The 57,671-nt window shown below is 47.7% G+C and carries 44 protein-coding genes (1 of these 44 only partly in view); 21 read left to right on the top strand and 23 right to left on the bottom strand.

Annotated elements, in window-relative coordinates; translation table 11 throughout:
• Positions 1-49 precede the first annotated feature (49 nt).
• Complete coding sequence (locus WBG78_RS08565; protein WP_337325989.1) at positions 50-1,273, top strand: acyl-CoA dehydrogenase family protein; 1,224 nt, start codon at positions 50-52, stop codon at positions 1,271-1,273.
• A gap of 216 nt (positions 1,274-1,489) precedes the next feature.
• Here WBG78_RS08565 and WBG78_RS08560 read toward each other — a convergent pair whose 3' ends face one another.
• Positions 1,490-2,569, bottom strand: a complete 1,080-nt coding sequence (locus WBG78_RS08560) for a DUF1573 domain-containing protein (protein WP_337325988.1) — start codon at positions 2,567-2,569, stop codon at positions 1,490-1,492.
• A gap of 73 nt (positions 2,570-2,642) precedes the next feature.
• Here WBG78_RS08560 and trpS point away from each other — a divergent pair, with 73 nt between their 5' ends.
• Positions 2,643-3,617: a tryptophan--tRNA ligase gene (trpS, locus tag WBG78_RS08555; RefSeq protein ID WP_337325987.1), complete on the top strand. Its 975-nt coding sequence runs from the start codon at positions 2,643-2,645 to the stop codon at positions 3,615-3,617.
• 142 nt (positions 3,618-3,759) lie between these two features.
• On the opposite strand, the gene WBG78_RS08550 is transcribed toward trpS, so the two are convergent.
• A complete protein-coding gene (locus WBG78_RS08550; RefSeq protein ID WP_337325986.1) occupies positions 3,760-4,116 on the bottom strand; it encodes a hypothetical protein in 357 nt (118 codons plus the stop codon).
• A gap of 592 nt (positions 4,117-4,708) precedes the next feature.
• Here WBG78_RS08550 and WBG78_RS08545 point away from each other — a divergent pair.
• Together WBG78_RS08545 and mtaB are read left to right on the top strand one after the other, a co-directional pair.
• Positions 4,709-6,439: a phospho-sugar mutase gene (locus WBG78_RS08545; protein WP_337325985.1), complete on the top strand. Its 1,731-nt coding sequence runs from the start codon at positions 4,709-4,711 to the stop codon at positions 6,437-6,439.
• A gap of 76 nt (positions 6,440-6,515) precedes the next feature.
• Positions 6,516-7,841 carry a tRNA (N(6)-L-threonylcarbamoyladenosine(37)-C(2))-methylthiotransferase MtaB gene (mtaB, locus tag WBG78_RS08540; RefSeq protein WP_337325984.1) on the top strand — a complete coding sequence of 442 codons (1,326 nt, stop codon included), beginning with the start codon at positions 6,516-6,518 and terminating at the stop codon, positions 7,839-7,841.
• Between the two features lie 454 nt (positions 7,842-8,295).
• Here mtaB and WBG78_RS08535 read toward each other — a convergent pair whose 3' ends face one another.
• Positions 8,296-8,961, bottom strand: a complete 666-nt coding sequence (locus WBG78_RS08535; RefSeq protein WP_337325983.1) for an ABC transporter ATP-binding protein — start codon at positions 8,959-8,961, stop codon at positions 8,296-8,298.
• 56 nt (positions 8,962-9,017) lie between these two features.
• Between WBG78_RS08535 and sucC the strand changes: the two genes are divergently transcribed.
• Together sucC and WBG78_RS08525 are read left to right on the top strand one after the other, a co-directional pair.
• Positions 9,018-10,229: an ADP-forming succinate--CoA ligase subunit beta gene (sucC, locus tag WBG78_RS08530; protein WP_337325982.1), complete on the top strand. Its 1,212-nt coding sequence runs from the start codon at positions 9,018-9,020 to the stop codon at positions 10,227-10,229.
• Between the two features lie 103 nt (positions 10,230-10,332).
• Positions 10,333-11,214 (top strand): hypothetical protein, encoded by an 882-nt coding sequence (locus tag WBG78_RS08525; protein WP_337325981.1) that lies wholly within the window; start codon positions 10,333-10,335, stop codon positions 11,212-11,214.
• A 232-nt stretch (positions 11,215-11,446) separates the two neighbouring features.
• Here the strand turns inward: WBG78_RS08525 and WBG78_RS08520 are convergent, their stop codons facing one another.
• Complete coding sequence (locus tag WBG78_RS08520) at positions 11,447-12,472, bottom strand: rod shape-determining protein (protein WP_337325980.1); 1,026 nt, start codon at positions 12,470-12,472, stop codon at positions 11,447-11,449.
• A gap of 484 nt (positions 12,473-12,956) precedes the next feature.
• Positions 12,957-15,623 (bottom strand): tetratricopeptide repeat protein, encoded by a 2,667-nt coding sequence (locus WBG78_RS08515; protein ID WP_337325979.1) that lies wholly within the window; start codon positions 15,621-15,623, stop codon positions 12,957-12,959.
• Positions 15,624-16,134: 511 nt separating this feature from the next.
• Between WBG78_RS08515 and WBG78_RS08510 the strand changes: the two genes are divergently transcribed.
• The 5 genes from WBG78_RS08510 (at position 16,135) to WBG78_RS08490 (ending at position 20,348) form a co-directional block, all read left to right on the top strand.
• A complete protein-coding gene (locus WBG78_RS08510) occupies positions 16,135-17,421 on the top strand; it encodes a citrate synthase (RefSeq protein ID WP_337325978.1) in 1,287 nt (428 codons plus the stop codon).
• A gap of 116 nt (positions 17,422-17,537) precedes the next feature.
• Positions 17,538-17,798, top strand: coding sequence for an acyl-CoA-binding protein (locus WBG78_RS08505; RefSeq protein WP_337325977.1), 261 nt, complete (start codon positions 17,538-17,540; stop codon positions 17,796-17,798).
• 3 nt (positions 17,799-17,801) lie between these two features.
• Entirely contained in the window at positions 17,802-18,503 is a 702-nt protein-coding gene (locus tag WBG78_RS08500; protein ID WP_337325976.1) for an RsmE family RNA methyltransferase, read from the top strand.
• A 48-nt stretch (positions 18,504-18,551) separates the two neighbouring features.
• Positions 18,552-19,781, top strand: a complete 1,230-nt coding sequence (locus tag WBG78_RS08495) for a nucleoside recognition domain-containing protein (protein WP_337325975.1) — start codon at positions 18,552-18,554, stop codon at positions 19,779-19,781.
• Positions 19,782-19,898: 117 nt separating this feature from the next.
• Positions 19,899-20,348: a DUF7832 domain-containing protein gene (locus WBG78_RS08490; protein ID WP_337325974.1), complete on the top strand. Its 450-nt coding sequence runs from the start codon at positions 19,899-19,901 to the stop codon at positions 20,346-20,348.
• Between the two features lie 100 nt (positions 20,349-20,448).
• Here the strand turns inward: WBG78_RS08490 and WBG78_RS08485 are convergent, their stop codons facing one another.
• Positions 20,449-22,242 carry a hypothetical protein gene (locus WBG78_RS08485; RefSeq protein ID WP_337325973.1) on the bottom strand — a complete coding sequence of 598 codons (1,794 nt, stop codon included), beginning with the start codon at positions 22,240-22,242 and terminating at the stop codon, positions 20,449-20,451.
• Positions 22,243-22,305: 63 nt separating this feature from the next.
• Between WBG78_RS08485 and WBG78_RS08480 the strand changes: the two genes are divergently transcribed.
• Positions 22,306-22,905 (top strand): TlpA family protein disulfide reductase, encoded by a 600-nt coding sequence (locus tag WBG78_RS08480; protein ID WP_337325972.1) that lies wholly within the window; start codon positions 22,306-22,308, stop codon positions 22,903-22,905.
• 114 nt (positions 22,906-23,019) lie between these two features.
• Entirely contained in the window at positions 23,020-23,388 is a 369-nt protein-coding gene (locus tag WBG78_RS08475; RefSeq protein ID WP_337325971.1) for a hypothetical protein, read from the top strand.
• A gap of 22 nt (positions 23,389-23,410) precedes the next feature.
• Here WBG78_RS08475 and WBG78_RS08470 read toward each other — a convergent pair whose 3' ends face one another.
• Both WBG78_RS08470 and WBG78_RS08465 read right to left on the bottom strand, forming a co-directional pair.
• Positions 23,411-23,764 (bottom strand): DUF6958 family protein, encoded by a 354-nt coding sequence (locus WBG78_RS08470; RefSeq protein WP_337325970.1) that lies wholly within the window; start codon positions 23,762-23,764, stop codon positions 23,411-23,413.
• 361 nt (positions 23,765-24,125) lie between these two features.
• Complete coding sequence (locus WBG78_RS08465) at positions 24,126-26,543, bottom strand: ABC transporter permease (protein WP_337325969.1); 2,418 nt, start codon at positions 26,541-26,543, stop codon at positions 24,126-24,128.
• 313 nt (positions 26,544-26,856) lie between these two features.
• On the opposite strand from WBG78_RS08465, the gene WBG78_RS08460 reads away from it, so the two are divergent.
• Complete coding sequence (locus WBG78_RS08460) at positions 26,857-28,596, top strand: GMC family oxidoreductase (RefSeq protein ID WP_337325968.1); 1,740 nt, start codon at positions 26,857-26,859, stop codon at positions 28,594-28,596.
• Between the two features lie 29 nt (positions 28,597-28,625).
• Complete coding sequence (locus WBG78_RS08455; protein WP_337325967.1) at positions 28,626-29,285, top strand: gluconate 2-dehydrogenase subunit 3 family protein; 660 nt, start codon at positions 28,626-28,628, stop codon at positions 29,283-29,285.
• A gap of 118 nt (positions 29,286-29,403) precedes the next feature.
• Here WBG78_RS08455 and WBG78_RS08450 read toward each other — a convergent pair whose 3' ends face one another.
• The 3 genes from WBG78_RS08450 to WBG78_RS08440 all read right to left on the bottom strand — a co-directional run bounded on the left by WBG78_RS08450 (position 29,404) and on the right by WBG78_RS08440 (position 32,562).
• Positions 29,404-30,663 carry an amidohydrolase/deacetylase family metallohydrolase gene (locus WBG78_RS08450; RefSeq protein WP_443092770.1) on the bottom strand — a complete coding sequence of 420 codons (1,260 nt, stop codon included), beginning with the start codon at positions 30,661-30,663 and terminating at the stop codon, positions 29,404-29,406.
• Between the two features lie 107 nt (positions 30,664-30,770).
• Entirely contained in the window at positions 30,771-31,232 is a 462-nt protein-coding gene (locus WBG78_RS08445; protein WP_337325966.1) for a RidA family protein, read from the bottom strand.
• Between the two features lie 103 nt (positions 31,233-31,335).
• The gene (locus WBG78_RS08440) at positions 31,336-32,562 is read right to left on the bottom strand and encodes an aminotransferase class V-fold PLP-dependent enzyme (protein WP_337325965.1); all 1,227 of its coding nucleotides are present in this window, start codon (positions 32,560-32,562) and stop codon (positions 31,336-31,338) included.
• A gap of 310 nt (positions 32,563-32,872) precedes the next feature.
• Between WBG78_RS08440 and WBG78_RS08435 the strand changes: the two genes are divergently transcribed.
• Positions 32,873-35,206, top strand: a complete 2,334-nt coding sequence (locus WBG78_RS08435) for a DUF4838 domain-containing protein (RefSeq protein WP_337325964.1) — start codon at positions 32,873-32,875, stop codon at positions 35,204-35,206.
• A gap of 23 nt (positions 35,207-35,229) precedes the next feature.
• Here the strand turns inward: WBG78_RS08435 and WBG78_RS08430 are convergent, their stop codons facing one another.
• Positions 35,230-36,351, bottom strand: a complete 1,122-nt coding sequence (locus WBG78_RS08430) for a sialidase family protein (protein WP_337325963.1) — start codon at positions 36,349-36,351, stop codon at positions 35,230-35,232.
• Between the two features lie 269 nt (positions 36,352-36,620).
• On the opposite strand from WBG78_RS08430, the gene WBG78_RS08425 reads away from it, so the two are divergent.
• Genes WBG78_RS08425 through pncA form a run of 4 tightly spaced genes read left to right on the top strand, consistent with a single transcriptional unit; the run spans position 36,621 to position 40,949 of the window.
• Positions 36,621-37,838 carry a DUF5009 domain-containing protein gene (locus tag WBG78_RS08425; RefSeq protein WP_337325962.1) on the top strand — a complete coding sequence of 406 codons (1,218 nt, stop codon included), beginning with the start codon at positions 36,621-36,623 and terminating at the stop codon, positions 37,836-37,838.
• Positions 37,839-37,853: 15 nt separating this feature from the next.
• Positions 37,854-38,816: a glycosyl hydrolase family 18 protein gene (locus WBG78_RS08420; protein WP_337325961.1), complete on the top strand. Its 963-nt coding sequence runs from the start codon at positions 37,854-37,856 to the stop codon at positions 38,814-38,816.
• 55 nt (positions 38,817-38,871) lie between these two features.
• A complete protein-coding gene (locus WBG78_RS08415; protein WP_337325960.1) occupies positions 38,872-40,281 on the top strand; it encodes a nicotinate phosphoribosyltransferase in 1,410 nt (469 codons plus the stop codon).
• A gap of 50 nt (positions 40,282-40,331) precedes the next feature.
• Positions 40,332-40,949, top strand: coding sequence for a bifunctional nicotinamidase/pyrazinamidase (pncA, locus tag WBG78_RS08410; protein ID WP_337325959.1), 618 nt, complete (start codon positions 40,332-40,334; stop codon positions 40,947-40,949).
• 5 nt (positions 40,950-40,954) lie between these two features.
• On the opposite strand, the gene WBG78_RS08405 is transcribed toward pncA, so the two are convergent.
• The 3 genes from WBG78_RS08405 to WBG78_RS08395 all read right to left on the bottom strand — a co-directional run bounded on the left by WBG78_RS08405 (position 40,955) and on the right by WBG78_RS08395 (position 49,264).
• Complete coding sequence (locus tag WBG78_RS08405; protein ID WP_337325958.1) at positions 40,955-44,302, bottom strand: VCBS repeat-containing protein; 3,348 nt, start codon at positions 44,300-44,302, stop codon at positions 40,955-40,957.
• A gap of 141 nt (positions 44,303-44,443) precedes the next feature.
• The gene (locus WBG78_RS08400) at positions 44,444-46,144 is read right to left on the bottom strand and encodes a SusD/RagB family nutrient-binding outer membrane lipoprotein (protein WP_337325957.1); all 1,701 of its coding nucleotides are present in this window, start codon (positions 46,142-46,144) and stop codon (positions 44,444-44,446) included.
• Positions 46,145-46,165: 21 nt separating this feature from the next.
• On the bottom strand, positions 46,166-49,264 hold the full coding sequence (locus WBG78_RS08395; protein ID WP_337325956.1) for a SusC/RagA family TonB-linked outer membrane protein: 3,099 nt from the start codon (positions 49,262-49,264) through the stop codon (positions 46,166-46,168).
• A 616-nt stretch (positions 49,265-49,880) separates the two neighbouring features.
• Between WBG78_RS08395 and WBG78_RS08390 the strand changes: the two genes are divergently transcribed.
• Positions 49,881-50,810 (top strand): S1C family serine protease, encoded by a 930-nt coding sequence (locus WBG78_RS08390; RefSeq protein ID WP_337325955.1) that lies wholly within the window; start codon positions 49,881-49,883, stop codon positions 50,808-50,810.
• Between the two features lie 205 nt (positions 50,811-51,015).
• Here WBG78_RS08390 and WBG78_RS08385 read toward each other — a convergent pair whose 3' ends face one another.
• From WBG78_RS08385 to WBG78_RS08350, 8 genes are all read right to left on the bottom strand, one after another.
• Positions 51,016-52,893, bottom strand: coding sequence for a hypothetical protein (locus WBG78_RS08385; protein ID WP_337325954.1), 1,878 nt, complete (start codon positions 52,891-52,893; stop codon positions 51,016-51,018).
• Between the two features lie 110 nt (positions 52,894-53,003).
• Positions 53,004-53,414, bottom strand: coding sequence for an exosortase F system-associated membrane protein (locus WBG78_RS08380; protein ID WP_337325953.1), 411 nt, complete (start codon positions 53,412-53,414; stop codon positions 53,004-53,006).
• A gap of 24 nt (positions 53,415-53,438) precedes the next feature.
• The gene (gene xrtF / locus WBG78_RS08375) at positions 53,439-53,981 is read right to left on the bottom strand and encodes an exosortase family protein XrtF (protein ID WP_337325952.1); all 543 of its coding nucleotides are present in this window, start codon (positions 53,979-53,981) and stop codon (positions 53,439-53,441) included.
• Between the two features lie 189 nt (positions 53,982-54,170).
• Entirely contained in the window at positions 54,171-54,809 is a 639-nt protein-coding gene (locus WBG78_RS08370) for an acetyltransferase (RefSeq protein WP_337325951.1), read from the bottom strand.
• Positions 54,810-54,821: 12 nt separating this feature from the next.
• Positions 54,822-55,439 carry an acetyltransferase gene (locus WBG78_RS08365; RefSeq protein WP_337325950.1) on the bottom strand — a complete coding sequence of 206 codons (618 nt, stop codon included), beginning with the start codon at positions 55,437-55,439 and terminating at the stop codon, positions 54,822-54,824.
• A complete protein-coding gene (locus tag WBG78_RS08360) occupies positions 55,426-56,031 on the bottom strand; it encodes a sugar transferase (protein WP_337325949.1) in 606 nt (201 codons plus the stop codon). The genes WBG78_RS08365 and WBG78_RS08360 overlap by 14 nt, the downstream gene beginning before the upstream one ends.
• A gap of 30 nt (positions 56,032-56,061) precedes the next feature.
• Positions 56,062-57,288, bottom strand: a complete 1,227-nt coding sequence (locus WBG78_RS08355) for an MFS transporter (RefSeq protein ID WP_337325948.1) — start codon at positions 57,286-57,288, stop codon at positions 56,062-56,064.
• 28 nt (positions 57,289-57,316) lie between these two features.
• On the bottom strand, positions 57,317-57,671 hold the end of the coding sequence (locus tag WBG78_RS08350; protein WP_337325947.1) for an efflux RND transporter periplasmic adaptor subunit. The gene runs 818 nt beyond the window's last position; the window shows 355 of its 1,173 coding nt (coding positions 819-1,173); the start codon falls outside the window, past its right edge; its stop codon occupies positions 57,317-57,319.

Raw genomic sequence — 57,671 nt, 5'->3', positions numbered from 1 at the left:
AGCTAAGGACCAAACTCAGGACTCAGGACTAAAGACTCAATACTACGACATGGCTAACACTCCATCACGCGAAAACAAATACCGTAAACAAACGAAGCAGGATTTGTTTGAACATCCCGATTTCTATTGCGTTGACGACCTGCTGACTGATGAACATAAACTGATCAGAAGCTCAATCCGGGAATTTGTAAAACGTGAGATTTCACCATACATCGAAGAATGGGCACAGGCCTCTCATTTCCCCTATGAAATCGTTCGCAAATTTGGAGAAATCGGAGCGTTCGGGCCGACCATTCCGATCGAATACGGGGGTGGCGGTCTTGACTATATTTCCTATGGCCTGATTATGCAGGAAATAGAACGCGGTGATTCGGGTATGCGCTCTACAGCATCCGTTCAGGGGTCGCTTGTAATGTATCCGATCTATAAGTTCGGCAATGAGGAACAGCGCACTAAATATCTGCCCAGGCTCGCAAGCGGCGAATGGCTTGGTTGCTTTGGACTAACGGAGCCCGACCACGGATCCAACCCAGGGGGTATGGTAACCAACTTCCGGGACATGGGTGACCATTACCTGTTGAACGGCGCAAAGATGTGGATCTCGAATTCGCCAAAAGCGGATGTTGCTGTTGTGTGGGCAAAGGATGAGTCACAACGAATTCACGGCCTGATCGTGGAACGCGGCATGGAAGGTTTCTCAACGCCGGAGACCCATGGGAAGTGGTCGCTTCGTGCGAGCACAACGGGTGAGCTAGTGTTCGACAACGTAAAAGTTCCCAAAGCCAATCTGCTGCCTAACAAGAGCGGACTGGGTGCTCCTCTGATGTGCCTGGATTCAGCCAGATATGGCATCGCGTGGGGTGCCATCGGGGCCGCTATGGACTGCTATGAGTCTGCCCGACGATACGCGGCTGAACGTGTGCAATTTGGCAAGCCCATCGGCTCGTTCCAACTTGTTCAAAAGAAGCTGGCGGAGATGCTTACCGAAATCACGAAAGCACAGTTGCTGAACTGGCGCCTGGGGATGATGATGAATGCAGGCAAGGCAACGACTCCCCAGATATCACTGGCAAAGAGGAACAATGTCCAGGTAGCATTGGAGATCGCGCGTGAAGCGCGACAAATCCATGGCGGCATGGGTATCACCGGAGAGTATCCTTTGATGAGACACATGATGAACCTCGAATCGGTTGTCACCTACGAAGGAACGCACGACATCCATCTTTTAATACTGGGGAACAATATCACGGGGATACCTGCTTTTGGCGGTTGAGGGATTAATTGACAATTGATAATTGATAATTGATAATTTGGGAGGGCCTTTCGGCCCTTTTCTTTCTATTCAATAACTACGCAGGCACCTGTCGTTCCGAGTCATGGAGATAATCCCCGGATCCGGACGCCTTGCCTGCAAACAACAAAAAGGGGCCACAGGCCCCTCCACAATTATCAATTATCAATTGTAAATTATCAATTATTTTGAAAGCCCCTACTCTATATAGGCAGTAAGCGTTACCCGTTGAACCGGATTGAGTGGATCGTTAGAATAAAGTGTTATCGCTTTCGTGCTGTTGCCCTTGCGGTCGCCGGGGCTGAATTCAATCTTCAGCATCGTACTCTCACCAGGCTTAAGAGTGTTCTTAGGCGATGATGCTGTGATGCACGAACAATTTCCCTGCAGCGCCCTGATGTCAAGTTCCTTCTTTCCTGTATTGCTCATCGAAACTTCCTGCACCGCAGTCTGATTGGGTCTGATTCTTCCAATATCTACAGAGGTATTCTGCAATTTAAGCTGAGGCGCCTTTTGAAGATCCTCAGGTTTGATGTTACTGAAATCATCTTCCAGAGTGGCATACACCGTGAATGATTTAGTCGGATTCAATTCATCGTCAGTCAGGATCTCTACGTTATCAGTCTGAAAGCCATAGGTGTTCTTCAGCTTTCCGTTGTACACGATTCTTACAGAGCCCCGCTCGCCTGGCTGCAGTGTTTTCGGCTTTACATCAACGGTGATGTACTTAGGGCCGACAAACTTACCAGTATAAGTAACGGGCTTCTGACCTGCGTTGACAAAAGGAAAGTCTCTTGATGCAGATTCATCCTGCATGAAAACTTTACCGAGGTTAAAAGATGCTGTTTTCAATTTCCACGCGCCATTCGCTACCTGAAACTCCGTGGATGAAGCAGCAACGCCCTGAACCTGCACCTGTCCTTTAATTGAAAGGATTATTGGTGTTGGATCAAGATCAGTGGTAACGGTAAGTGACTTATTGAAGTATCCCGGGCGGCCTTTGGGATTGTAGCTCGCCTGGATGAACCCTGTCTTGCCTGGAGCGACGGGCTCCTTTGACCAGCTTGGTGTTGTACATCCGCAGGAAGCCTGTACCGACAATACCTTAACAGGCCTGCCGGTGTTGTTGGTGAACAGAAACTCATGCAATGCAGGTCCTGCTTCTTCGGTTATCATTCCAAAGTCGAAAGTCTCTTCTCTGAATTGTACTGGCTTTGCAAGTTGTCCGAACGCCGCACCTGCCACAGTTAAAAAAATGATCGCTGCCCAGATCCTCATGGAAGTGTAAAAATTATGACTGCAAATTTAAAACTAAATCGCTTCAGCATTATTTTATTTTATTTGCAAAACTATGGCCAGAATTTTAACGGGTATACAGAGTAGTGGAAAACCCCATTTAGGAAACCTATTGGGAGCCATAATTCCCGCTATCGAATTGTCCCGACAGCAGGGTAACGACTCATTCTTCTTTATAGCGGACTTGCATTCGATGACGTCGATAAAAGATGCTGCTCAACGTATAGAAAACACCAGAGCCGTTGCGGCAGCCTGGCTGGCCTTCGGTTTCGACGTTGAAAAGAACTACCTCTATCGGCAGTCCCGCATCCCCGAAGTTACTGAGCTTACCTGGTATCTCAGTTGTATGGCCCCGTATCCGATGCTGGCCAATGCTCACTCTTTTAAAGACAAATCAGATCGGTTGTCAGATGTAAACGCGGGACTCTTTACCTACCCTGTGCTGATGACTGCCGACATCCTATTGTATGACGCCGACTTTGTTCCTGTGGGAAAAGACCAGCGACAGCATCTTGAAATTGCGCGGGACATCGCCACAACGTTCAATAACTACTACGGAGATACTTTTGTTGTTCCTGCTCCCAAAATTGAAGAAACCGTGATGACCATTCCGGGAACCGACGGTCAGAAGATGAGTAAGTCTTATGGAAACATTATCGATATCTTTCTTCCCGAAAAAGAGTTGCTCAAGCAGATTAAGACGATCAAGACCGACAGCACACCAATGGAGGCACCAAAGAATCCGGATGCCGATAACGTTTATGCCATCTATAGTTTGATTGCCAACGACGAAGAGCGCTCTGCTCTTCGTGCTAAGTATCTCGCAGGCAATTTTGGATACGGCCATGCCAAGCAGGAGCTTTATGAACTGATCATCCGGAAGTTCGACTCACAACGGAAGATGTATGCGCATCTTATGAGCCATCCCGAGGAGTTGGAAAAACAACTGACACGCGGAGAAGACAAGGCGCGTGTTATTGCCCATGAGGTACTCCAACGCGTTCGGAAAAAGGTGGGATTTGCCTATTAATGCGGGATTGCCTGTTAGTTCCGAAGTGCCGATCCCAGGTAACATTGACGCGGTGTGCGTCAATGGATTAACAATGATTCATTAAGATTAAAAATCAATGCCAGCTGAGGGCCGGCATTGAGTGTTTGTGTTACCAGGTAGGTCAGGCAGTCCAGACCACCTGTTGCTTGTCCTTGCCTACGCTTAAGCTAATGCGCACCGGGCTTGCTGAAAGGACCAGCCGTGTATCCTTGCCAGGCATGCTTTCAACTTCCACCGGCACCCCCTGTCCGAGGTATCCGATCGGCATAAGCACGTCGTTATCGGGGCAGTATTTGTCGTGAACTTGCTGGAGGGCATCTTCGAGATAGCTGCCATACTCTTCCTGAAAGTCGTCTTCGAGATCGTGAAGCTCCTCTTCGAGGTCGTCGTACTTGGGGTTGTTATAATCGACTTTAGCAAGTTCTTCGCGCTTGCGAATTATCTTCAAAAGTGCTGCATCGAGCGCTTTTACATCCATGGTTCAATTTTTTCGTCAATATTAAAAAAAATAGGGAAGCAATGGGGGTTTCAAAACTCAGAATCGAAAATCCTTTTCCTGACCCGCACCGGGACCGACGGGCGGCGTCGGCAGTGAGTGCACTTTGAGTCGACGTTAGGTCGACGATAGGTGCACGATAGGTGCACGATAGACCGACGAAAGGTTCACGATAGCCCCACGTCAGGTTGCCCCAATGTTAAGGGCTAGCCCAAGTTGATAAAATGAGTTAAACCGGACACAGTGAAACGACAGGGGTATGTCGCATCACTAACTGTATAACGTCCTAATAAGGTTCAAAGGAAGCTGTGTATATGATCTGTATAAGGTACATGGATGGTATAGACCTGGTACGCCGCGGGCCTTAATACTGCAATATTCTGGGTAATAGATACTTACGCTGATATTCTACAAAAGTGGTGCATGCCTGTGATCCCGCAACGGGACTTTAAAACACCTGCCATAGTACTGATTTGGTGATTCTTTGTTTCCGATTATTTGACATCTGGCCCGCTCTCCAATCCCTGAATTCTTTGTTACCTTTGCCCGAATTGCCAAGTTTTAAACGTTCTCCATGGAAGATCTGAAACAACTAGTACAGTCTCGGGCACAAGCATGGCTTGATAGCCCCACCATCGACAGTAACACGAAAGCAGAAGTCAAAGCATTACTTGCAAAATCTGACGACAAAGAGCTGGTAGACAGCTTCTATAAGGATTTGGAATTTGGAACAGGGGGCCTTCGCGGAGTGATGGGCGTCGGCTCCAATTGCATGAATAAATACACCGTTGGAATGGCCACCCAGGGTCTGGCCAACTACCTGAATAAGACATTTCCTGGTAAGAAGACCCAGGTTGCGATTGCTCATGATAGTCGAAATAATAGCCGTTTTTTTGCGCAGGTTGCTGCCGATGTGCTGTCTGCCAACGGCATCCATGTCCATATGTTTTCTGAGCTGCGCCCTACTCCACTCCTTTCGTATGCTATCCGCTACCTCAAATGTGATTCGGGTATTGTCGTTACAGCGTCGCATAACCCAAAAGAATACAACGGGTACAAAGCCTATTGGAACGATGGCGCTCAGGTAGTGCCACCGCACGATAAGAACATCATCACCGAGGTTAAGGCAATCAGCTCGTTCGATCAGGTAAAATTTGAAGCCAATAAAAGCCTTATCAGCACGATCGGGCCTGAAGTGGAGAAGGCTTATTACGAGGAAGTAAAGAAGCATATTCCGAATAAAGAAACTATTGCACGACACAGCAATATCCCTTTGGTTTACAGTAGTATACATGGCGCTGGCATAACTATGGTTCCAGAGTCGGTGAAGGCGATTGGCTTCAATAACCTCCAGGTGGTCGATGAACAAAAGACACCGGATGGAAACTTCCCTACCGTGCAATCGCCGAACCCGGAAGAGCGCTCCGCAATGGAGCTCGTGATCAAGAAAGGTAAGGCCGTAGGTGCCACTATGGTTATGGCTACTGATCCTGACACGGACCGCGTGGGAATTGGCGTGCGGAAGAGCGATGGGGAGTTTGTGCTTCTGAACGGAAACCAGGCGTTCAGCCTCATGATGTATTTCGTGATGAAGAACCTGAAGAACAAGACCAACGCCTATGTAGCCAAAACCATTGTTACCACTGAACTGGTGGATACCATGGCAGAGAAGCTTGGAGTTGAGTGCTATAACACCCTCACAGGCTTCAAGTATATCGCCGAACTCATGGGCAAGCTTGAAGGTAAAAAGACCTTCGTAGCCGCTGGTGAGGAGAGCTATGGCTATATGGTTGGCGACTTCGTTCGGGACAAGGACGCAGTATCGGCCTGTGCCTTTTTTGCAGCGATGGCTGCGGAGGCTGCCGATGAGAAGAAGTCGTTGTATGACTGGCTGATCGACATGTACGTTGAATATGGCTACTACAAAGAGCAACTGCTCAACGTAACGAAGAAAGGCCAGCAGGGCGAGCAGGAGATCAAGGCTATGATGGAAAAATTCAGGACAAACCCTCCTGCCGAAATTATAGGAAGCAAGGTTACCCGGGTGCTCGATTACAAGTCTCTTAAAGAAAAGGATCTAGCAACCGGAAAGACAACTACGTTGGATTTCCCTGCTTCAGACGTGTTGCAGTTTTATCTCGCTGATGGTACGAAAGTCTCTGTGCGTCCGTCAGGTACGGAGCCTAAGATAAAGTTTTACATCAGTGTAAAAACTGAGCTGAAGAGCCGTGCTGACTTCGATAAAGTCACGGCAATTCTGGACAAGAAGATCGAAGGCGTAGAACAATACCTGAAGACTGTCTGATGAGTTGACGAACGGGAAGGCCAATCAACAAACCTGCCCAGCCGAAGACGCGATCAACAGATCAACAAATCAACAAATGAGCCGCCGCGTAGCATTTTACACCCTGGGCTGTAAGCTTAATTATTCTGAGACGTCCACCATATCGCGGATGTTTGAGGAGCGCGGCTATGCGAAGGTTGATTTCACGGACAAGCCAGACATCTTCATCATCAATACCTGCTCCGTTACAGAGAACGCAGACAAGAAGTGCCATAAAATCGTCAGGGAGGCCAGGGCAATTTCACCGGACGGCTATGTAGCGATTATCGGATGTTATGCCCAGTTGAAGCCCAAAGAGATTGCTGAAATTCCAGGTGTGGACGCTGTGCTTGGCGCCGCTGAAAAATTCAGACTTGTTGAATTGCTGGATGGCTTCGTACGACCTCCTCAGCCTAAAGTATTCGCCTCGGATGTAGAGACCGCCAGTTCATTCAACGCAGCATATTCTCTGCACGACCGTACCCGCACCTTCCTGAAAGTACAGGACGGATGCGATTACTCCTGTACTTTCTGCACGATTCCCCAGGCACGGGGCTCGAGCCGGAGCGACAGTATCCCCAATGTCGTGGCCGCAGCAGAAAAGATCGCCAACACGGATGTTCGCGAAGTGGTACTCACCGGTGTAAACACCGGTGACTTTGGATTACAGGGCGGTGTTCGCGTGGAGCGATTCATTGATCTAATCAAAGCACTTGATCAGGTCGATGGTATCGAGCGTTTTCGCATCTCCTCCATTGAGCCTAATCTCCTCACAGACGCCATTATTTCATTTGTTGCTTCGTCGAAGCACTTCGTTCCTCATTTTCATGTGCCGCTTCAATCGGGTTCCAATAAGATCCTGAAGCTCATGAAGCGACGCTACCAACGCGAACTGTATGCAGAGCGTGTGCGCGACATCAAAGCATCGATGCCACACTGTTGTATTGGCGTGGATGTGATTGTCGGTTTCCCGGGCGAAACGGATGATGACTTCCTCGACACCTATAGGTTCCTGAATGAGCTGGACATCTCTTATTTGCATGTGTTCACTTATTCTGAGAGAGCAAATACCCCGGCCGCTGAAATGGAGCATTCTGTTCCACATGCAAAACGGGCAGAGCGATCAAAGATGCTGCACATCCTGTCGGACAAGAAGAGAAGGAAGTTTTACGAAGACAATCTGGGAACTGCGGCGAACGTGCTCTTTGAAAACGATGTAGAAGATGGAATGATGCATGGGTTTACTGAGAACTATGTTCGTGTAGTGGCGAAGTACGACCCGGTACTTGTGAATGAGATCGTGCGTGTTAATCTTCTCAGTATTAATGAGCGCGGACACGTGGAAGTTGAGGCTGCGGAGGAAGAGTTAGAGGCTCACCACTAAAAAATTAAGAATTAAGAGTTAAGAATTAAGAATTTTGAGGCGGCTGTCCGCCATCATTTCTGTGCGCTTCGCGCAATATTGTTCAAAATGTTTTCTTGAGGCTGTTAACAATAAATAACTGTACTTGAGTTAATTAGTTATTTGATAGTAAAGCTGTGCACGGAATAATTCTAACGTGCATCTTATTTCTTGCGCAATCGCGTGCAAGGTCTGTTTATGACACTTGATCACCGTTTTCGGCTTCACATAGTTCAGAGTTATCACCAATTCTTACATGCCTGACTTAATGCCGGGAATTGACCAGCATACCCCCCCATCCACGATATACCTTTGTATCGGCAATTGGATGTTTAGTTTATTTAAGGTTAGGGAGTAGGAAGAGGATCAGGGAATGTGTTGGAGAGCAGTGTGATCTTCTTCCTTTTTTTTTACTTCACTTTTTCTAACCAGGCGATCAGCGCAAAGCATCACTTTTTATCCTGCCATCTTTCAATTCGATTTTCCTGTCAGACATATTTGCGAGCTGTTCATTGTGAGTAACAATGACAAATGTCTGACCTATATCTTTCCGCAACTGGAAAAACAGGTTGTGAAGATCGACAGCATTTTTTGAATCAAGATTTCCGCTCGGCTCATCGGCAAGAATAAGATCGGGAGCATTAATCATGGCGCGGGCCACAGCGACGCGTTGTTGCTCACCGCCTGAGAGTTCTGACGGTTTATGTTCTACTCTGTCTTTTAATCCAAGCATATCCAGTAGTGATCGGGCCCGGTCTCTGATCTTTCGTTCATCTCCGGAGGCAATGAGTCCGGGGATCATCACATTTTCAAGCGCTGTAAATTCGGGAAGGAGATTATGAAACTGGAACACAAAGCCAATAGACTTGTTTCGGAACGACGCCAGGCTCCTGGAGGACTGACTGAACACGTCCTTGTTGTGAATTACCACTTTACCTTTGTCGGGTGTATCGAGTGTACCCAGGATATGTAAAAGAGTACTCTTGCCTGCTCCCGAAGCACCTACAATAGAAACAATCTCTCCGCGTTCGATTGAAATATCTATTCCTTTGAGCACGGACAGATCGCCATATGATTTTTCAAGGCCAGTAGCCAGCAGCATGAAATAAGTTGAATTAGTAGCGTAAATAAACTAGTTTCGCAACAAACTAAAAATTCATGAACATCCACGAATATCAAGGCAAGGAAATTCTCAAGAAGTATGGAGTTACGATCCAGCGGGGGATTGTCGCGGATACACCAGATAGCGCCATTCAGGCTGCCAAGGAGTTAGCGGCTGAAACCGGCACAAAATGGTTTGTAATAAAGTCGCAAATTCATGCTGGTGGACGTGGAAAAGGTAAGGTTAGGGAAACAGGCTCCAATGGCGTTGTTCTCGCCAAGAGCATGAACGAGGTACCAGAGAAAGTCAAGGCAATTTTAGGAGGAACGCTGGTAACTCATCAGACGGGTCCCGAAGGCAAGAAAGTTAATAAGGTGCTGATCGCTGAGGATGTGTACTATCCCGGAGAGAGCCAGCCGAAAGAATATTATATGAGCATTCTGCTCGACCGCTCAAAAGGATGTCCTGTGATTATGGCGTCGACTGAAGGCGGTATGAATATCGAAGAAGTTGCAGAGTCTCATCCTGAAAAAATCATTAAGGAATGGATCGATCCTGCAATTGGTCTTCAGGGCTTCCAGGCAAGAAAGATTGCATTCGCGCTTGGCTGGGAAGGCAACGCATTCAAAGAAGGTGTGAAGTTCATCAACTCACTCTATAATGCATACCTCGGTCTTGATGCATCAATGTTCGAGATCAATCCGTTGCTTAAGACATCTGACAATAAGATCCTCGCAGTAGATGCAAAGGTTAACCTCGATGACAATGCTTTGTATCGTCATAAGGACCTGGCGGAGCTCCGTGACATAACTGAAGAAGATCCACTCGAAGTTGAAGCTGGTAAAGCCGGACTTAACTACGTTAAGCTCGATGGCAACGTAGGATGTATGGTAAACGGCGCTGGACTTGCAATGGCCACGATGGATATCATCAAGTTGTCGGGCGGTGAACCTGCAAACTTCCTGGATGTTGGAGGTGGAGCAAATGCTGAAACAGTTGAGGCTGGCTTCCGTATCATTCTGAAGGACCCTAACGTGAAGGCTATCCTCATCAATATATTCGGAGGTATTGTTCGATGCGATCGCGTTGCCAATGGCGTCGTGGAAGCTTACAAAAAGATTGGCGATATTAAAGTTCCTATCATCGTGCGTCTGCAGGGAACGAACGCAGAAGAAGGAGCTAAGATCATTGAGCAATCCGGACTCAAAGTATTTTCTGCGATCCTGCTGAAGGATGCAGCACAGCGTGTGAAAGACGTACTTAAATAACGGCGAAGAGCTTATTCGCGTGGCAGGGAAGTTGGATGTGGGGTTGATTAGGTACAAACTGGCTTGATTTTTCCTATATTTAGACGATAAGGCTTTTACCGGAATGAAAAAATTAATCGTAGTGATCTTCGTGGCATCCTTAGTGATACCCATGACTACGTATTCCCAGAGCTTTTTTGCCCTCCGCAGAGAGCGGAACTTTCTTGTGAGCCTGGGGTCAGGCACCGCCAACTATTATGGTGAGATGGTTAACCCGGGCGAATTGGGAAGGTTGCGCCCCAATGTGGCTGCCGGTGCGGAAATGTACCTCACAAGCCGTATCAGCGTGCGTACAGAACTGACCTGGTTCCAGCTTTATGGCAATGATGCAGACGCTGACGATGATCGCGTAGAACGCAACCTTCACTTCCGTTCAAACAATCTGGAATTCGCCGCTCTTGGTGCGTACAATCTTAGTCCAATGGGACAGCGCTTTTATCAGCGTTCAACATTGAACTTCCATGCGTTTGGAGGTTTCGGGCTGTTGTGGATGAACCCCAAAGCAAAAGATGCGAATGGCAAATGGACTGCGCTGCAACCACTACGCACGGAGAATACGAAATATAGTCGTGTACAATTTGTTATTCCTGTCGGGCTCGGTGCGCGGATAAAGATCGACCCATTCTTTAATATCTTGGTTGAAGGCGGGTATAGATTTACATTTACTGACTATCTCGACGATGCGAGCAGCACTCGATACGCTGATATCAAACCAGAAGAAGGTGCGCGCTACTATTTCTCAGATCGACGCGAAGGTGAGAATCGTCCTAGAGAAGATCGTAGAACTATTGTTGGTAAGCGAGGCAACCCGGACAAAAACGATGGCTACTTTATTGCAAACATCACGCTTCAGTATTACCTGCCGAACCTGGTCTTCGCCGACTTCTACCACAAGCTTTACACTACGAAGCGGAAAGCATACTACAGGAGACCAAGGTCGCAGTAGAATTAAGAATTAAGAGTTAAGAATTAAGAATTTTGGAGGGGGCCTTTGCGGCCCCCTTCTTATTTTATTCTCTCAGGATTCCTAGCTTATCCATTTGCCCTTGGTAGTTGGAAATTTAAACTAGCCTCTGCAGCTATCATATCACAAGAACTACCAAAACAAAGGGGGCCCGCCAGGGCCCCCTCCAAAATTCTTAATTCTTAATTCTTAACTCTTAATTCTTAATTCTAATCTACTCCATTAGAATCGAATTATACCGCTTCGTATTGCCCATCGTTTGAGCCACGCCGCGACTAACCGACAGCAAAGGCTGAGGGTCGATATGGACAGGCAGGTTCATCCGTCTCTCGAAACGCTCGCGCATTCCGCGAAGCAGGGCATTACCACCGGTAAGGTGAATACCGCCTTGGTAGATGTCGGCAGCAAGCTCCGGAGGGCAGGTTTCCAATGTCTGTATAACCGCGTTCTCGATTGAGACGATGAACTTATCCAGGATGTGAGCTACTTCCTGGTACCCAATGGTACGCGTAACCGGAATGCCGCGGATCAGGTCCTTGCCCCGCACCTGCATGGGTGCCGGCGGCTCTGACAGCTTGTCAACAACGGCCCCAACGGAGATCTTGACTTGTTCAGCGGTCTTGATCCCGATAGCCATGTTATACATTCTTCTGAAGTAGTCCTGGATTTCAACATCGAACATATCGCCTGCCGCTTTTACTGATTGAAAGGCAGCGATACCCGATAATGAGATGATTACGATCTCGGTGATCCCTCCTCCGATATCAACAACCATCTTACCTTCGGGGGTTGTAATATCGAGTCCAATTCCCAACGCCGCCGCGAGAGGCTCATATACCATGTACATGCGTCGCGAGTTGAATTGTCCCAACGCATCGCGCAATGCCTGCTGCTCGACAGAAGTTGCGTAATAAGGAATGCCAGAAATAATGTTATTGTATCCGGAAAACAGCGACCTGCGAGGGGAAATGTCGGTGACCATCTGCTTGATCATCTTGATTGCAGAATCATAGTCGGCTATGACGCCACCCTTGAGCGGCTTGACCGGAAGCAGAGTTTCCGGATTCTTCTCAAACATGTTATAGGCCAATTCACCTACAGCACGAACCGCCTGAGATTCAGGATCGAGAACCACATAAGACGGCTGTGAGAGCAAGACCCGGCTATTGTCACTTAGTACAGTATTTGTGTTGCCAAGATCGATCGCAATGTCTGTGCTTCGAAAAAAATTGAATGCCATCTCTGATATTATGTTTTAACGTCTTCCAACTTCACAATGCAATGCAACGTCAGAAAGCACCTAAATAGTATTGTGAAAAAATCAAACGACCTCCATGCTGCAGGAAAACGATTCCCATGATCGTGGAGATGTTATACATGAAGACGCTGACCGGCGCTAAAAATGCTGAGCTGCGTCTCCCGAACTGCACGCGAGACAAAGTAACACACTAACAGTCAACGAAACTACATCCTCCAAGAATTTCTCGGCGAACGGCCTTCTATTTTGCCTTGTTGTTTTCTGGCTACAGCTGACTCTGACACTCGGATACCCTGATAACACGGTTTGGACGAACTGCGGTACATTCATTGCATAACGGATGGCAGAACCTGGCCGGTCAAAACATGGATTGATCGCCGAATTGCTCCAACCCTTTTCCTGCACCGTCTTAATTACTTATACGCCATTGCATGATGCAATTCCCAACATTCAACCCGGAGTCACTTTAACTTTCGATTCCGGCCAATGAATTGGGTAGCAGAATTCGAAAGCTTGCCCCCTTCCCGACCGCCGATGTGAGCTCGATAGCTCCGTTCAATTTCTCAACAGCCTTCCTCACAATATACAGCCCTAGCCCGTTGCCTTTCGACCGTTCGCTACCACGGAAGTACATGTCAAAAACCTTTTCCTGCAGAGCAGGGTCAATTCCCTGTCCATTGTCTTCGACTTTTATCACAACGTTGTCGCCCAAATTATATGCCCGGATATCTATGCGCGGTTCAGCAATAGAGGCAAAGCCAATGGAATTCTCAACGAGATTTTCGATGATGATCCGGATCATTGCCGGATACGAAAAGAATGACGACGTCAGATCAATTGATGTCGTTACCTTGATACTCATTAGTTCGATCTCGGTCTTGAACGCATCGAGTACGCTGTCAATAATTTCTTTCAGAAGCACTTCCTTGTATACCAGATGCTGCGTTCCCACATCACTTATAGACTGCAGTTTAACCAGCATTTTATCCAGATTGTGTGCTGTCTCTTTCACTTTGGCAAAGAGCTCAAGTGCATTTGGATCTTTTACCGTGATCTTTGCTACTTCCGCTAAGCCAAGGAATGTCGTTAGCGGCCGCCGGAAGTCGTGTGACGATCTATAAAAAAATGTATCAAGCTCCTTATAGGCCTGCCTGAGGTCAGTTGTACGGGCATTAACCTTCAGTTCCAGATCGCGATTGATGCTGGCAATGGTTTGGTTTGCTTCAATCAATTCTTCCGACTGCGCCTGTATCTCTTCCTTCTGTTCAATAATCTCATAGTTCGCGCGACGCATGCGTGATGTATACTGGTACGTCTTATAGGCGAAAATGGAAATCAATACAAGACCGATGAGGCCGCCAATGATAATGATACGCTGTTGTCCGATCTGTGCACGTTGCAGCTTGATCTGGTCCAGTTGAATTACCTTATTCTGATTGAGCAATTCAATCTGCTGATCCTTCTGTTCAATCTGATAGAGGGCCTGCATTTCGGCAACCTTCATGGCATTGCCCTCGCTGAATATACTATCATTGATGTTGGTGTAGCTCTGATGCCACTTCAGTGCCGACTTATAATCGCCCATTTGTTCAAAATACTTTGACATGACAAGCCTGTTTGCCATAACAAGATTTTTGGATCCGGTCTGCCTGGCGAGGTCGCTGGCCTTCGTCAGGAACTTGAATGCCTCCGGATAGTTGTGCATTTTAGAATAAAGCTGGCCAATCTGATTGTACGAGATGCTAAGTCCTTGTTTATTGCCGATGCGCTCGTCTATCTCAAGTGCTTCAAACTGATAGTTGAGTGCCTTATCAAGTTGCCCCAGATCTTCGTAAACTGCCGCCATGTTAAAAATGCAGGCCGACACTCCCTCACGATGATCGATTCGCCTGCGTATTTCTATTGAACGATTAAGATAATCGAGAGCCTTATCGTAGCGTTTCTCCTGATAGTATAATACACCCAATACATTATAGCTGTTTGAAATTCCGTGCTCATCTTTTATCTCCTGCCTGAGTGTGAGAGATCGCTCCATATACGCTTTCGCCTGAGCAAAATTTGATTGGTTCTTATAGATCCATCCTATCTCACTGAACAACTTTGCCATTTCATATTTCACTCCCATGCGCTCCCAGATCTTCAGTGCATCCAGATAATATTTCAAAGACAGATCGTACTGGCCAAGGGCGTCATATACTTCTGCGAGCTGATTAAACAACGAGGCAAGAACCTGAGGCTGGTCGCGCACCCGAAGAATGTTCAGCGCCTGCAAGAGTTCTTCAAGCGACTTAAGATAATCCCCGAGATGATAGTAGTAGTCGCCCCGGTTACGGTGGCACAGTAAGGTGAGATATTCCGAGTCATTGTGATCTGCTATCTCACAGCCCTGTTGCTGCAACCTGGCGGCCTGATCGTAATCCGTAAGGTGTTTGCTTACCTCCGATAGAAGGAACAGTACTTCCGCCTGGCCGTTAGCGCGCTTAGCTTCTTCATAGATCGCCAGTGCTTTCTTGTAATAGAACTCGGCGTCTTTGTTACGCCAGAGAATGACTTCGAGGCGGCCAAGGCTTTTATAGGCGTATGCGAGATACCTGTTGTTGGGATGCGTTCCGAGCAATTTAACGGCCTGCGTATAGAGGTAACGTGATGAATCATACTGAGCGAGAGATCGGTATACATTGGCGCGACTCACAAAAGAGTAAGCCAGAATGTCGTCCTCTCCAGACCTCAGGGCATCAGATTTCTGATAGGTACTGATTGCCTGACGAAAGTCGCCGCTGCATACGTAGCGGTAGGCCATCAATATCAAGGCAAGACGCTGGCCCTGTTCGTACTTGATCGTGGCAGCCTCCTCCTGTGCGTCGGAAGCGTATTTGTAGCCTTCGTCAAGATCGATATCGAAAAGTCGCGTGGAGAGATCAACCAAAACGTCCACCCTCTGACGATGGTCATTGAGATCGGTCAGCAATTGCTTCAGACTGTCGATAGACTGTCCCCGCATCTGGCTCGCTCCCATTAGCAGACACAACAGCAATAAGGTACACTTCCGCGTCACGTCACTTCCCGTCAACACCAATATGCAACGTAGCACATGGACAGGCCTGCCGGAAGTCTTTTTCCTGCTTACTGCCATGTGGGAATGTAAACGACATTTTTTTTCGACGACATGAACATCGTTCCCAGTGTTTTCTACAATCCAATATCGCAGAAGCCTGTTAGCCCCTCAAATATTTTAAGCAAAATCGACAACATATTATTATCAAACCCGGGAATATCATGAGACAACGCTAACCCGTGCTCTATGGAAACTCCAGATTTCAAAGGGAAAATGAATTAAGCAGCCAGCGAGCGATGCTGATACAAGAAGGAACCCTGCAAACGAATGTCTGCTAACGGCCAAAATTGGCGCGAATAAATTTATCAAAAATTGGCACTAAACAATGGATTGACTGTGAGGCCTATACAAGCCGGCACCAGGGCAGCTTATCCGTTGATCCGAAAGTGTTCTGTGTGGGTTCGGAAGGCTGCCGTACTAACCGTAATATTGGGCTGGAAATGACGAAAACACCTTTTTTTCGACATTCTTTTTCCAAACAAGGCTTTACCCTGTATATTTAAAACTTGCAAAAAATTCATTTAATAAAATGTCCAAAACAGCTGAATTGATCATCGACGGTAAGTCTTATACATTGCCTCTGGTAGTCGGAAGCGAGAATGAAGTGGCTATTGATATTGGAGAGTTGATGGAAAAGACGGGAGCCATCACGTTGGACTTTGGATATAAGAATACTGGCGCCACCAAGAGTGCTATTACTTTCCTGGATGGCGATAAAGGAATACTTCGCTATCGTGGATACTCAATAGAAGAACTGGCCGAAAAGTCAAACTTTCTTGAAGTAGCCTATCTTTTGATTTTTGGTGAGCTGCCTACGCAGCAGCAATACGATAAGTTCAGCTACGACATCAAGACACATACGCTCGTTCACGAAGACATTAAGAAGATCCTCGACGGCTTTCCTTCTACGGCTCATCCAATGGGCGTGCTGGCTTCCCTGTTCTGCTCGCAGACGGCTTTCTATCCTGAGTCTCTGGATCCCAATCGCTCGACAGAGGGGGTTTACTTAAGCATCGTTCGGTCACTGGCCAAGATGCCGACCTTCGCTGCCTGGGCATACAAGAATGCTGTAGGGCATCCCGTTAACTATCCCGACAATAAGCTTGATTATTGCGCACGCTTCCTGAAGATGATGTTTTCACTCCCTGCTCAGGAGTTTGAAGTTGATCCCATCATCGCTGATGCGCTCGATAAATTACTCATACTTCATGCCGATCATGAACAGAACTGTTCCACTTCTACAGTTCGCATAGTGGGCTCTTCAAAGGCGAGCATATATTCGTCAATCTCTGCCGGCGTGAATGCACTTTGGGGACCTCTGCATGGCGGCGCAAATCAGGAGGTTATTGTCATGCTTGAAAACATCAAGAAGGATGGCGGCGACACTGAAAAGTGGATCAACAAGGCTAAAGACAAAAACAGTGGTTTCAGACTTATGGGCTTTGGTCACCGCGTATACAAGAACTTCGATCCCCGTGCCAAGATCATAAAGAAGGCTGCAGATGACGTTCTTACCAAGCTCGGCGTTAATGACCCGGTTCTTGAGATCGCACAAAAGTTGGAAGAGGCCGCATTGAAAGATCCATACTTCATCGAACGCAAGCTCTACCCTAACGTTGACTTCTATTCGGGGATCATCTATCGTGCACTGGGAATCCCGGTTGAAATGTTCACGGTAATGTTTGCCATGGGACGCCTCCCAGGCTGGATTGCTCAGTGGAAGGAATTGAGAGAAAACAAGGAGCCAATCGGACGGCCACGTCAGGTGTACACCGGTGCAACGCTGCGACCATATAAAACTGTTGGCGAAAGATAATAGCCTCGTCTGCCGCTTAATAAGTACATTCCATTCTTGTTTGGAGTCCGCGTAAGCTCTCTACACTGGATTGTGATTGTTCATTGGTCGTCTTACCTAACCAATATCGAACTGAAATGGATATCAGGGAATTCGAAAAAGCAGCTGCACGCAGTAAAGAGTTTACTAAGCGGCCATCCAATGAAGAGTTATTGCTGCTTTATGCGCGCTATAAGCAGGCTACTGAGGGAGACGTAACCGGAGATCGTCCCGGAGGATTCGACTTCAAGGCCATTGCAAAATATGATGCATGGGCGGAGCTGAAAGGCAAAGGCAAGGAAGCTGCGATTGCCGAGTATGTTTCCCTGGTCGACAGGCTCTCCACTCAGTATAGCTAACTATTGAATTTATTCTATCAGCCTTTAATAAGCGAAGGCGTCCGTCATCTCGACCCGGACGAATCAAAGCATGCCGCTCGTGCGCTGCGCCGTCGGGCTGGTGACATCATTCACATTACTGATGGGAAGGGCTCTTACTTCGAAGCGCGGATATTATCCGATGATCAGAGTAAATGCACCTTCGAACTGATAAAAGAGCATCGCGACCCTGAGACAAGTCACCGCATACACGTCGCTATTTCTCCCCTAAGCCATCCGGATCGTTTGGAATGGTTTGTTGAAAAGGCCGTTGAGCTCGGCGTTAATCAGATAACTCTCATTGATTGTGACCGAACCGAGAAGCGCCACGTAAAGACGGAACGTCTTATCAAAATCGCTGTCGGTGCAATGAAACAATCTCAGCGTTTTACGTTGCCATCCATTGAAGGCCCCGTTCCATTTGAAGCATTCTGTTCCACTGCAAAAGAAGATCAGCGCTTCATAGCTTTTGTAGATGCAGCCAACCCGTTGCATTTGTTTACGCAGGCAAAGAAGGGAAAGTCGTACCTCATTTGCATAGGGCCTGAAGGCGATTTCACCGAATCAGAAGTCAGGCATAGCCTCAGCAACGGCTTTGAAAAAGTAAGCCTTGGCACCCATCGTCTTCGGTCAGAAACGGCTGGAGTCGCTGCCTGTCATATGCTGGATTTGGTAAACTTGAGTTGATCATTGTACATTGTTCACCAATAGCCATCGCTTAAACGCCATTGCCTTATGGTATTGAACTACATCTGGGTCGCCTTCTTTCTCATTGCTTTCGTCGTAGCTCTTATTAAGCTAATAGTTTTTCAAGACAGCTCGGTGTTCCCTGCGATGATGGAAGCAACCTTCAGTTCGGCGAAAACAGGATTTGAGATCTCCATTGGACTTACCGGTGTAATGACGCTTTGGCTTGGCCTCATGAAAGTTGGTGAAAAGGGAGGAATGATTGCTATTCTGTCGCGACTCGTTGCCCCTTTCTTCTCCCGGCTGTTCCCCGAGATTCCTCGTAATCATCCCGCTACGGGCGCAATCATTATGAATTTTAGCGCCAACATTCTGGGGCTGGACAACGCGGCAACGCCATTGGGTTTGAAGGCAATGAAAGAACTGCAGGAGGTGAACCCCAACAAAGACACAGCTTCGAATGCGCAGATCATGTTCCTGGTACTTAATGCATCAGGTCTTACGGTTATTCCTATTTCGATTATTGCGGACCGCGTTACGATGGGAGCCGCCAATCCGACAAGCATTTTCATACCGGTACTGATAGCGCATTCATTTGCTACCCTGGCGGGACTCATCTACGTTTCGATACGTCAACGCATTAATCTGTTTGATCCTGTGCTGTTCGCATTTCTCGTCGGATCGTTCGGAATCGTAGCGTTGAGCGTATGGTATTTTGCTTCACTTTCACAAGATGAACTGCAACGACAATCACTGATGATGACCGCGCTCATCATCTTTATCGTGATCATCACGTTCATCGGTATGGGCGTGTATAGGAAAATTGCCGTGTTTGAAACCTTCATTGAAGGCGCGAAAGAAGGCTTTGAAACATCAGTTAAGATCATTCCATTCCTTGTCGGCATACTTGTCGCCATTAGCGTTTTTCGTTCATCGGGCGCATTGGACTACATCACAGATGCTGTACGATGGACGCTTCAACTGTTTAATCTCAACACTGATTTCGTTGATGCCCTTCCGGTAGCATTATTGAAACCAATGAGCGGACAGGGTGCCAGGGCAATGATGATCGCCATTTCCAAAGATGCGCCGGATTCGTTCATTGCAAACATGGCTGCCGTATTCCGCGGATGCGCTGAAACGACTTTTTACATCCTCGCACTTTATTTCGGATCTGTTGGCATAAAGAATACACGATATGCCGTACAGGGCGGTCTGATTGCTGATCTGTTCGGTATTCTGGGCGGTATCTTCGCCGGATACATTTTCTTCCATTAAGGGGCACCTTGTCGGGCAATTTTGCGGTTGACTGATAATATTACATGCGTCCGTCACTCGTCGTTTTAGTCACACTTCCCGCTTGTTAAAATCGCGCAGGACAGGTAAAATTGTTCTATGGAAAAAAAGGCAGACATCCAAAAGACCATCTACGATAATGCGAAGAGTCACTTCCTGGGAAATTTCCCTGACTCACTTCCGATCGAGCAGGCATATGTTCACATTGGCATGTACCTCGGATGGATCATCGACTCAGGATTATATTCTGAATACTTCGAGGATGAAGCATCAAACCAGATATTCCGTTTCAAACGCCGCGAGATATCGTGCACTATTCTCAGTGAAATCTGGGACGGATACCTTGGCTATGAACTGTTCAATCGCCAGGGTAATATGTTTACTTACTATTACTATGGTGGTGGCATCTATCGCAACGACTATGATGAAATCCTGGTGAAGACACTGCCATCCATTTATCACGTAACCGACAGCTGGGACAACTATGAGAAGTTGAAGGCGCGCATCTCGATGAGATTCAGTGACTGGAGAAAGCTCGTAGGCGCTTAAGGAATTGAAAATTGATAATTGATAATTTTTAGAGGCCCTTTTTTGGGGCCTTTTTAATAGCTGCCGCGTTTGATCTCCACGGCGCCTGTGTGCTCCGCAATCAATTTGATTTGACTTTGCCGCTCTTGTCCATCGTTGTCAGCTCGCCATTCTCTCCTACTATCGTAAGCTCACCAGTGAGGCTGGTGAACTGAAGTTCTTTTGGAATGGATGGCAGTTTCTGGTTAATGCTCCAGGCAAGACCGTCCGACTTGTAGATCTTCGCTAATGTTGCTGTAAACTTTTTATCCTGATCGGGGACATCAGAATAGATCAGCACATAGTATAAATGGCCCGCGGTATCTGAGAATGAAAGCGCGTGAGAAGATTGTAATTGCTTTTCTGCAAACGATACTTTCTCGACAGGAAAATTAACTTTCACCTCCGCCGTCCGCGCTGGATTTATCGAATACAAATATCCTGAGGGATTGACCGAGTCGGCGTATTGAAGACCAGCCGTATATCGCTCATCCATCAAAACAAGAGGCCGGAATTTAGAGTGACTGGCCGAGTCAAGAAACAATGGAATGGAATCGGAGGAGCTTACAATCCAGCGCATCGACTCGGTGAGACGATTGAGGCGCATCTGCTCGCTGGTCCTGGCGGCAGTTGCAAACTTATGAGTTGATCCGATGAAACCCTTCACACCATCTGCACTGCCATATGTCTCCTTTATGAAGTATTTATAATCCAAACTAAGGCTGTCAATGTTTCGTGCCGACAGCAACGTCGACATACTATCCAGGCGGGTCGCACTCGCGAGGGTTTTGCGAACCATATCTATGCGCGTATGAATGCTGTTTGTGTCGGACTTAGCCTTCTGTTCGAGCCAAAGCGATTTGTACTCAAGATCGCCGATCTTCAATGAAAACAGGCCCATCGGCAGCGGATCCTTATCATATTTCCGGAGCTGGTCCATCAACAGCATGTCGATAAGAGTCGTGAGATCACTGCGCACCGAGACCTGTTCCGTGGATAGTTTGTCCCGAAGTTTATTGATCTCTCCGTCATATGAAATAAGATGCTTCCTCATGGGAATGATGTCTGCCTCAATATCATGCTTAACGCGATTGGCAAAGGTCGTATAGTCCCAGACGTTAATCTTACTTGAATAAAAGTCAGCGGTAGTACTTCCCTCCGCTTTAAAGTCCGTTATGGGTTGGCCTTCTAACGTCTGATTATAACCTGTCTTCCCCATTACACCGCTGGCAGACTTATATTGATCGAAAGCCTTCACACATGAGTCAAATCGCTGTGAAAGTGCGACCAGCTTTTGCACGAGCTGCTCATCGGCCCTCAGATACAATTCGCGCTGAGTCGGATAAGACTTTTGAAGAGAAGTGTATAACAACTGAGACCTTTGGTAAAGGGTATCTGCCAATTCGAAGTAATGCTTCACCATGCGAATCCGGTCCTTACGTTCACGCAGTCCCTCCATTCTTTTCTCTAGATCGTACTGAATGTCGGAAAGGGTAACGCCAAACTCACCGGTACGTAAATCACGGCGATTGTACGCCGCATAGTATTCTCCGTTCTTCTTTAGTTCCTTTTCTGTGATGCCTTTGTAAGCGATATCATAGAACAGTATCGCCGAATCAATGTTAGACTGCATGCGCTTTGTCTGCTTCAGTACATCATCCTTCGATGCCTTTTCCTGGAAGATGATCCCTTTATACAGGTAGGCGTTTGGATTGTCGGTGCTTTCCTTCAGATAGCGGTTAAGGAATGGTTCCGCTGATTCATACTGTTTCGTACTGAGCAATGCATAAATATCCTTGTACTTTACTTTCTGTGCAGATGCTGAGGATACGATGGCTAGGAAAAACAGGAACTTGAGGGTCGCAAGTCTGTTCATTGCGTTCTTTTTTGAGCTTTCGAAATTAATTAAAATACGGACATTTGGGTAACCCATTGACTGGTGAAAAATACGTTATCTCCCCTTTTACAGCGATTCTGGCGTACAGCGCGACCGTGGCTTGTCTCGCTTGGCCTTGTGCTGATTTTACGCTACACTGGAGTACTGGGGGCAATTTCAAATGTGACAGGGACGTTGCTGCTGAAGACAGGGCTGATGGATGCATCTGTTGAAGCGCCGCCGGTGATGCACGAATTCTCGTACGACTTCAGCCTGGTGGACATGAATGGGAACCATCTAGACGGGCACCAGCTGCGCGGCCGCACTTTATTCATAAACCTTTGGGCCACGTGGTGCGGTCCATGCAGGGTCGAGATGCCTTCTATAGAAGCGCTTTACAGGCAAACTGATACCAGTCGTGTGGCATTTCTAATGATTTCGGTTGATGAACATGCGCATCGCGACAATGTCCGAAAGTTTGCCCTGGATAAAGGTTTTACCTTTCCTGTGTACATGCCCGCTGAGGCATTGCCCGATCTTCTACAGGTTCCTTCTATCCCAACTACACTCATTATCGCTCCCGATGGCAAGGTCGTCGTCCGTGAATCTGGTCTTGCCAATTACAACACGCCGAAGTTTCAGCAATTTCTGGAATCACTGTAGCCTGTATTAAAGCCTGTTACATGGCTACCCAACATCTTTACTTGATAAAAACAGATCAGTAATAACTAATTATTTTAGTTTTAATGTATATTTACATCAACTAATACAATTAGTATGAAAACAGTTAAAACCGCGCTCGGCGTAAAAAGAATTGAGGAAAGAGACCAGCATTTGGCGCTCTTGCAACTGCGCGAACTGCTTGATGCTCATAGAAATGCATTGATCACGAGGCTTCTGGCCGACTTACCTACCTACCTTGATTATAAGTTTGGAAGGCGCGTAAACCAGAAACAGCTTGACGTGTTAAAGGACAAATTATCGTCCATAAAGAACTCGTCGGTTGACATGGATAAATATGACTTCCTTTACCAGCATATGCTGACAAATGAGACGACATATGTCCCGTCGGAACCGTTCTACAAAGAAATCGACGAAAGCATCAGCTGGTATTTGAACGAGGCCCAGCTCCAGCTTGTGAAGTAGTAAAAGCTCGGCTGAATTTTTATCAGAGGTCGTTGTGTCCCCAGGCTGCAATCTGAACCTTGCTCCTACCCTGCCAGGTCAGCTTGAGGAGGAACGTATGTTTTTTAACAGATGATGGCACGACTTTGATCAGTTGACGCGCTTCGAGATCACGCTTAACCTGCAGGATATACCAGCTTGTTTTATCGTTGGAAGCTCCCGTCTCGGCAGCTTTCTTTTGCGCACGTTCTAACAGATCGTTGAGGGTTAGCTCATCGTCAATAGCTAATGTTGAAAGTATGAAATGACTCCACGCCTGGTATTCAACTTTGGGTATCGATTCTCCAGGGCGTCCATCTTCACGTAAAGTGTTGATATATTCGACAGGCTGTCGCATAAGACTAAGAAAAATTAAATGGGCTCTAACTGCTGTAATAACGCACAAATTCACACAAATGATTCGCAGAAAAATGCCACTCTCGACAGACGGACGCTTTCAATCGATGCATCCGATTTTTCAATCGAGAGCATAACAAAGATTTTATTTTCAAACTCCGTCTGTTGGTTGGCCGTGTGATTTGATTCTGGGGAGAAGCAGTATAGCTTCTGCCCCAGCCGCCGGAGTTGTGATGAAGAATCAATCGTATATCAGCCCCATATAAGCATCAACCTCACCTCTTGTAAAAGGCAAGGCTGATGTTCTGCATTCGCCCCTGTGACGAACAACAGAAAAGGTGGTCATTTAATCAATGGACTTTCTATTCGTATCGCAGTGAACGGGCCGGATTAGTTCTGGCGGCTTTCAAAGTATGGACGCTCACGGTAAGAAGTGCGATTGCCACAACCAGGAGACTAGGCGCAGCAAAGATCCACCACTGGAGTGATATCCTGCTCGCAAAGTCCAGCAACCAATTGCTCATGATCCACCATGTTAGAGGTGTGGCACATACAATGGCTATTGCCATCAGGATCAGATAGTCTTTGCTGATCAGCGTTAATATTCCGGGAACAGACGCGCCAAGAACTTTCCGCACACCGATCTCTTTCGTCCGTTGAATAGCCGTTAATGATGACAGTCCGAACAATCCGAGGCAGGCAATCAAAATTGCCATAGCCGAAAAGATCCCAAACACCTTTCCAAATTGCTGGTCTGCTTTGTACTGCTTATTGTAGTGATCGTCGAGGAAGAAATAACTGAACGGGTTGCCGGGAAACACATTCTTCCATTCCGCTTCAAAGTTTGCAACCGACGCCCTCACGTTCGAAGTATTGAATTTAATCGAGTACATTCCTCCGGGTGCGTCGCTATACCGGAACAGCAAAGGTTCAAAAGACTTCTTCACAGATTCCTGGCGGTAATTCTTCACGACTCCAACTATGCGGAAGGTGTCGCCCCAAAAGTACACATGATCGTCAATGGCCTGCTCTGCATTTTCAAACCCCATCAGCTTGGCCGCAGATTCGTTTAACATCAGGCTCTTCCATTCGTTCTTCACCTCGCCCGAGAAGGGCCGGCCGGCAACAACGTCGAGGCCGTACATGGGAATGAAATCTTCATCCATCATGATCACCCGATATTGATTCTGTTCATCTTCTCTCTGGCTGAGCCGACGGATGCCGCCCGCATTCCAGTCGGGAGACGAACCGGGAATTGAACTTGATGCCGACATTGCCACCACTTCTGCGTGTTGTTCGATCTGCCTTTTAAAAGCCCTGAAGCTATTACCATATAGAGAATCGACGACGATGTTGGGCGATCGCATTACCAGCGTCTGATCGAGATCAACCCCTAGTTTCTGATCGCGCATGAACGACAACTGCTGATACACGGTAAACGTGCCAATGATCAAGGTAAGCGACGCAACGAATTGTGTGATCACCATGGCTTTCCTGAAAGCAACGCCCGAGTGCGTATTCTTGAAACGCCCCTTCAGAACCTCAACAGGTTTATAGGAAGACAAAACAAAAGCGGGGTACAGTCCTGACAGAAGAGCGCCGGCGATTATTAGCAATAACATCGATAACCAGAAGAGCGGCTCTCGGAATAAAATGTAGTCCAGCGGTCTGTCGGTGAGGTCGCTGAACCAGGGTGTAAGCAATGCAACTGCTACTATCGACAACGAGACGGCTACCAGATTCAGCATAAGCGACTCAGACAGAAACTGCTGGATAAGTTGAATTCTGAAACTGCCCATCACTTTCCTCACCCCTACTTCACGCGCACGTTCAATTGATTTGGCAGTCGACAGGTTTACGTAGTTGATCCACGCGATAATGATTGTTAATGCTGCCACCACCATAAGGAAGTAGGTAGTGTCGCGATTGCCGTTCTCTTTAAACTCTCCGATGAAGTCCGAGTCGAGATGAATATCGGAGATAAACTGCAGGTGCAAAACCATGCTGGCGCTGAAGTCCTTGTACTTCTCACCAAGGTATTTGAGAACGTACTTGTTAAACTTTGCCTCCAGGTCGTGAGCATCAGCATTCTTGTCAAGCAACAGGTAAGTGAGGAAGCCATCCCATTGCCACTCGCGCATAGCATCCTCGTTATCACGGCCTGTCTGCTTTGCATATGTCGCGAATGAAAGGAGCGCCTCGATTGACATGTGTGAATTTGAAGGGATGTCTTCAAATACACCGGTCACCAGAAACTCCGTTGTCCCATTGTTGCGCATAGTCTTTCCAACCGGGCTCTCATTGCGAAAGTATTTCCTGGCCAGGGACCTCGACAATACAATTTTGTTCAATCCTTTCAGAGCCGTGGAATCAACGCCCTCCTGAAGCTTTACGCCGAAAACCTTGAAAAAATCCTGGCTTGCGTAAAAGATGTGATCTTCTTTAAAGTAAACATCGCCGTAAGACAACAGGGAATTACTACCCGTGAGCCGGACGTAAGCCTCGACCTCGGGGAAGTTATCCTTCAGATCCGGACCCAGCCCGTTTGCCCCGGACGCCCATCGGGTACTTAGGGCACCCCGGTCATAACGGTCGAGCTGTACGCGATATATTCTGCTGCTGTTCGGCCAGAATTTGTCATAGTTAAACTCGTGCACAACGAATTGTGTGATCAGCATAAACGCTGTCATACCAATCACCAGTCCAAGGATATTGATTGCTGTGAAGAATCGGTTCCGGGCTATGTAACGCCATACGGAGAGGAAATAATTTCTGAGCATAAGGCCGGGAGGTTATATTGTTTAGTTGCGATACAGATCAATACCGGCCATTGTTGAAATGGTTACAAAAAAAGGAAGATCCAGGTTTAAAAGCCTCCCAGGATCGGAGAGACACGAAACACGGCATTTGCGAGCGTTGATTTGGCCGTCTGATTGGGCCATTCGTTGAAGAAATGCACACAATTATAAAGTATCGCTGTGCTGTTGTCCTGAAAAGATTAAATTTCAGCCGGTATTAAGCATTCAAGGCGTTGAAAGCCGGTTGTATCCGGATGATTTCGTTTATTTTTTGCTACTACTGTAAACTATCCCTATGGCAGATTTTCAAATCAAGAAATCACCTAAAGCCTACGACGCTTGTATAGTGGGCTCTGGTGCAGGTGGCGGAATGGCCGCTTATGTGATGGCTAACGCTGGTTTAAAGGTTGTCTTGCTCGAAGCAGGCCCTCTATATGACCCCGCTAAAAATGTAACACAACTCAAGTGGCCCTGGGAATCCAAGCGGCGCGGCGCAAGCAGTCCTTATCGTCACTTCGGTGACTTCGATGCCGCCTATGGCGGATGGGAACTTGATGGTGAGCCCTACACACACAAAGACGGTACTCAATTCGATTGGTTCCGCTCACGCATGGTCGGTGGTCGCACCAATCACTGGGGACGGATATCTCTCCGTTTTGGTCCAAGGGACTTTAAGCACAAGAGCGTCGACGGTCTCGGCGATGACTGGCCAATCAGCTATGATGACGTCGCTCCATTCTATGACAAAGTTGACAAACTCATCGGAGTGTTTGGTTCGAAGGAGGACATGCCTAATGAGCCCAACGGAATATTTCTTCCCGCACCTAAACCGCGTCTGCATGAAATGTTCATCATGCGCGGAGCCAAGAAGATAAACATTCCCGTAATCCCCTCCCGTCTGTCGATCCTCACCAAGAAGATTAACGATTCCAGAGGTCAGTGCTTTTACTGCTCTCAGTGTAACCGCGGCTGTACTGTGCACGCCGACTTCTCTTCTTCATCAGTGTTGGTAAAGCCTGCAATTGAAACTGGCAACGTTGATATCATACCCAATGCGATGGTGCGCGAAGTGCTCACTAACGCCGAAGGCAAAGCAACCGGTGTATCTTTCGTTAACAAGGATGATAAGCAGGACTACACTGTAGATGCCAAGGTAGTTGTACTCGCAGCCAGCGCCTGCGAGTCGGCTCGTTTGCTATTGAACTCAAAGTCGACGCGCCATCCCAACGGACTCTCCAACTCAAGTAACGTAGCTGGAAAATATCTGCATGATTCGACAGGTGCCGATATGGGTGGTATTTTGCCTGATCTCATTGGACGAAAGCGATACAACGAAGATGGCGTAGGTGGAATGCACGTATACACACCGTGGTGGCTTGACAACAAGAAGCTTGACTTCGCCCGTGGATATCACATTGAGTACTATGGAGGTATGGGCATGCCCGGATATGGCTTCGGCTTCGGCATGCAGGGAATGAACGGCAAGTATGCCGGACGCGATGGTAAGAAAAAGGAAGCGGGCGGATATGGCGCGTCTCTCAAGGACGACTACCGTTATTACTATGGCGCCTCATTTGGCATGTCAGGTCGCGGCGAAGCCATCGCACGAGAGACCAACTATTGTGAGATCGATCCCAACACGGTCGATAAATATGGCATTCCTGTGCTCCGTTTCCACTACAAGTGGAGCGACCAGGAGGTTAAGCAGGCTAAGCACATGAAAGAAACTTTTGAAGAGATCATTGTGAATAGCGGCGGTGTTGTGACCTGGGGCAAAGATGGTCCGGAAAACGACTATGGACTTGCTGCACCTGGCCGTATTATACACGAAGTAGGAACAACCAGAATGGGTGACGATCCTAAAAAGTCTGTGGTAAACAAGTTCAATCAGGCTCACGAGTGCAAGAACCTCTTCATAGTTGATGGTGGTCCATTCGTTTCTCAGGCCGACAAGAACCCTACATGGACCATTCTGGCGCTATCTATGCGCGCCTCCGAATACATCATTGACGAGCTCAAAAAACAGAACATTTAATCAGGAACTTTCCGTAACTTAAAGGCAATATGGACAGACGAGAATCCCTTAAACGCTTAGCCCTCGGTACCGCTGGCGCAGGTTTGCTGGTACAGTGTGACCCCAAGACCGACAAACCAGCTGCGGAGGCACAGGCCCCTGCAGCGGCTTCAACAATTGATCGCACCCCCGACGAGCTTGCGCGGGATCAGAAACTTCAGGCTGAGAAGTTTTTTGATGAGCACGAAATGAAGACAATCAGCGTATTGTCTGATATCATTATTCCAAAGGATGACAAATCCGGAAGTGCAACGGAAGCTGGAGTGCCTGCATTCATCGAATTCATCGTTAAAGACATGCCACACTACCAGACGCCAGTACGCGGAGGTATCAAGTGGCTCGACCTGCAATGCATGCGTCGGTTCAACGCTGACTTCGCGTCATGCACTGCGCAACAACAGATTGAAATCGTAGATGAAATCGCGTATCCGGCAAAAGCAAAGCCGGAGATGCAGCAGGGTGTTGCCTTCTTTAACACAATGCGCGATCTGACCGCTTGTGGCTTCTTTACAAGCAAGATCGGCGTTGATGATCTTGGCTATGTTGGCAATCGTCCGAATCAATGGGATGGCGTTCCTGACGACGTACTGGCACAATACGGATTGAAGTACGACGAACGCACTCTGGAGATTGCTCCTAAGTTCACCTGATCGGACTGATTCGGTGCCGAAGTGCACGGTATGATTTAAAACATCAAAATGAATTGATAATAGGAAAGGCCGGGTCTCCCCAGCCTTTTTCTTTTGTTGTCGATCTCCAGCGTGATGATTACTTCCAGCTGGGCCTTGATATCCCATTTAAATCCCAAACTACATTTCCTGCCCTTACAGTGAGCTCAGTCTCCAATTTCTGGTCGCCGTCCATTCGGAAGCCCGCTGAGTCAATAAATCCGAATTTTCCTTTTTGAAGGCTAAACACGGCCACGTCTGCTACTGATCCTGCAGAAAGGTTTCCTAGTTCTTCATGCTTAATGGCCCGGGCAGGATGCCAGGTTGACGCCGCCATCACCTGCTGGATGGTCATGCCCATGTTCAGGAACTTCGACATAATATTTAGCTGGTCTTTCATGCCCGCATTCATGCTGCCGGTGTGAAGGTCAGTACTGATCGTATTTGGAATAAAACCGGCCTTCAGCGCAGGAATCGCCTGACTGAATCGAAAGCTTCCTCCTCCATGACCAACATCAAAGATGATTCCCCGCTTCTGGGCAGCCACCACAAATGGTTTCAATTTCCCCTGGTCATCCACAATTGATTCGCGTGACGACAGCTGAGCGAAGCAATGTGTAAATATGTCGCCCGGACGAAGATGTTTCATGAACAGATCTTCAATTGAAAGTGGTGGCGTGTTTCCACCAAAGTCGATCATGACAGGCACGTTGGCCGCCGTACCAGCCTCTACCGCGCGATCAACGGGCTCCCACTCTGCTCCCACATAATGCGCGACTTTAATACCGACGACTTCGTTCTTGTGTGCCTTGACTACAGCTGCAGTCATCTTGGCATCCATGTCATTTAAGTTCTGTTCCCAGGCGCCGCCGCGCATACCTTCTCCCACAATGTTTAGAAACGAGAACACACGTGTGTCTGAATGATCGATCGTTTGGTCCTTAAACTGATTGAAGTTCTTCCATCCGGCACCACCGGCATCGGCAACTGTCGTAACTCCCGAGCGGAAGGTGAATCCGTCAGGCGCAACGGCTACAAAACCATCAGACAGGTAGTGATCTTCCTGCGTTCCGTAAAAGTTATGAGAATGAATGTCAATAAGACCAGGTGTGACATACAATCCTTTTGCATCCACGACCTGCGCGCCTTTCGCGTCGATGTTCTTTGCAACCCGAACGATCTTGTCGTCCTTAATGCCAACATCCATTACTTCATTGATGTTATTCTTAGCATCGATCACATGGCCACCTTTGATGACCAATGTGTAGTCCTGGGCGAACAGCGACTGCGCCCCAAACATCACGGCAGCAAACAGGTTGGATACGATGAGTGACTTAACAGTCCGTTTAAAAGCAAGCATGTTTATCAGTGGAGATTCAGATTGACGATAAGTATGTATAAGACCAGGAACTTACTCACCTCCCGGTGACTAATGTCAGAAGGTTGAGTAGGTCCGAATGAGGTTTCCTAGATGTACGCGATGCAGTCGATTTCCACTAAAGAATCACCTGGTACGCCGCCGTATACTGCCACCGTTGTGCGTACGGGGGGCTTGCTGCCAAAGCGTCCCTTGTATGCCTCGTTCATCGCCTTATAATCATTAAGGTCGTGAAGGAACACGCTGCACTTTAGAACCTTCTCCATCGAAGAGCCTGCTTTCACCAATTCCTTTTCAAGTTCATCCAATACGTGCTTCGTGTGGGCGGTGATGTCACCGTCAAAGTGAGCGCCCTTACCAGCGATGAAGACCAGGTTTCCGAATTTTGTTGAGCCGGAAAACAAAGGCACATCCTGATCATCTTTCACCACATTGAATACTTCCTTCTCCGGAGCAACGTTAGCTGCACGAGCGGATACAGTGCCCAGGCCAACCAGGGTAGCGGCAGAAGCAAATAACTTTTTCAGTGTGGATCTTCTTTCAGTTTTCATGATAGTGGGAGTTTAACATTTAAAGTATTTAGTTGACGTTAGTTTATCTTCAGCATCAGGTCGCGGTCAACGTAGTGACTATTGGCTGACGTGTTGTTGCAACTTATGATAGGCCCTTCGATAGTTCTTCCTTGAGACGCGCAGCAACGATCTTTTCCTGTCCCGGCTTCAGCATGAATACAGTTACACTGACGGTATTCGGCGGCCCACCTCCCAACTCGATGGACGGATTGGCAAGTCTTAATCCCTCACGTAGTTGTTTGTCGGTAAGCTTTACCTTGTCCAAATCCCAGCTGATGTGCAGTGTCGGAGTATGATTACCAAGGGGCGGCACGTGAATTTCAGTAGCCACTCCCGGAACAGATTTAACTGTATTTTCTATCAGGGCAATTTTCGATTCCCATTCCTTCCATTCTTTGTCGTGGTCCTGGTTAATATATCTCTCTAACGCAACGTACATGCCGAGTATCTCCTCTTTGTTCACCTTCATTCCCCGACCGATGTTATAACCCCTCGGAGGCATCGAAAGTCGCGCAGCTGCAATAATTGACTTTTTACCCATGAGCAGGCCGGCGCTTTGAGGGCCACGAATTGCCTTGCCTCCTGATATGACTACGAAGTCGAAGCCCATATCGTTGAAGCGCCAGAGGTTTGAAACCGGCGGAACATCAGCCGCGATGTCAATTGAAGTTGGAACATTGTACTTCTTCCCAAGAGCTACCCACTCCTCATGTTGAATCTTACCCTGGTCAGAATTGATATGGAGAAAATGCATTAACGCCGTTCTCTCATTTACCGCCTTCGCTACATCGTCGGCAGTCTCGACGATCACCATCTTGCATCCCGTGTTCGTCAGCGCCTGATTATAAACAATATCATGGCCTTTCTGACAAATTACTTCCGACTTCATCCCTGTATACTCAATGTGCGGAAGTGCGCGCACCTTCTTCTCATCCATGCCAGTGAGGATGCCTGCTAAACCAAGCGTCATCCCTGAGAAAGCACCAGATGTAACTACCGCCGCTTCTGAGTGAACCATCTGCGCAATCTTTTCACCTACTTTGTCCTGCAATTCATCGAGGAGGCAGAACTCTTTCGCTCCAAAATTGATCGCCTCAAGGACTTCATCATGCATGAGCGACCCTGTCATGTAAGTCAGTGTGCCGGCAGCATTAATAAACGTGCGTACACCTAACTCTTTAAACAGATCTCGCTTCGGAGCCTCTTTCTTCGGAGCTCCAATCGCATTTGCTACGGGAACTCCCGAGAGCAATCCACCAACAATGGGAACACTTGAAAGTCGTTGAATTAGTTGTCTGCGATTGAGCATAAGTTGAGTAATGAGGAACAGAACAAATATAGGGCAAACTCAACATAATGCTCCCCGACAACAATCCGCTCATGGAAAAATGTGAAAAGTGTGTGCGTGTGTCTTAATGATTGTCCAAACCTCATTGCCCGCTAACGCAATTTACAACACACAACGCTCAATACTCCAAGTTCGGAATATTCCATATTCCACTTCTGCGTGTTGCAATGATCAATGCATAAAACCATTTGCTTTTTCCTGCGACATAACATAAATCTGTCTCTCGTAAGTCGCCGGACGCGGGCATCCCCAACAAACATAACTGACTAAAATGATACTCTCATCAACTGCATCAAGGTCGTATATACAGGTACTTGCAATTCTGTTTGTACTCTCCTCAATCACAATCACATTTGCACAAAAGAAGAAAAGCAGGAAAGTCAACCCAATAGCTCCAACACAAATTGTTCTGGCCGAGGGGAAACAGTCCCGCTATCGGATTGTTATCCCTTCTTCTTCATCGAAAGATGAGACACGGGCAGCGGAAGTATTACAGGCGCATCTGCTGGAAATCTCCGGCGCTGCATTGCCGATCATAGGAGCTGACAAGTCGCGGAGTTCATATGAAATAGTTCTTGGACAAAACGAACGATTGGATGAATTGAAAACGGCCATCAACCTTAACGCGCTTCGTGAAGACGGCTTCATCATTAAAACAGACAGCGCAAGACTAATTATCGCAGGAGGAAGCGAGAAGGGCACACTTTACGGTGTCTACTCGTTTTTGGAAACGTATCTCAACTGCCGGATGTACACACCTTCCGTGAAGATCGTTCCAAAGTTTGAACGATTGGCGATCCCACTTATTACGGAGGACAAACAAGTTCCACAAATCGCTTTTCGCGATACACATTATCGTATTTCATGGGATCCCGCATACACAGAGTGGCATAAACTTGACCACGGTCCTGATGGTGAACGGCCGAATTGGGGAATGTGGGTTCACACGTTCAATTCACTTGTGCCTCCGGAGATTTATTATGCTGAGCATCCTGAGTATTTTGCTATGGTGAAGGGTGCGCGCATACCGACCCAGTTGTGCCTTAGCAATGCACAGGTACTTGAGCTAACCATTCAAAGTCTGCGCCGGAAGATTGCTGCAAATCCGGACGCTAAGTACTGGTCCGTCAGCCAGAATGATAATCGCGACTATTGTACTTGCGATCTGTGCCGAGCTACAGACGAGCGTGAAGGTTCACCGTCGGGATCAATCATTCAATTCGTAAACCAGGTGGCAGACGCTTTCCCGGACAGAATGATATCCACCCTTGCATATGAATATGGACGACACGCGCCAAAAACAATCAAACCGAGAGACAATGTAAACATCATGCTATGCAGCATTGAAGCTTATCGCGACAAGCCACTGGAGCAGGATCCGCACAGTTCAGACTTCGTACAGGATGTCAAAGATTGGGGCAAAATTGCAAAAGACATCATCATATGGGACTACGTTATCCAATTCAATCACCTGGTAAGCCCGTTTCCCAACCTGCATGTGCTGAAGCCCAATCTGCAATTCTTCGTTCGTAATGGCGTGAACGCTATGTTCGAACAGGGTAATCGTGAAGTAGGCGGTGAATTCGCTGAGCTAAGGGCCTACATGATTTCCAAGCTGATGTGGAATCCGGATGCAAATGCTGACACGGTTATGAATGATTTCCTTCGTGGCTACTATGGTGCAGCCGCAAAACAGATTCGCACATACATCGATGAAATGAAAGATGCACTCCTTAAGTCGGGACAACCACTAAGGATCTTTGGCACACCTAATGAAGCGTCTACCAGCTACCTCACTCCCGCGCTGATCCGGCGATATCACCTTCTGTTCGACAACGCGGAGCGCGCGGTGCAACAGGACTCAATATTACTGGAGCGGGTAAAAATTGCTCGTCAACCCCTGGTCTATGCTACACTTGAACAGGCAAAGAAGAACTACGCAGGCGAACAGGGAATCTTCGAAAAGGTAGGTAATCAATGGCGTCCCAAACTTGCCCTCCAAAAACTCATTGATCCATTTACTGATCTTTGCATCCGTCAAGGGGTTAGTCAGCTGAAAGAATGGAGCTGCACACCGGAAGAGTATCGTTCTGCATTTTATAAAATGTTGTCGCAGGGAATGAACGAACATCTCGCGTTCGGAAAGAAGGTCTCATTCATCACACCGAATGCAAGCACACTGTCACCGACGGCCGGCGCCATGCTCACGGACGGATTTAGGGGCGCTCAGGATTACGACTACAACTGGATGTCGGTTGGTGGTAAACAAAATCTTGAGTTTGTAATCGATCTTGAAAGCTCAAAACCCGTCAGACGAATCGAGTCGTCTTTTTATCAATATGGATTCTGGCTTAAGCTTCTTCCAAAGAAAGTCGAGTACTACACGTCGAATGATGGCGTCAGGTATGAATTAGCAGCAACTGTTTTGAACACGTCGCCGATAGATCAATATGGAGGACGTGTTCGCGACTTCACGTCTGAATTCAGTGTTCGCAATGCACGCTACGTCAAGGTGATTGCTTACACATTGGGCAATACTCCGGATTGGCATCCCGGAGCAGGCAGGCCGGCTAACATGCTGATAGATGAAGTTGTTGTTGAATAGTTGGAACTACTAGCAGCTGTAATTTATTTGACCACAGCTTGCCAGAAAGCAATATTCTGCCGTTTCCATGTATAAGTAACGGAAACTGTGTCGCCTGAAGCTACGATTGCCGGATAGGAAAATTCGTCATCGGGTACACCTGTCTCGATGTCGGTCTGTACAGGCCACGTTACTCCGTTGTCGGTCGAGACGGCGAGTTTGATTGGATTGCGTTCGCCCCAATTAGCGTTGTCGGGATTGTAAACTAATGCAAGTTTCCCTCCCGGCAACTTGACAAGATCAATGCCGCTGTTGGGATTAGGCAGCGAGGTCTTATAGACCTTGCTCCATGTCTTCCCATAGTCTTTCGAGTCGCTGCGACAAATATATCCGGAGGAGCTTCTGAGTAACATGTGCACATTACCAGGAGTTGACTCCCACAGCGTTGGTTGAATGATCCCTTCCCCCACAATGTCCTTTCGGTCAAGTTCGAGAAAAGGACTTGCTTTCCACGTCTTCCCGTTGTCTTCACTTCGATCAACAAAAGCATTCCATACTTTATTCTTTTCGTTTGACGAGCCTGCGATCAGCACGCCATTTGATAACCGGATAGGTTTGTTCCTCACGGGTCCCCGCCCGCCACGATCTCCGGCCACTAGTTCCCGAGGCTTGCTCCACGATGCTCCTCTGTCTTTGGAAGTCATGTACCAGGTTTCCCAATGGTCAATTTCTTTACCAACCTTGAAATAAAGAATGATCTCGTCATCCTTCGCCTTAAACAAGACGGGGTTCCAATGCGCATCTTCGCGTATCTTGGCAACTTCTTTTGGCTCGCTCCAACTCGTGCCGTTTCCTTTCGACATCCAGATGCCAACGTCAGAATGCTTTTCATGGGTACCACCAAACCAGGCGACCAAATAGTTGTCGCCGTCTGCCCGCACTATCGTGGAAGCGTGGCCCTGGGCAAAAGGTCGTTTAGGTCCAAGGATATGGCCCGAAGTTAACTTAACGATCTCAGGTGCCGTCGTTCTTGTCAGCGCAACGCAAAGCATGCTCAGCAATACCATCGCTATTATAGCAGGCGTGTCTTTGATTCTCTTTGTGAGAAACTTACTGCTCTCGCGATGAAAGCGCGACGTGCGGCTCTTTGTGTCGGTTCGGCTCATGTTGTACGGTTAGTCTGCCATATAAGAATACTAATATATCGCCTCCTCCATAACGAAGAGGCTCATCATGCGCATTCCGATCAGTAAAATGCGAACTAATAACGAAGTGTGCGTGTGCCTTTAAAAAACCTACCAGCCAAATAAAAGAACTATCCGAATTGGGATCTAAGTGATAAAATAGTGCGCCTTTGGTCGATGTACCTAAAGCCAGAGACCACTCGTTTATGAGTTGCTCTGGACCATTTGATCCGACTATATCGCCTACGCCCATGAATCAACCCACCACCTCAATCCCTGTTCAATCCCCGATCACGACTCAAAGAGTTACTGCTATTGACTTGGTCCGTGCACTAACCATGATCCTGATGATCTTCGTAAATGACCTTTGGTCTTTGTCTGGAATTCCCGCGTGGCTTGAACATGTGGAGCGCGGCGTGGACGGAATCGGACTTGCTGATGTAGTGTTTCCGGCCTTCCTGTTCATCGTTGGTCTCAGCATGCCATTTGCAATCGACGCCCGCAAAAAAAAGGGAGATTCAAAAAGTCAGCTGTTAATGCACGTCGCAACACGCACGGTGGCTCTTCTCGTAATGGGCGTGTTCCTGGTGAATGGAGAAGACATTAACGGAGCGGCCACTGGTCTGCCAAGACTGGCCTGGAATACGCTATGCTGCATTTCGTTCATCCTGATATGGAACAGTTATCCAAAAGACTTATCACGCCCGCTGGTCTATGGTCTGAAGGCAGTGGGGATCGTAACACTGCTTACTCTTGCTTTCATTTATCGCGGTGGTGACGACGCAACACCACACACTTTTGGACCTCAATGGTGGGGCATCCTTGGCCTAATTGGTTGGGCCTACCTGACCAGCGGAATAATCACTGTTTTAGCAGACAACAAGCTTACGTCGGTGGTGATAGCCTGGTCGTCATTTGCCATACTTAGCATGGTTTCCCATGCAGGGTTACTTCCCCAATTCCTGCGGTTCATCCCCGAACCAATACTTGGAGGTACTTTGACAGGCCTGACCCTTGGGGGGGTTGTTACTGCCCTTATCTTCAAGCATTACAGAAGCCGGCAAGATGACCGCGGGCTAACATTCGTATTGCTGGGTATATCTGCAGCGCTCATCGTGTTGTCAGTCCTTACTCGTCCTTACTGGGGACTCGCAAAGCTTGGCGCAACACCCGCGTGGTTATTCCTGTGCAGTGCATTCACTATTCTCGCCTTCCTCGCCATCTACTGGTTGGCCGATGTTTTAGGAAAAGCAAACTGGTTCTCTTTCATTAGACCAGCGGGCACGGATACACTGCTTTGCTACCTGATACCTTACTTCGCATATGCCACCACAAATTTTCTGGGTATCCACCTTCCGGAATTCATGCTCATCGGTGGCGTGGGTCTCTTAAAGTCATTTCTGTTTGCCATTCTCTGTGTTTTCATAACGGGATGGCTAAGCAAAATAGGCATACGATTGAAACTATAGCTTCTGTAATCTGCGATGATGATCTCCGAAAAACGTCTCGCATCGCTGTTCGTCGCAGCGTTGATGAGTTTATCCGTATATGCCCAACAGCAGTCATTCAAAGTTGTCGGATACTACAATTTGAAATCTGCTACCGAGGGTTATCGGGCTAAGCAACTTAAATATCTTACCAATATTAATCTATGGTTTGTCAATCCTGATTCTTCCGGCAGATACACGCAGGATTTCAAGGGGCTGCAGCAGTTTGTTGAAAAGGCGCACAAGCATCATACGAAAGTCCTGTTCTCTATTGGCGGAGGAAGCAAACAACCTCAATATAAGTGGCTATTGGCGGATGATCGGCGCGCTCAGCTGATAGATAGTCTTATGGTACTGGTGATGCGCTACAATCTTGATGGAATAGATGTAGACCTGGAAGGCAGCGATATTCATGACACCTACGAAAACTTTGTTGTCGATCTTGCAACAGCACTTCACGCACGGCAAAAGTTAATCACTTCGGCAGTAGCGATCTACTATAAGGATCAGTTCACCGACAAGGCACTAGCACAATACGATTTCATGAATGTGATGAGCTACGACCGCACCTGTCCATGGCGGCCTGAAAATCCTGGTCCCCATTCTCTGTATACCCACGCCGTTGATGACCTCAACTACTTTGGCGTCGAGCGAAAGATCCCCACAGCACGATTGACACTTGGGGTTCCGTTTTACGGTTATGGCTATGGTCCGGAGCTATCGTCGCCTGCAATCAGCATGGGCTACAAGAAAATAGTGGCAACCTATAAGGGAGCTGATCAGGTTGATGAATGGAAAACTCCCGAGGGAAAAACACTTTATTACAACGGACTGCCAACCATGAGGTTAAAGACAAAACTAGCGATGGCCAAAGCGTCGGGCATCATGATCTGGGAAGTACGGAGTGATGCCAAAGGGAGAAAATCGCTGCTAAGGGCGATCCATAAGGAATCGCGCTAATGCTCATTTTGCTTGGACGATAATCTGGTCCTATCTTCCGGCATATTTGCATTCCATGAATCCTCTTCTTTCCGGTACATACACCGATCTTTATCAGCTTACGATGTCGCAGGTCTACTACCTGACAGGCAGGCATAAAAGAAAGTCTGTTTTTGACTACTTCTTCAGGAAGCTACCTTTCGATGGTGGTTTTGTAGTGTTTGCAGGGCTAGGATCTGTGTTAAAGATGCTGGAGGAATTTAGATTCACCCCGGATGATATCGACTACCTTAAGTCAATAGGACTTGACGCAAAGTTCAGTGATAGTCTACTGGATTTTAGATTCAAGGGAAACATATTCGCTGCGCGTGAAGGCGAAGTGATCTTTCCGAATGAGCCAGTACTTCGCGTTGAGGGCGATGTGATAGAAGCCCAGATCATCGAAACATTGCTGTTGAACATCATAAACTTTCAATCGCTCATCGCAACCAAGGCGGCGCGTATGCATACCGTTGCGGCCGGACGTACTCTTTGCGACTTCGGACTGCGACGTGCTCAGGGACTTGGCGGATACCACGCAACGCGTGCGGCCATCGTAGGTGGCTTTGTCGCTACAAGCAACGTGAAAGCTGCCAAAGACTTTGGCGTTACCTGCGTAGGTACAATGGCCCACGCTTTTGTCCAGGGTTATGAAGATGAATTGTCGGCATTTCGTGCATTCGCAGAACACCGTCCCGACAACTGCGTATTGTTAGTGGATACTTACGACACGTTGAGGTCTGGTGTACCTAACGCAATCAAAACAGCAAAGGAAATGGAAGGCCGCGGACAGAGACTACAGGGCATCAGACTCGATAGTGGTGACCTCGCATATCTGTCTACACAATCAAGAAGAATGCTGGATGCTGAAGGTCTGAACTATGTCAGGATCACAGCGTCGAATCAACTGGATGAATTTGTCATCAAGAGTCTAATAGATCAGCAGGCACCGATCGATGTCTTTGGCGTGGGCACGAGCCTTGTAACGGGACCACCGGACGCAGCGCTCGACGGGGTCTACAAGCTTTCTGAGCTTGATGGAAAAGCGAGGATTAAGCTTTCGGAGAATATTAAAAAGACGACCCTTCCAGGATCCAAGCAGGTGTTTCGTTTTTTTGGAGAAGGTGACATGTTTTTCGGCGCTGACGTTGTTGGGTTTACCGGTGACCCTGCTCCTACAATCATGCATCATCCCTTTGAGCACGACAAGTCACTGGATCTTTCCACAATGAAGAACGAGCCCCTCCTGCACCCTGTTATGGATGCTGGAAAAATCGTTGATCATAAAACATCATTGAAGGACATATCTTATTACAGCACCGAACGTCTTAAGCGACTGCCGCAGGAATACAAACGCTTCTACAATCCTCATATCTATAAGGTGGGGATCGGCACTGATCTCAAAGAAGAGAGAAATAAATTAAGGAAACAGTACAAGAGCTCATAGGCTTTTAGATTCAGCTGTAGCGATTGATTGTTCCATAAAATAATAACAATATGAACGCTCTGATACTGGTGGATATTCAAAACGATTTTGTCCCTGGTGGACGACTTGCTGTTCCCGACGGAGATTCCATTGTACCGCTGGTTAATTCGTTGCAAAATTCATTTCAACTGGTAGTCGCAACTCAGGATTGGCATCCACAACGGCACAAGAGTTTCGCCGCCAACCATCCTGGAAAAAATCCATTTGATATAATTGATCTGCACGGACTCGAGCAGGTACTGTGGCCCGATCACTGCGTGCAGGGAAGCACCGGCGCAAACTTCTATCCAGATCTCTCCCTGGATAAAGTCGAAGCAATCTTCCGTAAAGGAATGGACGCAGAGATCGACAGTTATAGCGGATTTTATGACAACGGCTCACGAAAGGCCACGGGACTGGCAGGTTATTTAAGAGAGCGTAAAGTGAACAAAGTGTTTGTCTGCGGCCTGGCAGCGGACTATTGTGTTGCGTTTACTGCAAAGGATGCGCTTCGGGAAAACTTCGACACGTTTGTTATTGCAGATGCAACGCGTCCCATAGATCCCCTGGGCTTTGAACGGGCTGCCAATGAAATTCTGGGACTTGGAGGTCAGATTATCGGGAGCGATCAATTGTATCGCCACCTGTAAACCTTTTAGTTTCTGATATATCCGGTGACCTTGCCGTCAGTGACACCAAAGATCACCTGTTGCTTCCCTGCCCCTTTCGGAGTAGCAATGTCACGCACATCTCCGCGTACATGAAAGCCACTTTCCCGTTGATGAACATAAGTAAAATTTCCTTTGCCGTCATTTCGCAACAACACGCCATAGTTGGCATCCGATCTGCCGATACGGACACGAGTATTCGATTCGTTGCCTGCCAGAATCAAATCAAGATCTCCATCTTCGTCTGCGTCCAGGGCAGCCGTGGCATAAACGGGGGCAAACTGTGCTTCAATTGGAAGAGATCTGACTTCAAACTTTGAGCCGGTGTTCTCCAGGTAAAGCGTTCTTAGTTCCATTGCAGAAAGTTGATTTGATCCTGAAAGTTGCTCGGGTGTAAATATCTCCTGCAGAGTGGCATTTGAATAGCCTGTATAATCAGGGAATTTCTGACGAAGGGCACTCACTTGTCCAAGGGCTTCATCGCGGCTGGCGTATGGCCATGACTTGTTGCCGATATAGTAATTCATGAATGGATCGATCTGCCCATCGTTGTTGAAGTCCTTGTACACAAGTGTAACCGGCGTCTTTGCAGAGGCGTTGTACAGATTGTTTGCTCCTGTATTTCCGGCAACCAGGTCAATATCACCGTCTCCATCGAAATCCGCTGCTGTTAAACAATTCCACCATCCTCCAAGATCAGAGGGAATGAATGAAGCCGACTCCTGCAGGTGACCTTTTGACTTGATGAACACCCGCGGCGAACTCCACTCCCCAACAATGACCAAATCCTGTTCTCCATCTTTGTTTATGTCGGCAGCAGTAGCATCACATACCATCCCCAGTGAATTGAGGAAAGGTGCTTCTTCAGCACTGGCGTGCCTGAAACTTCCTTTGCCATCATTAATCAGCAACATCGAGGGAGATGCAACGGGATAGCTGGCAGGCGTGAGCCGCGTACCAACGAAAACGTCTGTTGCTCCATCACCGTTAACATCGAGAGTAGCTACGCATCCTCCGGCAAGCGTTTCTTTTGGTATGGCCGTCGGAGAACGCTTAAAGTTGCCGCGTCCATCATTAATATACAGCCGGTCCTGCAACAGCTCATGAGGACCTTCGTGCATGTAGCCGCCGCTTGTTACGTAAAGATCAAGGTCACCATCGTTGTCAGCATCCAGAAACGCGGCATCTTCGTCCTGATAATTTTGATCATTAACAAACACCTGAACATTCGACTGAGAAAATTTTCCATCGCTTTGCTGAATCATCAGAGTTCCTGCCTGCCCCTTGGGACCACAGATGAAAAGATCATCTCTCTTGTCTCCGTTTACATCGGCAGTGGCCATTCGAGGCCCGGAATACGAATACATTCTGGGTAACAGCAACTGTCGCTTAAAGTCATTCATCACCGCCGGCGTTTGCTTCCAGTTAATACCCGGGGTTTCACGATAAATAGATTTAACTGCCTTTTGTGCAAGCCTGCCATCAGACTGTTCAGCATCTGCGATGGATGGATACAACGTAGTATCTACAGGCAGGTTCAAATAAAGCTTTGACCTCCCATCTGGCCATATCAGTCGCAACGAATCAATTCTCTTTATATCGCCCAATCCAAAGTGAAGCGGGACATACATAGCAGACTGAAATCCACGAGCGGGAGAAAACTCAAGGTATTGTTGCTGCCCATTTGCAGAAAGATAAGCGCGGGCACCAATAACGATCTTGCCTGCGTTTGCTTTGGCAAGATCAACATTCAGATAGTGTGACTTGATATTCCTTTCTCCATTGTTACGATAGACGGCAGCTGGTCCGTTAATCGTATTGATCACCAGATCAAGGTCACCATCATTGTCCAGGTCGGCAGCAGCTGCACCGTTAGACTTGAATGAGCGGGTTATTCCCCATTCATTGACTGCATTTGAAAATGTAAGGTCGCCGTTGTTGCGAAAAACCACATTACCAACCTGGATAGCTGGCATTTGATTTATAATCTGTTGCAGATCGAGTGGCTTTCCGGTTTGTTGCGACTTCAATTGCTCGTCAACAGTAAACTTAAGGAATTGCATGTTCGTGTAGTCCTTCTCGTATCCGTTGCTAACATAAAGATCTTTCCATCCGTCGTTGTCAAAGTCGGCAAAGAACGGCGCCCAGCTCCAGTCTGTGCTTGAGACACCTGCCAGCTGACCAATCTCAGAGAACGTACCGTCGCCGTTATTCAGCTGGAGCATGTTCCGCATGGTCTGGTGGTGAAATCCTGCGTGCACCAGGATGCTGTATTTGTCATAATTGTCGTCGCCCGAGGAGAGCTTGATGCGGTCATTGGATTGCGGCAACATATCCGCAGTAAATACATCAGGGAGAGCATCGTTATTTATGTCTGCGACATCAGACCCCATGGAGAACAGTGAGACGTGGCCCATGGCATCGCGCACAGATTCACGAAAGGTGCCATCGTGATTGTTGATGTAGTAATAATCTTCTTCATTGAAGTCGTTCGAGACGTAGATGTCTGGCCATCCATCGCCATTGATATCGGAAATTGCAAGTCCAAGACCGAAGCTCAGTACATTGCTTATTAAGCCAGCCTTTGAAGAAACGTCATGAAATTTTCCATCGTCATTTCGAAACAGCTTGCTATGAAATCCTGGCTCCTTACGCTTCTTATTGTTTACAAGCATATTATTGAACCCGGCATACTTCGGTAGCGAATGATTTAAAACAAAAAGGTCCAGATCATTATCTCTGTCATAGTCAAAAAAAGCAGCCTGCGTCGAGTACGACTTATCGTTGATGCCGAATGCGCCTGCCTTCTCTGTGAATGTAAGATCACCATTGTTGAGGAATAGCTGGTTGGCACGCAGCAGGGAATCAGCCATAGCGGAACGACATACATAGATATCTAGGAATCCATCATGATTGAAGTCTGCCATAGTAGCCCCTGTTCGCCATCCGAGCGGCGCCGAAAGCCCCGCCTTATCTGAAATATCTTCGAATTTAAAATTGCCTTTATTCAGGTACAGTTTGTTTGAAACCTGATTGCCCGTAAAGAAGACATCAATAAGGCCGTCATTGTTAATGTCCCCAAGCGCGACGCCGCCACCATTAAAGTAATAAGGATAGTTAAGCACGTTTTCTCCACCGCGCTGGACGACAGTATTTTGAAATCCAATTCCCGATGCTGCTGGAAGAATTTCCTCGAACAAAGGTGAAGTGGTTCCCTGTTCTGGAGAAGCGTCCTTGCCGTTCTCTGCGCATGCAATCGCAAGGAATGCTATGGCAATGAAGTGAGCAACGCGGTTGAAGTTAAAAAATGTAGGAAGTATGATATCAGATTTCATGCCTATGGATCGGAGGTGCCGGCTCGGCGGCAATATCGTCCATTTTGTGCTTCAGGAGTTGACAAAAGGACAGAAAACAAAGGGCCTCCCCGACGAATCGGAGGGCCCTAAGTAAACACTACTTATGAATTTTCAAACTGATCAATTAACATCCCACCAAAGGCGGGTTGTTGTTTTATCACCTCCTGATCCAAGCAGAGGAACAGCCGCCTCTACTGCTTCGGAGTTGTTGGTTTTCTCTGAAAGCATGAAAGGAATGCGCTTGATGTCCTGTACTGTAGGATCCGGAATTTCATTGTTATCTGATTTTACAACCGGATAAAGCTTCAGATATCCGGCACGGCGAATATCTGCCCATGCTTCATTTCCGTCTGGGAACAGTGCGAGCCATTTCTGCACAGAGAGCTGCTCATGTTGTACACTGGTTGTGCCACTCCACGCAACGGGAACGGTACTCAACGCCGGCGAATTCTGCGCGTCCTTGGGAGCAATAGGTACTGCTGTGCTGCTGATATAGGCAGCGATTATCGCAGGATCGGTAATGCCCCATTGATTCATAGAAGTCGTGATGCCGGATTCGTAGTACTGTTTGGCTGTTCCGCCGCCCATGTTCCATCCTAACATAACCCCTTCTGCGCGAAGGAACCATGCTTCAGCAGCGGCGATCACATTAGAAGATACAGCCTGACCAGCAGGGTATCCTCCGGACTCCGTGGAAGCCTTCCACACTCCATCTTCGAAATAGAAACCGGAGAAGTACTGAACGTCAGCTGTTGAGCTGTTCCAGCGTTCACCGTGTCTGCTGTTTGCAGCATGGTTGTTCAATGGCAACGCCATATCACCTGCAGTTAGGCCGTTGCGCAGACCATTGAATTCAAGAGGGTGAGCAAGATCTTCCGCATTGTATTTGCCACCGTTAGCCTTTGTGTTTGCGTCGATACTGTTTTGTGTAGGGTTAAAGTAAACCGGCATCCGTGGATCTGTGTAACCTTTCAGCACTGATTCCATTGCTGAACTCATGCGGAACTCATTCCAATCCATTACAGAAAGACCGTTTACGTCACTACCTGTTACACTTTTGGCCAGGAGGGCATCATCTGCACTGACAGTCATCACGCCGTCAGCCACTGCCTGCTCGCCCTGAGCTTTCGCTGTTGCTGCATCAACGTTCGAAATTCTGACAGCCAAACGCAGGCGCAGAGTGTTCGCGAACTTAATCCACTTGTTTACATCACCACCGTATACCAGGTCATAGCTGCCATAAGGTGTTTCTGATGTCTTTGTCTTCAGTACTTTAACAGCGGCATCCAGACGCGCAAAGAAATCATCATAAATCAAGTCTTGCGCATCATAAGGAACTGAAGCGGCAACAGTACCTGCCTGGAAGTAAGGTATCGGTCCCCACGTATCGGTTACACGCTGGAAGGAAAGTACCCACCAGATGTTTGCAATTGCATACTCCGCGGATGCCGGATCATAGCGCTCCATGAGCACCTGAAGCTGAGGCATTGTGGCAGTATACAACGGATCCCATAGTGAACCGATCCAGTCAAAACGAATCACGTAACGATCGGAAGGAAAGTACGTTGTTGTATTGGCAAAGTATTGCGCGTACTGATCGTGAAACAGGTTTTGAGCAACCTGATAGGACCACCCGCTGTTGGTGCCATTCTTGAGCGCTGTAGAGAACAGGAAAGGCAACTGCGAGTCTTCTAGTTTAGCGATCGCGTTTTTGTCTGTGTTGATCTCCTCATACTTATCGGTACAGGATATCATTACAGATATCACAAACAAGAACAGGATGGCTTTAAAGGGCGATATGTGAAATTTTACTCTTTTCATATTGATATTGTCGTTCGCCGGTTAGAAAGTAAGTTGGAGATTGAAACCGATGCTTCGTGTAGAAGGGAACGTACCGTACGATATACCCTGCCAGTTGGTATTACCCAATGACATATCCGGATCGAAGGACATCTTTCTCTTTCCCAAACCTGGTATATCCAGCTTTGAGCTTCCACGATACAGGAAGAACAAGTTGCGTCCCACAAGAGAAATACGCGCAGTCTTAAGCACAAATGATTCCGGCAGCGGGATGGTGTAGCCCAGCGACAACTCACGCAGACGGAAGTTCGTTGCGTCGTAAGCAAAGAAATCACCTGTACCATAGCGACCGCCAGACGCAATCTGCCAAAAGTCTTGTGACGTGATGGTTGCATCAACTGGTGTACCGCCCTCTGTGACGCCACCCAGATTCCAACCACCTTCGCGATGTTGTTCGCTGACTTCAGTCAGACCGTTGTATACCATCAATTGCTCAGTTCCATCAACTATGATACCTCCTACGCGGCCATCAATAAGGGCGCGAAGCGAAACTCCTTTATAAGTGAAGGTGTTTGTCAAACCCATTGTTGCCTTAGGGTTGAAGTTACCGATGATGGCCTGATCTGTTGAAATGACTGGCTTACCTTCGGCATTAACGATGTACTGGCCGTCATCCGTTTTTGTCCAGTACGTGCTGAGCAAGTCCCCATAAGATCCTCCGGTGCGCAGGGTTGGCGTAGCCGAACGGCTATAGCCACCGCCACTAAATTCCTTCACAGTAGGTGTAAGTTCGATGATCTTGTTCCTGTTGAGGGCAAGGTTGAAAGCGATATTCCAGTTCAGGTTACCCTGCACAGGAGTCGCGTCGACTACGAGTTCAATACCCTGGTTCTGAATGTTACCGGCATTGATGTATTGCGTCGTGTAGCCGGTGGCGACAGGGACAGGCACCGTGAGTAACTGGTTTTTCGAATTACTCTTATAGTAGGTGAACTGCACGCCAAGTCTGTTCTGATAGAATTTTGTCTCGAGGCTACCCTCTACGTTCTGAACAAGTTCTGGCTTCAAAGTAGGGATAGGATAAGTTGGGCTGCGGCTCAGGTAGCCGTTCCCCGCACCTTGCTCGAACGAGTAGGTGCTTTTCAGAATCTGCGGCTGTCCTCCGTTACCGACCTCGCCGATACTACCGCTCAATTTCAGGAAAGAGATGACACTCGGAAGCTGCACCATGTCTGAAATAATGCCTGACAAACCCACTGACCAATAAGGGAAGTCATGTGGTGCTGGGAGCGTAGAACTCCAGTCCGTTCGGTAGCTTCCCTCCAGGAAGATACTTTCCTTCCACGCCAGGGTTGCCTGAGCTACTACAGATTGGCTTTCCGTTTCCACTTCTCCCTGCGATGAACTTGGGTTGATACCGAAATTCAAGCTATAAAAGTTCGGCACGCGCAGACCACCAGCCACTGCGGATGTTCCCTGCCAAAGATTGTTCTGGTAGATGCCGCCCAATCGATAATCAAGTTTCCAATCTTCTCCAAACTTGTTGCTGCCGTTAAGTAATAGATCGGCCCATGTCTGAGTTGAGTTGATGTTATTTCTGCCGTAGTTACCGCCGGACACGGATACAGTTGCCAAGCTTCCATCTGCCGCCAGCGACTCCTGCCGATCGTTGATCTTATCGAGGTTGACACGGCCAGTGACATATAACCAGGGTGTGATGTCATACTTCAGCGACACATAACCGAAGATACGATCCCGCAATTCATTGTTTTCAGTCTTGTTGACGATCCAATATGGGTTCTCGTAAAGTGCAGCGTTAGAAGTAGGATACTTCGTTGGTTCAGGTAGCCCCACGTTGTTAATCTGCTGGTAGTTTTGGATATCGCTAAGCGCGACGTTTCTGGGCACTAAGTACAGATCAGCGATTGCAGAAAGGGATTCACCGTTTCGGTATCGGCTGTCAATATCCTGCAGAATATATGTGACCTTCGCGTCAGTCGAAAGTCTTTTGCTTATCTGATTTGATAGACGCAGAGTGACGGTGTTTCGGTTCATGTCGTTACGTGGCATGATACCCTGCACATTGTTATTGGTATAAGACAAATAGGTCTGCATCTTTTCGCCGCCTCCGGCGATGCTGACCGAGTTATTCCAAGTCACTCCGGTACGGAAGAAGTCCTTAATATTGTCCGGCTGAGCTGAGTAAGGGCGTTGCTCTCCGTTATATGCGGTAAACGCGTGACCGTCGAGCGGGGCACCCCAGCTCTCTCCGGAATTGGCATTTAGAACGCCTGAGTTACCCTGTCCATAAGAGTTTTGCAGCGCAGGCAGGATCATCGGATTTTCGAACACAACGCCGGAATTAATATTTACAGAGGTCCCACCGTCCTTGCGGCCCTTTTTGGTAGTGATGACAATCGCACCATTACCACCCTGGGAACCATAAAGTACTGCGGCGGAGGCACCACGAAGCACGGTCATGGATTCAATGTCGTCAGGGTTAATGTTCGACGCACCGTCGGAACCTTGTACATCTCCAAAGTCACTCGTCACCGAGCTGTTTGTGTTGTTGGTAATGGGCACGCCATCAACAACGATGAGGGCATTGTTGCTCTTCTGAATCGAACGGTTACCGCGCAGGATTATACGGGCACCGCTACCAGGACCGCCAGAACCTTGAACGATAAGAGCGTTGGCAACTTTTCCCTGGAGTGAGTTAAGGGGGTTGTTGGCATCGCGCACTTCCGTTAATTCGCTCGGCTTTACCGATTGGGTGGCATACACCAGCGTTTTAGTCGCACGGGGAATACCAAGGGCAGTTACGACCACCTCATTTAATTGAGCGGCATCCTCGGACATAGAAACGTCGATCAAGGTTTGACTGCCGACCGTTACCTCCCGCGCCGAAAATCCAATAAAAGAGAATACTAGTACTGAGCTTGCATCCGGTACACTAATGGAGTACTTGCCATCAGAGTCCGTAGTAGTACCTGTCGTTGTACCTTTTACAAGTACCGACACGCCCGGCAATGCCGCGTTGTCGACGCCAGACGTAACTGTTCCTGTTAAAGTGGTTTGCGCCACAGCCGACGCACTACACATTAACAGCAACATGATGAGTTGAAGTAAAGGTTTTTTCATCTGTGAGTATTGGGTTTAAGTGTTTAGGTCCGCGTCGCCTTGCTGCCGACGAACTCCGAAACCTTATCACCAAGCTAAACGGACGCTTACACAAAACCAAGCGTCCTGCAATTAATTTGCGCACACACTTAAGCTGTGTGCGCAAACACACACACACTTCCACCGATTGCAAAGGGTCTCCGATGAAGGATAAAGATTTACCATAAATCGTAATAAAATGATCAAAATCTGATCACATCAGGCCAAAATTTACCCATTACCTACCCCATAGAGGTATTCAATCAGACGCACACGTCTCATATTTTATCCACCTCAGTAAATAATCAGCGATTTTCAAACAATGACTCACAACGGCATCAATACACGCACGTGTTGCTGCGTATAAAGGGCCATTTATAACGATTGCAGCATACGTGTGCAGCAATCGTTTTCAGAGGAGAATTTGAACAACTCTATGGCTATGCGCGACACCATCCCACGCCGGTTCTGAACCCCGGTTTTGAACATCTACGTGGAGCAGTCCTCTTCCAACAAAATCCCGGTCGGAAACTGACAGAATAGCATCAATTTTGAATTGGCCACTCGTTTGAAGCCATTGCCTCAAAGCAATATTTATATGGACAGCTTCTCAAATATGATCATTGGCGCGGTCGACAAAACCAAGAACGCCGTCGTTAAAATTGACGTTTATAAGACGCAGCAGGGGAAGCTTCGCCCTGCCGGTTCCGGCTCAGGATTCATTTTCTCTTCTGACGGTTTGATCTTCACGAACTGCCATGTTGTCGAAGGTGCCGAAAAAATCATGGTAAGCCTGCTTAACGAAAACGAGATTGAAGCGACTCTCATCGGAAAAGATCCTGATACGGACCTGGCTATTCTTAAAATATATGCCGAAGGCTACTCCGTCGCTAAGCTTGGAGACGCCTTCCAGTTGCAGATAGGACAATTTGTAATTGCCATCGGTAATCCGTACGGATATCAGCACACCGTCACAACGGGTGTAATAAGCGCCCTCGGCAGAACCCTTCAAACGCAATCAGGAAGATTAGTCGATAATGTGATCCAAAGCGACGCTGCGTTAAACCCTGGAAACTCCGGCGGCCCGATGATCACTACAGATGGTGAGGTGATCGGAGTAAACACCGCAGTCATTCAGGGAGCGCAGGGACTTAGTTTCTCTGTCGATATTAACACTGCCAAAGAAATTGCGCGGCAGCTTATATCAAACGGGAAAGTGTTCAAGGCATATCTCGGCTTAATGCTGCAGGAGGTACAGATCAATCCCCGGATACGGAGTCACTATAATCTTGGCAACAAACGCGGACTCTTCGTCACGAAGATTGAATCGGACTCACCTGCCTCCCGCTCACAGCTACAGGAAGGCGACATCATCATCAATTTCAACGGCAAGCAGGTTAATACCACTCATGAGCTTTTTCGCGAACTCACCTCCCGGGAAATCTTAAGAATGATCGATGTTTCCGTGATTCGTCACACAGAGATGATCAATTTCAGTATTGCCCCGACGGAAAAAGTATCGAGATAAACAGGATGGCAAAAAAATAAAGAGCAGCGTAACCTTGAGTTAATGCGCTGCGTAATAATACCAGCTGAAGAAGTTAAGTTAACAAAAAGACCTACTCTTTTTCCTTCACCTTTTGAAGGTTCCGTTTCGGAATAGGAGACAAGAGTTTTAGACGCCCCGGCAGTAATTGTGTTGCATCCGGGGCGTTTCTTTTTTTTGAACCTCCCTACTCCACCCCTTCAATAATTACGAAGCCGAATGAAGGGATGGAAAACGTCGCGCCTTGTAGCATTTCTGAGGGATGCAAAGTGTTATGTTGATTGAGGAACGTATTGACGTTATCACTGTGAACAATCCTGATCCGGGGCGTTTGCAACCCGCCAGGCGCCCTGACTACCAATGCATCCCTGGTGTAATTAGCCAACAGTAACGTCATCTTGCCCGCCGCGCTGAAGGCCATGCCATCAACCTGTAGTGGATTGCTGCTGGTTAGTGAATGAACAGTGGAATCCCGCTGTGAAAGCAACAACCCTAACATCAGATATACAGGGTAGATCTGAACATTGCTGATCTTAAAAGTCTCCGGCCATGGCTCCCCGGTATGCGCCATCAATCCTCTCCAGCCTGCCATTTCATAATACGTTGCCATATCAGCACCTGCCTCTGTTAGATACTTCAGACTCCCTAAAGTCCATCCGGCGGCAAACAATGAGAGCTGGCGCGCATCAACATTGTCAGGTAATTGCCCGGGATCAATTGCTTTTGCTGACGTGGCATCCGGGTTCCAGCGCATCTTTAGCGTAATGGGACCCACACGTACTTGCCTGCCGCCTGACAAGATCCGGCATGATTCAACGACATCCCTATGCGCAACAAGATTTTCCGTCATCGTCCTCAGATCACTGGCGTGAGTTTGTGGGTTTACCGAAAAGGAAAGAAAATCAAGCTTCGCCGCCGGCGTCGGATTTCTATTCAATTCGGTAAAGAAAGCATCAGTGCCACTTCCAATACTCGCCTTTGGGAGATGCTTTCGTAACGACGGAAGAAATGAGTCTATCAGTTCCTGCCCTGCTGCCCGCTTGCCTTCCACCAACAGGATGATTCTTATTATGCTGGGTGAATAAGGTTTAAGAGCAAGGGCAAGCTCTTCGGCTTGGAGCGACGATGGAAATAAAGCAAGCTCCAGAGGTCGACCTAATTTTAACGCTATGGGTATACGCTGCTCAATATCCTTCAGGTTCCGAATCTGTACGCTTACGAAATCAGGCGAGAGAGCCTTAATAAGTTCTTGCTGCGCCTCTGTCAGCGATGACTCAGACATGGGTATGCCGAGTTTCGGCAGTTTCATCCCCTTAAAAGTATCGATCGATAAGCTGACAATTCCGTTTTCACCGGCAGTGCCATGCAGGTCGCCAAATACCTTCAGATGAATTGATTGCGAAATCTGATCCCCCTCCTTTACGGTTTTTGGAAACCCCAGTTCAAGGGGTGTACAATACACTTTGTGAGATGCGTCCATCCAGTTCCGCTGGTCTTCCATCTCAAAAATGTCCCCCGAAAAAGTTATCGCTGCCTGTATTCCAGATGCAGGCGACCAGGCCATAGACTGTATGTCGAGGAATGGCTGATGGGGACTGATTGCGTCGGGAAAAAGAAACTCATTCGTTACGTTATCAGGATGCGTCACGCGACACGTTTGCCCCCGCAACGCCTCAGTGGGAAGAAGTACAGTGAAGCCAAGCCTGTTCCTTTTGAATTCGCTGTGCGCCTTCCCCTCTATAGTAAATGAAATGGTTTCATCGGCGTGCCCGACAATCGAACACTTCCAGGAAAAGTCTATGTTGTTATGACGGATCGTAGCAACATAGGCTATCCTAAATGAATCTTCCGTAGTCGAGACCTGCTCTGATTCAATCAGCATTGGAATTGTACTCCAATTATGATCCCGCAGATAATGATTGATCATCCGAACAATTTCGTGCTCCCCGTTGCTAATATATCTGATGAACCCCGACTCATATAAAAGCGTAAGTCGCCCCGCCCGGAGATGGATTGCCTCGGGAAGCGGAGAGCTGGCACCGTATGTAAGTATGCGCTTGTCCATTTTTTTAATCGTTGGATTAAAACTACGAATAAGTGCGGACTGACAAATCACATCGGCATCAGTTCTGCATCGATTTCAACATTGCAGGACAAACCAGCTGCATTAGGGAATTACTCCTCCTTCACATCACTTTCAACCACATACTTCTGATAATAAAAGGCAGGGATCAGGAGCAATAAGAGTGTGGGATTTAGTATCAGCCGATGAAGAAAATTGATATATGGTCCGTTGTAGGACGGGAAATAAACCTTGAGAACAAAGTAGGGAATAAGAAAAGCAATGACGCCAAACAGCTGAACGTATATGGCAAACAGAACATATTTCCGCGTTGAAAACAGCGCATAGATCAGTCCTATTGCAAAAGCATCATTAATCAGGAACCTGATCGTACGATTAATAATGAAGCGGCCAATTCCAATGTCTCCAAATCCCATTGAACCAGCCAGGTCGACCCGTTGAAAGAGAAAAACGAGCAACAGTCCCACACAACACAGTATTCCAATCACAACTCGACGTTTCATGCTCAGCTACAGATTGACTTGACCTTATAAACTGGCCGTCCTGGGTCGCAGGTACATGCGCACCCAGATAACCCACAAGGCAAATGTAACGACGTATAGGGCGGCCGTGAAGAAATACTTATGAAGAAAGTACATGAAATCAGGCTTATTCAACGAAACCCAGAACAGGGCTGTGATGCGAAACAGGTTGCAAAGGTGAAGAATAACCAATCCCATCGGAATGTACCACCAAAGACGTCTATTGACTGGACCGAAGGCCAGCAGGAAGGCAACGAAAATGATCATCACATTCACACCATTACAGCCCTCATAAATGGAAAGAATATCCCTGTTATTAAGTGATATTTCAGTGGTTGGCTTCCGAAGATTGTCATTTGCGTTGGTTGTCCATCCGAAAATATTCAACGCACCCGCCGAATGACGGGCCACAATACTGGTGACGCTATCCGGACCCGGTTCAAATGAGCTAACGTAGGCGCCATACAGCAGGCTTGCAACGAGAAAAATCCCAAGGAACTTGCCAAGGAAAATTATAGTCGGTAAAAACTCTCTAATAGTAGCGCGCATAAATCCTGTCGATAACCTGAGAGTTGATGTTAGGTGGAACGTTGACTCAAAACGCCGGCCGAATGCTTTGTTTCAGTCGATTCCAACTGAATTCAGACCTTGTAAATTTAACGTTAATTTTGAAGCGCTCCATGTGCTGCCTGCACTTTCAGACAAACATCCGGTGTACGCCTTTATCAGGCGACAAACTTAATGATTGCGTTGTATCGGCCTGGCTGGAACACCAACAACAACGCTGGCGGCAGGAACATCCTGCAATACCACAGACCCCATACCCACCGTTGCCCGATCACCAATAATAATCCTGTTGATAAGGGAGGCGCCTGATCCGATGAGCACCTCGTTGCCTATGGTCACTTCGCCGGCAACATTAACTCCCGGCATCAGCGAAGCACAGCGTCCAATTCTTGAGTCATGTCCAATGGTACAGTTAATATTCACCAATGTGTGTTCACCAATTTCAATGTCGGTGGTAAGGATGCTCCCTGCGGCAATTACGCAACCACTGCCGAGCCGAATAGAAGCAGGGTCCTGGAGAATAGCTGTAGGATGCACGATAGGCGGATACTGCAGATATCGACTGTCGAGCCGCTTCGCCCGAATAGCCTTCGCAATGGGGTCACCGAAAGCAAGTACTACGTTTACCTTGCCATCAAAACCATGTAACACATCTTCGCCTCCTAATACCTTTACACCCTTTATCTCAGTTCCCCGGCGAACCGAGTCGTCCAGAAAACCAATCACTTCAAATGTTTCAGTGGCCCGGATAAGTGAAAGCAATTCTCTGCCCAATCCGCCCGCCCCATATATGAGAATCTTCTCCTTCATACTACAGGTTTGTCATTTAACGGTCGTGTACCTTTTTATCCGTCCGGGATTTCCAACAACAACTGCGTTGTCCGGTACATCTTCAACAACAACAGCGCCAGCACCGATGATCGCCCAGTTACCAATTCTGCGCCCCGGAGCAACCGTTGCTCCTGCCCCAATCATCGAACCTTCGCCAACGGTAACGCTACCGCACAGCACTGCACCTGGCGCTATATGAACAAAGTCGCCAATAACACAGTCGTGATCAACGCGGGCCCCGGTATTAATTATTGTATGGTTCCCTATTTTCGCCAGAGCCTGAACAATAGCACCGTGAAGCACCATGTTTCCCACCCCAACAGAAGCGAAGGGAGAAAATATTACAGAGTGATGTATAGCATTCGTGAACGCATGAGACACTTCAGCACTTGCCCGTTTTCTTGTCGCGTTATCGCCAATAGCTACGACAGCGCGCGCATAGACATCAAAAGACGGATTGTAATCGCCACGGAAGCTGACACCGAATAAACTTCCTGATTTTGCAGGATCAAAAATTGCAACTACGTCAACACCGGACGCAAGCAGGCAGTCCAGCACAACCTGTGCATGCTGACCACCACCGATGAGTATGGTTCTATTTGTTTCCATTGAATTTTTCCATCGTTACTGAAGTTTCACTGCTTATGCCGTCGGCCTTTAAAACTTTCAAGACCGTCATAAACAGAATTTTCAAATCAAGCGCGAATGAGATATGATCAACGTACCAGACATCATAGGCAAAGCGCTGTGGCCATAACACTGTATTACGTCCATTTACCTGCGCCCAACCGGTTATTCCAGGCTTCACATGATGCCGTCTCAATTGTTCAGGGTTATATAGTGCGAGGTATTCAACCAGCAATGGCCGTGGCCCCACAAAAGACATATCGCCAAGCAATACATTGAACAATTGAGGCAGTTCATCGAGCGAAGTCTTGCGAATAAACTGGCCGACCTTTGTAAGACGATCCTTATCGGGAAGCAGACGTCCATGAACGTCCCGTTCGTCCGTCATTGTCCTGAACTTAACAACCGTGAATATCACACCATCCTTTCCGGGCCGTTCCTGCGTAAACCAGATCTTACCCTGATTAACAACATACAGCACTGCTGCTGTAACCAGAATAACAGGCGAAGTAATTACGAGCAGTATGAATGCGCAGGTGCGATCAAAGAGTGGCTTAAAGGCGCTTTGGTACAAGGGAGCTTTTGAGCGTAAAGATAGAAAATTCTAAAGTCTGGCGCGTCCTGCGAGCAATGCAGTGCACAATCCCAGAACGGCAATAAGGCCATAAGAGTATCTTAAGTTTGCCGCCTCCGCTATAAAACCGATCACTGGAGGCCCGAGCAGGAAACCAAAAAAACTTATGGTTGACACCGCAGCAAGAGCCATCCCGGGACTAAGAGTTTGTGACTTCCCTGCAGCGCTGTAAATCAGGGGCACCACCGACGACACACCGAAGCCTACAAGCAGGAAACCGACAGTAGCCGGAATAAGAAAAGGGAACGCGACAGAGATACTTAGCCCAAGCGTTATTAACAACCCGCTTAGCTGTATCATTCTTTTCCTTCCAATATGATTGACGAGCCAGTCACCCGTGAATCTTCCTGCTGCCATAGCACACATAAATACAATGTATCCAAGGGTGACCAGTTCAGCCGGTGCAAGAACAACTGTTTGAAAGTAGACACCGCTCCAGTCGAACATGGCTCCTTCGCACGCCATCCCACAAAATCCGATAACACCCAGTCTCATCAGCGGCCCATCAGGAAGTGCGAAAATCGGATGATCATCGCCCGCTATCTTTGCGCGAAGCAGGAATCTCTGAGCAACTACTACAGTGAGGATGGCAAACAAGGATACGCCGGCGAAGTGGTGGCCTGGTATCACGTTAGCAGAAACCAATGCTCCTCCAATGGCCGCACCTGTGAATCCTGCGAGACTCCAGGCACCATGAAAAGACGCCATAATCGACTTCTTGTATAATTCCTCAACGCCGATTGCCTGTGTATTAATAGCAATATTAACCAGATTGCCACTTGTACCGAAGACAAGCAACCCGATAACCAGCTGCCAGGTCGTTGCATTGAAACCTATAACTACCAGAGTGAGCGCGTAGAGGATTGCTGCTATAGTCACAACACTCTTACTGCCAAAGCGGGTCACGAGAAATCCGGCAAATGGCAATCCAATAATTGATCCCGCCGGAAGAGCAAACAACACCGAACCAAGTCCGGCATCACTTAAAGAAAGTGTACGTTTGATGTCCGGAATACGACTCGCCCACGAAGCGAATCCTATGCCCTGAATAAAAAAGAAAGACAATACTCCCCAGCGAACGGCACGTTTTGTATGCCGGGATCGTAGATCAGATATATCTCTGCCATGAGTCACGGGCACATCGATGTGGCCCGGCGTCGACTGTTCGAAAAGTGGATCAGGATCCGTTTTCTCCATTTGTTATCGATCAAAGGAAGCTGGTTGCTTACCTAACCCGACTGCCCTTCCGCACCTCTTCGCTGGCTGCCTTTATTAACTCATCCCCTATGCGCAGATTGCCAAAGACCTCTGCACGCCCACTCATCGTTCTGCCGGGTCGCACAGTTACCCAGTTCACGGTGTCACCCTGCACCTTCAGGACAAACACTCCCTCAGCAGAGTTTACAATAGATGATGTCGGCACAACAAATGTACTGTCAGTGGCTTTTAATGGAATCGAAACTTCAGCAATCATTCCAGGTAAGAGCTTGCCATTGGAATTATCGACATCCATCTCTACCCTCTCAGAACGCAGCTTTGTATCCAGCGCGCCGGCATGACGTTTGATCGTTGCATGAAAT

Source organism: Chryseolinea sp. T2, assembly GCF_037203685.1.
Taxonomy (GTDB): Bacteria; Bacteroidota; Bacteroidia; order Cytophagales; family Cyclobacteriaceae; genus Chryseolinea.
Note: the sequence above shows the minus strand (reverse complement) of the source record. Positions and strands in the feature narration are given on the sequence as shown.

Bases quoted from the DNA above. Each gene is read 5' to 3' on its own strand.
- WBG78_RS08400 (WP_337325957.1), bottom strand. From the start codon at position 46,144: ATGAAAAGAGTAAAATTTCACATATCGCCCTTTAAAGCCATCCTGTTC.
- WBG78_RS08565 (WP_337325989.1), top strand. From the start codon at position 50: ATGGCTAACACTCCATCACGCGAAAACAAATACCGTAAACAAACGAAG.
- WBG78_RS08405 (WP_337325958.1), bottom strand. From the start codon at position 44,302: ATGAAATCTGATATCATACTTCCTACATTTTTTAACTTCAACCGCGTT.
- WBG78_RS08395 (WP_337325956.1), bottom strand. From the start codon at position 49,264: ATGAAAAAACCTTTACTTCAACTCATCATGTTGCTGTTAATGTGTAGT.
- WBG78_RS08460 (WP_337325968.1), top strand. From the start codon at position 26,857: ATGGCAGATTTTCAAATCAAGAAATCACCTAAAGCCTACGACGCTTGT.
- WBG78_RS08475 (WP_337325971.1), top strand. From the start codon at position 23,020: ATGAAAACAGTTAAAACCGCGCTCGGCGTAAAAAGAATTGAGGAAAGA.
- WBG78_RS08440 (WP_337325965.1), bottom strand. From the start codon at position 32,562: ATGCTCAATCGCAGACAACTAATTCAACGACTTTCAAGTGTTCCCATT.
- mtaB (WP_337325984.1), top strand. From the start codon at position 6,516: ATGAGCCGCCGCGTAGCATTTTACACCCTGGGCTGTAAGCTTAATTAT.
- WBG78_RS08545 (WP_337325985.1), top strand. From the start codon at position 4,709: ATGGAAGATCTGAAACAACTAGTACAGTCTCGGGCACAAGCATGGCTT.
- xrtF (WP_337325952.1), bottom strand. From the start codon at position 53,981: ATGCGCGCTACTATTAGAGAGTTTTTACCGACTATAATTTTCCTTGGC.
- WBG78_RS08385 (WP_337325954.1), bottom strand. From the start codon at position 52,893: ATGGACAAGCGCATACTTACATACGGTGCCAGCTCTCCGCTTCCCGAG.
- WBG78_RS08515 (WP_337325979.1), bottom strand. From the start codon at position 15,623: ATGGCAGTAAGCAGGAAAAAGACTTCCGGCAGGCCTGTCCATGTGCTA.
- WBG78_RS08535 (WP_337325983.1), bottom strand. From the start codon at position 8,961: ATGCTGCTGGCTACTGGCCTTGAAAAATCATATGGCGATCTGTCCGTG.
- WBG78_RS08445 (WP_337325966.1), bottom strand. From the start codon at position 31,232: ATGAAAACTGAAAGAAGATCCACACTGAAAAAGTTATTTGCTTCTGCC.
- trpS (WP_337325987.1), top strand. From the start codon at position 2,643: ATGGCCAGAATTTTAACGGGTATACAGAGTAGTGGAAAACCCCATTTA.
- WBG78_RS08465 (WP_337325969.1), bottom strand. From the start codon at position 26,543: ATGCTCAGAAATTATTTCCTCTCCGTATGGCGTTACATAGCCCGGAAC.
- WBG78_RS08455 (WP_337325967.1), top strand. From the start codon at position 28,626: ATGGACAGACGAGAATCCCTTAAACGCTTAGCCCTCGGTACCGCTGGC.
- WBG78_RS08415 (WP_337325960.1), top strand. From the start codon at position 38,872: ATGAATCCTCTTCTTTCCGGTACATACACCGATCTTTATCAGCTTACG.
- pncA (WP_337325959.1), top strand. From the start codon at position 40,332: ATGAACGCTCTGATACTGGTGGATATTCAAAACGATTTTGTCCCTGGT.
- WBG78_RS08370 (WP_337325951.1), bottom strand. From the start codon at position 54,809: ATGAAGGAGAAGATTCTCATATATGGGGCGGGCGGATTGGGCAGAGAA.
- WBG78_RS08485 (WP_337325973.1), bottom strand. From the start codon at position 22,242: ATGAACAGACTTGCGACCCTCAAGTTCCTGTTTTTCCTAGCCATCGTA.
- WBG78_RS08355 (WP_337325948.1), bottom strand. From the start codon at position 57,288: ATGGAGAAAACGGATCCTGATCCACTTTTCGAACAGTCGACGCCGGGC.
- WBG78_RS08560 (WP_337325988.1), bottom strand. From the start codon at position 2,569: ATGAGGATCTGGGCAGCGATCATTTTTTTAACTGTGGCAGGTGCGGCG.
- WBG78_RS08520 (WP_337325980.1), bottom strand. From the start codon at position 12,472: ATGGCATTCAATTTTTTTCGAAGCACAGACATTGCGATCGATCTTGGC.
- WBG78_RS08435 (WP_337325964.1), top strand. From the start codon at position 32,873: ATGATACTCTCATCAACTGCATCAAGGTCGTATATACAGGTACTTGCA.
- WBG78_RS08420 (WP_337325961.1), top strand. From the start codon at position 37,854: ATGATGATCTCCGAAAAACGTCTCGCATCGCTGTTCGTCGCAGCGTTG.
- WBG78_RS08550 (WP_337325986.1), bottom strand. From the start codon at position 4,116: ATGGATGTAAAAGCGCTCGATGCAGCACTTTTGAAGATAATTCGCAAG.
- WBG78_RS08450 (WP_443092770.1), bottom strand. From the start codon at position 30,663: ATGCTTGCTTTTAAACGGACTGTTAAGTCACTCATCGTATCCAACCTG.
- WBG78_RS08495 (WP_337325975.1), top strand. From the start codon at position 18,552: ATGGTATTGAACTACATCTGGGTCGCCTTCTTTCTCATTGCTTTCGTC.
- WBG78_RS08525 (WP_337325981.1), top strand. From the start codon at position 10,333: ATGAAAAAATTAATCGTAGTGATCTTCGTGGCATCCTTAGTGATACCC.
- WBG78_RS08510 (WP_337325978.1), top strand. From the start codon at position 16,135: ATGTCCAAAACAGCTGAATTGATCATCGACGGTAAGTCTTATACATTG.
- sucC (WP_337325982.1), top strand. From the start codon at position 9,018: ATGAACATCCACGAATATCAAGGCAAGGAAATTCTCAAGAAGTATGGA.
- WBG78_RS08365 (WP_337325950.1), bottom strand. From the start codon at position 55,439: ATGGAAACAAATAGAACCATACTCATCGGTGGTGGTCAGCATGCACAG.
- WBG78_RS08505 (WP_337325977.1), top strand. From the start codon at position 17,538: ATGGATATCAGGGAATTCGAAAAAGCAGCTGCACGCAGTAAAGAGTTT.
- WBG78_RS08430 (WP_337325963.1), bottom strand. From the start codon at position 36,351: ATGAGCCGAACCGACACAAAGAGCCGCACGTCGCGCTTTCATCGCGAG.
- WBG78_RS08490 (WP_337325974.1), top strand. From the start codon at position 19,899: ATGGAAAAAAAGGCAGACATCCAAAAGACCATCTACGATAATGCGAAG.
- WBG78_RS08470 (WP_337325970.1), bottom strand. From the start codon at position 23,764: ATGCGACAGCCTGTCGAATATATCAACACTTTACGTGAAGATGGACGC.
- WBG78_RS08425 (WP_337325962.1), top strand. From the start codon at position 36,621: ATGAATCAACCCACCACCTCAATCCCTGTTCAATCCCCGATCACGACT.
- WBG78_RS08380 (WP_337325953.1), bottom strand. From the start codon at position 53,414: ATGAAACGTCGAGTTGTGATTGGAATACTGTGTTGTGTGGGACTGTTG.
- WBG78_RS08390 (WP_337325955.1), top strand. From the start codon at position 49,881: ATGGACAGCTTCTCAAATATGATCATTGGCGCGGTCGACAAAACCAAG.